This window comes from Streptomyces sp. NTD107, assembly GCF_059510435.1.
Window position 1 is genome coordinate 1 of the sequence record NZ_JCAJZV010000019.1, and the last position, 57,671, is coordinate 57,671.

The 57,671-nt window shown below is 72.1% G+C and carries 44 protein-coding genes and 1 pseudogene (1 of these 45 running past the window's edge); 24 read left to right on the forward strand and 21 right to left on the reverse strand.

Annotated elements, in window-relative coordinates; genetic code table 11:
- Positions 1-55: 55 nt before the first annotated feature.
- Complete coding sequence (locus AC5WRL_RS26110) at positions 56-259, reverse strand: cold-shock protein (protein WP_019434089.1); 204 nt, start codon at positions 257-259, stop codon at positions 56-58.
- A gap of 365 nt (positions 260-624) precedes the next feature.
- On the opposite strand from AC5WRL_RS26110, the gene AC5WRL_RS26115 reads away from it, so the two are divergent.
- Positions 625-1,959 (forward strand): ATP-grasp domain-containing protein, encoded by a 1,335-nt coding sequence (locus AC5WRL_RS26115; protein WP_496091124.1) that lies wholly within the window; start codon positions 625-627, stop codon positions 1,957-1,959.
- Positions 1,960-2,702: 743 nt separating this feature from the next.
- On the opposite strand, the gene AC5WRL_RS26120 is transcribed toward AC5WRL_RS26115, so the two are convergent.
- A complete protein-coding gene (locus AC5WRL_RS26120) occupies positions 2,703-3,917 on the reverse strand; it encodes an RNA-guided endonuclease InsQ/TnpB family protein (RefSeq protein WP_496091125.1) in 1,215 nt (404 codons plus the stop codon).
- Positions 3,918-3,971: 54 nt separating this feature from the next.
- Between AC5WRL_RS26120 and tnpA the strand changes: the two are divergent.
- Both tnpA and AC5WRL_RS26130 read left to right on the forward strand, forming a co-directional pair.
- Positions 3,972-4,372: pseudogene (gene tnpA / locus AC5WRL_RS26125) on the forward strand (IS200/IS605 family transposase).
- Between the two features lie 96 nt (positions 4,373-4,468).
- Entirely contained in the window at positions 4,469-5,140 is a 672-nt protein-coding gene (locus AC5WRL_RS26130) for a hypothetical protein (protein ID WP_496091126.1), read from the forward strand.
- 52 nt (positions 5,141-5,192) lie between these two features.
- Here the strand turns inward: AC5WRL_RS26130 and AC5WRL_RS26135 are convergent, their stop codons facing one another.
- The 5 genes from AC5WRL_RS26135 to AC5WRL_RS26155 all read right to left on the reverse strand — a co-directional run bounded on the left by AC5WRL_RS26135 (position 5,193) and on the right by AC5WRL_RS26155 (position 10,475).
- Complete coding sequence (locus AC5WRL_RS26135; RefSeq protein ID WP_496091127.1) at positions 5,193-6,110, reverse strand: hypothetical protein; 918 nt, start codon at positions 6,108-6,110, stop codon at positions 5,193-5,195.
- A gap of 165 nt (positions 6,111-6,275) precedes the next feature.
- On the reverse strand, positions 6,276-7,073 hold the full coding sequence (locus AC5WRL_RS26140; protein WP_496091128.1) for an HpcH/HpaI aldolase family protein: 798 nt from the start codon (positions 7,071-7,073) through the stop codon (positions 6,276-6,278).
- A 12-nt stretch (positions 7,074-7,085) separates the two neighbouring features.
- Positions 7,086-8,042: an aldo/keto reductase gene (locus tag AC5WRL_RS26145; protein WP_496091129.1), complete on the reverse strand. Its 957-nt coding sequence runs from the start codon at positions 8,040-8,042 to the stop codon at positions 7,086-7,088.
- Positions 8,043-8,075: 33 nt separating this feature from the next.
- On the reverse strand, positions 8,076-9,029 hold the full coding sequence (locus tag AC5WRL_RS26150) for a phosphoglycerate dehydrogenase (RefSeq protein WP_496091130.1): 954 nt from the start codon (positions 9,027-9,029) through the stop codon (positions 8,076-8,078).
- A gap of 6 nt (positions 9,030-9,035) precedes the next feature.
- Positions 9,036-10,475, reverse strand: a complete 1,440-nt coding sequence (locus AC5WRL_RS26155; RefSeq protein WP_496091131.1) for an Nramp family divalent metal transporter — start codon at positions 10,473-10,475, stop codon at positions 9,036-9,038.
- A 91-nt stretch (positions 10,476-10,566) separates the two neighbouring features.
- Between AC5WRL_RS26155 and AC5WRL_RS26160 the strand changes: the two genes are divergently transcribed.
- Genes AC5WRL_RS26160 through AC5WRL_RS26170 form a run of 3 tightly spaced genes read left to right on the forward strand, consistent with a single transcriptional unit; the run spans position 10,567 to position 13,619 of the window.
- Positions 10,567-11,769: a four-carbon acid sugar kinase family protein gene (locus AC5WRL_RS26160; protein WP_496091132.1), complete on the forward strand. Its 1,203-nt coding sequence runs from the start codon at positions 10,567-10,569 to the stop codon at positions 11,767-11,769.
- Positions 11,766-12,800, forward strand: a complete 1,035-nt coding sequence (gene pdxA / locus AC5WRL_RS26165) for a 4-hydroxythreonine-4-phosphate dehydrogenase PdxA (protein ID WP_496091133.1) — start codon at positions 11,766-11,768, stop codon at positions 12,798-12,800. Before AC5WRL_RS26160 ends, pdxA begins: the two co-directional genes overlap by 4 nt.
- 33 nt (positions 12,801-12,833) lie before the next feature.
- The gene (locus AC5WRL_RS26170; RefSeq protein WP_496091134.1) at positions 12,834-13,619 is read left to right on the forward strand and encodes a DeoR/GlpR family DNA-binding transcription regulator; all 786 of its coding nucleotides are present in this window, start codon (positions 12,834-12,836) and stop codon (positions 13,617-13,619) included.
- Between the two features lie 385 nt (positions 13,620-14,004).
- On the opposite strand, the gene AC5WRL_RS26175 is transcribed toward AC5WRL_RS26170, so the two are convergent.
- Positions 14,005-15,036 (reverse strand): LacI family DNA-binding transcriptional regulator, encoded by a 1,032-nt coding sequence (locus AC5WRL_RS26175; protein WP_496091135.1) that lies wholly within the window; start codon positions 15,034-15,036, stop codon positions 14,005-14,007.
- 150 nt (positions 15,037-15,186) lie between these two features.
- Here AC5WRL_RS26175 and AC5WRL_RS26180 point away from each other — a divergent pair, with 150 nt between their 5' ends.
- From AC5WRL_RS26180 to AC5WRL_RS26200, 5 genes are read left to right on the forward strand one after another with little or no spacing between them, the layout of a single operon-like run.
- Positions 15,187-16,188: a zinc-dependent alcohol dehydrogenase gene (locus AC5WRL_RS26180; RefSeq protein WP_496091136.1), complete on the forward strand. Its 1,002-nt coding sequence runs from the start codon at positions 15,187-15,189 to the stop codon at positions 16,186-16,188.
- Complete coding sequence (locus tag AC5WRL_RS26185; protein ID WP_496091137.1) at positions 16,181-16,753, forward strand: TRAP transporter small permease; 573 nt, start codon at positions 16,181-16,183, stop codon at positions 16,751-16,753. Before AC5WRL_RS26180 ends, AC5WRL_RS26185 begins: the two co-directional genes overlap by 8 nt.
- Positions 16,750-18,024, forward strand: a complete 1,275-nt coding sequence (locus tag AC5WRL_RS26190) for a TRAP transporter large permease (protein WP_496091138.1) — start codon at positions 16,750-16,752, stop codon at positions 18,022-18,024. The genes AC5WRL_RS26185 and AC5WRL_RS26190 overlap by 4 nt, the downstream gene beginning before the upstream one ends.
- 34 nt (positions 18,025-18,058) lie before the next feature.
- Positions 18,059-19,075 carry a DctP family TRAP transporter solute-binding subunit gene (locus AC5WRL_RS26195; protein ID WP_496091139.1) on the forward strand — a complete coding sequence of 339 codons (1,017 nt, stop codon included), beginning with the start codon at positions 18,059-18,061 and terminating at the stop codon, positions 19,073-19,075.
- A gap of 14 nt (positions 19,076-19,089) precedes the next feature.
- Positions 19,090-20,943: a bifunctional sugar phosphate isomerase/epimerase/4-hydroxyphenylpyruvate dioxygenase family protein gene (locus AC5WRL_RS26200; RefSeq protein WP_496091140.1), complete on the forward strand. Its 1,854-nt coding sequence runs from the start codon at positions 19,090-19,092 to the stop codon at positions 20,941-20,943.
- A 9-nt stretch (positions 20,944-20,952) separates the two neighbouring features.
- Here the strand turns inward: AC5WRL_RS26200 and pcaDC are convergent, their stop codons facing one another.
- From pcaDC to AC5WRL_RS26230, 6 genes are read right to left on the reverse strand one after another with little or no spacing between them, the layout of a single operon-like run.
- Positions 20,953-22,092 carry a bifunctional 3-oxoadipate enol-lactonase/4-carboxymuconolactone decarboxylase PcaDC gene (pcaDC, locus tag AC5WRL_RS26205; protein ID WP_496091141.1) on the reverse strand — a complete coding sequence of 380 codons (1,140 nt, stop codon included), beginning with the start codon at positions 22,090-22,092 and terminating at the stop codon, positions 20,953-20,955.
- 22 nt (positions 22,093-22,114) lie between these two features.
- Complete coding sequence (gene pcaB, locus AC5WRL_RS26210) at positions 22,115-23,476, reverse strand: 3-carboxy-cis,cis-muconate cycloisomerase (RefSeq protein ID WP_496091142.1); 1,362 nt, start codon at positions 23,474-23,476, stop codon at positions 22,115-22,117.
- Positions 23,473-24,012, reverse strand: coding sequence for a protocatechuate 3,4-dioxygenase subunit alpha (pcaG, locus tag AC5WRL_RS26215; protein WP_496091143.1), 540 nt, complete (start codon positions 24,010-24,012; stop codon positions 23,473-23,475). Before pcaG ends, pcaB begins: the two co-directional genes overlap by 4 nt.
- The gene (gene pcaH / locus AC5WRL_RS26220; RefSeq protein ID WP_496091144.1) at positions 24,012-24,782 is read right to left on the reverse strand and encodes a protocatechuate 3,4-dioxygenase subunit beta; all 771 of its coding nucleotides are present in this window, start codon (positions 24,780-24,782) and stop codon (positions 24,012-24,014) included. The genes pcaG and pcaH overlap by 1 nt, the downstream gene beginning before the upstream one ends.
- Before the next feature lie 19 nt (positions 24,783-24,801).
- Complete coding sequence (locus AC5WRL_RS26225; protein WP_496091145.1) at positions 24,802-25,449, reverse strand: CoA transferase subunit B; 648 nt, start codon at positions 25,447-25,449, stop codon at positions 24,802-24,804.
- Complete coding sequence (locus tag AC5WRL_RS26230; protein ID WP_496091146.1) at positions 25,446-26,231, reverse strand: CoA transferase subunit A; 786 nt, start codon at positions 26,229-26,231, stop codon at positions 25,446-25,448. Before AC5WRL_RS26230 ends, AC5WRL_RS26225 begins: the two co-directional genes overlap by 4 nt.
- A 173-nt stretch (positions 26,232-26,404) precedes the next feature.
- On the opposite strand from AC5WRL_RS26230, the gene AC5WRL_RS26235 reads away from it, so the two are divergent.
- Positions 26,405-26,872 (forward strand): MarR family winged helix-turn-helix transcriptional regulator, encoded by a 468-nt coding sequence (locus AC5WRL_RS26235; protein WP_496091147.1) that lies wholly within the window; start codon positions 26,405-26,407, stop codon positions 26,870-26,872.
- Between the two features lie 216 nt (positions 26,873-27,088).
- On the opposite strand, the gene AC5WRL_RS26240 is transcribed toward AC5WRL_RS26235, so the two are convergent.
- The 3 genes from AC5WRL_RS26240 to AC5WRL_RS26250 all read right to left on the reverse strand — a co-directional run bounded on the left by AC5WRL_RS26240 (position 27,089) and on the right by AC5WRL_RS26250 (position 30,152).
- A complete protein-coding gene (locus AC5WRL_RS26240; protein ID WP_496091148.1) occupies positions 27,089-28,000 on the reverse strand; it encodes an RNA polymerase sigma-70 factor in 912 nt (303 codons plus the stop codon).
- Positions 27,997-29,190, reverse strand: a complete 1,194-nt coding sequence (locus tag AC5WRL_RS26245; protein WP_496091149.1) for an NAD(P)/FAD-dependent oxidoreductase — start codon at positions 29,188-29,190, stop codon at positions 27,997-27,999. Before AC5WRL_RS26245 ends, AC5WRL_RS26240 begins: the two co-directional genes overlap by 4 nt.
- A 113-nt stretch (positions 29,191-29,303) precedes the next feature.
- Positions 29,304-30,152, reverse strand: coding sequence for an SDR family NAD(P)-dependent oxidoreductase (locus tag AC5WRL_RS26250; protein WP_496091150.1), 849 nt, complete (start codon positions 30,150-30,152; stop codon positions 29,304-29,306).
- Positions 30,153-30,227: 75 nt separating this feature from the next.
- On the opposite strand from AC5WRL_RS26250, the gene AC5WRL_RS26255 reads away from it, so the two are divergent.
- A complete protein-coding gene (locus tag AC5WRL_RS26255) occupies positions 30,228-30,833 on the forward strand; it encodes an acyl-CoA-like ligand-binding transcription factor (protein ID WP_496091151.1) in 606 nt (201 codons plus the stop codon).
- 160 nt (positions 30,834-30,993) lie between these two features.
- Positions 30,994-31,518, forward strand: a complete 525-nt coding sequence (locus AC5WRL_RS26260) for a DUF6879 family protein (RefSeq protein WP_496091152.1) — start codon at positions 30,994-30,996, stop codon at positions 31,516-31,518.
- Between the two features lie 325 nt (positions 31,519-31,843).
- Here the strand turns inward: AC5WRL_RS26260 and AC5WRL_RS26265 are convergent, their stop codons facing one another.
- The gene (locus AC5WRL_RS26265; RefSeq protein WP_496091153.1) at positions 31,844-32,668 is read right to left on the reverse strand and encodes a helix-turn-helix transcriptional regulator; all 825 of its coding nucleotides are present in this window, start codon (positions 32,666-32,668) and stop codon (positions 31,844-31,846) included.
- 124 nt (positions 32,669-32,792) lie between these two features.
- Between AC5WRL_RS26265 and AC5WRL_RS26270 the strand changes: the two genes are divergently transcribed.
- From AC5WRL_RS26270 to AC5WRL_RS26305, 8 genes are all read left to right on the forward strand, one after another.
- Positions 32,793-33,530: an SDR family oxidoreductase gene (locus tag AC5WRL_RS26270; protein WP_496091154.1), complete on the forward strand. Its 738-nt coding sequence runs from the start codon at positions 32,793-32,795 to the stop codon at positions 33,528-33,530.
- On the forward strand, positions 33,527-33,988 hold the full coding sequence (locus AC5WRL_RS26275) for a nuclear transport factor 2 family protein (protein ID WP_496091155.1): 462 nt from the start codon (positions 33,527-33,529) through the stop codon (positions 33,986-33,988). The genes AC5WRL_RS26270 and AC5WRL_RS26275 overlap by 4 nt, the downstream gene beginning before the upstream one ends.
- 103 nt (positions 33,989-34,091) lie before the next feature.
- Positions 34,092-36,656: a rhamnogalacturonan lyase gene (locus AC5WRL_RS26280; RefSeq protein WP_496091156.1), complete on the forward strand. Its 2,565-nt coding sequence runs from the start codon at positions 34,092-34,094 to the stop codon at positions 36,654-36,656.
- Positions 36,657-36,784: 128 nt separating this feature from the next.
- The gene (locus AC5WRL_RS26285; RefSeq protein ID WP_496091157.1) at positions 36,785-37,858 is read left to right on the forward strand and encodes a tetratricopeptide repeat protein; all 1,074 of its coding nucleotides are present in this window, start codon (positions 36,785-36,787) and stop codon (positions 37,856-37,858) included.
- Positions 37,855-38,880 (forward strand): polyprenyl synthetase family protein, encoded by a 1,026-nt coding sequence (locus tag AC5WRL_RS26290; protein ID WP_496091158.1) that lies wholly within the window; start codon positions 37,855-37,857, stop codon positions 38,878-38,880. The genes AC5WRL_RS26285 and AC5WRL_RS26290 overlap by 4 nt, the downstream gene beginning before the upstream one ends.
- Positions 38,881-39,196: 316 nt before the next feature.
- Entirely contained in the window at positions 39,197-39,820 is a 624-nt protein-coding gene (locus tag AC5WRL_RS26295) for a sigma-70 family RNA polymerase sigma factor (RefSeq protein ID WP_496091159.1), read from the forward strand.
- On the forward strand, positions 39,817-41,064 hold the full coding sequence (locus AC5WRL_RS26300) for a hypothetical protein (protein ID WP_496091160.1): 1,248 nt from the start codon (positions 39,817-39,819) through the stop codon (positions 41,062-41,064). The genes AC5WRL_RS26295 and AC5WRL_RS26300 overlap by 4 nt, the downstream gene beginning before the upstream one ends.
- A 35-nt stretch (positions 41,065-41,099) precedes the next feature.
- The gene (locus AC5WRL_RS26305; RefSeq protein WP_496091161.1) at positions 41,100-45,788 is read left to right on the forward strand and encodes an FtsK/SpoIIIE domain-containing protein; all 4,689 of its coding nucleotides are present in this window, start codon (positions 41,100-41,102) and stop codon (positions 45,786-45,788) included.
- A gap of 110 nt (positions 45,789-45,898) precedes the next feature.
- Here AC5WRL_RS26305 and AC5WRL_RS26310 read toward each other — a convergent pair whose 3' ends face one another.
- The 3 genes from AC5WRL_RS26310 to AC5WRL_RS26320 are packed head-to-tail and all read right to left on the reverse strand — an operon-like array spanning position 45,899 to position 47,523.
- The gene (locus tag AC5WRL_RS26310) at positions 45,899-46,228 is read right to left on the reverse strand and encodes a WXG100 family type VII secretion target (RefSeq protein WP_496091162.1); all 330 of its coding nucleotides are present in this window, start codon (positions 46,226-46,228) and stop codon (positions 45,899-45,901) included.
- A 39-nt stretch (positions 46,229-46,267) separates the two neighbouring features.
- Complete coding sequence (locus tag AC5WRL_RS26315; RefSeq protein ID WP_496091163.1) at positions 46,268-46,573, reverse strand: hypothetical protein; 306 nt, start codon at positions 46,571-46,573, stop codon at positions 46,268-46,270.
- 41 nt (positions 46,574-46,614) lie between these two features.
- Positions 46,615-47,523: a serine/arginine repetitive matrix protein 2 gene (locus tag AC5WRL_RS26320; protein ID WP_496091164.1), complete on the reverse strand. Its 909-nt coding sequence runs from the start codon at positions 47,521-47,523 to the stop codon at positions 46,615-46,617.
- 193 nt (positions 47,524-47,716) lie between these two features.
- On the opposite strand from AC5WRL_RS26320, the gene AC5WRL_RS26325 reads away from it, so the two are divergent.
- Together AC5WRL_RS26325 and AC5WRL_RS26330 are read left to right on the forward strand one after the other, a co-directional pair.
- Positions 47,717-56,518 carry an RHS repeat domain-containing protein gene (locus AC5WRL_RS26325; RefSeq protein ID WP_496091165.1) on the forward strand — a complete coding sequence of 2,934 codons (8,802 nt, stop codon included), beginning with the start codon at positions 47,717-47,719 and terminating at the stop codon, positions 56,516-56,518.
- 25 nt (positions 56,519-56,543) lie between these two features.
- A protein-coding gene (locus AC5WRL_RS26330) for a right-handed parallel beta-helix repeat-containing protein (RefSeq protein ID WP_496091166.1) crosses the window boundary here: on the forward strand, positions 56,544-57,671 show its 5' end (the start). 1,509 nt of this gene lie beyond the right edge of the window; 1,128 of the gene's 2,637 nt are visible here — the first part of the coding sequence; it begins with the start codon at positions 56,544-56,546; its stop codon lies off the right edge, out of view.

Consider the following 57,671-nt stretch of genomic DNA (forward strand, 5'->3'; position numbering starts at 1 on the left):
CGTCACACTTTACTCAGCGTGAGCTTCGTATCGTGCCGTGCCGTGACGGGGTGCGTCAGGCGGGGACGATGTTCTCCGCCTGCGGGCCCTTCTGGCCCTGCACGACGTCGAAGGTCACCTTCTGACCTTCCTGGAGCTCACGGAAGCCCTGGGTGGCGATGTTCGAGTAGTGGGCGAAGACGTCGGGGCCGCCACCCTCCTGCTCGATGAAGCCGAAACCCTTTTCCGAGTTGAACCACTTAACGGTGCCACTGGCCATGTCATATCTCCTTCGGGGCAGTACCGGCCCCCGCACCCTGCGGGAACCGTGTCGCCGCGATGATTGCCCCACCGGAGGAAAACCGGAAAAACAAAAAAGCTCCTAACCGACTCCGGAGAGTAAGCAGGAGCACTTCAAGTCTGGGAACCACAACTGCAACTAGCTCCCGAGGCTAGCACGAGGCGGGGGCGCGTCAAAGGAAAAACGAGGAGTGAGATCCAGTCACCCCGGGTAATCGCTGGGCATGTCACTCGAACGAGGTGTTTGAGGAGGAAAGTTTCGGGACCGGGGTGGACGGCAGCCGGAACGGGCCTACATTCGTCCGGCTACCGAGCGGGCCGACGAGGAAGAGGCGGGGTGAGACCGTGCTGGAAGGAGTACCGGCCGACGCGGGACTCGCCCTACTGGAACAGTTGATCGACGAGGCGGTCTGGCTGGACCGGTCACCCTTCCTCGCCCACACCTGCGGACCGGCCGCCCGTGGCTGGCTGCGACACACGGCCCTGCCCCGACAGGCCACCGCGGCGAGCACGACACCCGGCACCGCCCCCGACCCCGGCACCGCCAACCCCGCCGACCCGCGCCGCCGGGTGGCCGTCGCCTTCGCCCCCGAACACGACCCCCGCGCCGCCCACTGGGCCCGCGCCCACGGCTACCACCTGCTGGCCCCCGCCCCCGGCATCACGGCGACGGCCGACGACAAGATCGACGCCCTGCCCCTGCTCGCCGAGGCCGGCGTCCCCGTCCCCGAACACGTCCTCATCCCCGCCACCGGCCGCCGGGGCACCGCCGCCTACTGGCCCTCCCACTGGGAACACGCCGTCCTCCAGCGCCGCGAGAACACCCTGCGCGGGCGCGGCACCGTCCGCGTCACCAGCCACCCCGAACTGACCCGCGCGCTGTGCGTGTGGGAAGGCCACCGGCTCAAGCTCAGCCGCCTGGTGCCCGGCCTGCCACTCACCGTCACCGGCTGCGCCGGCGGCGACCGTACGGTGGTGTCCGCCGTCTCCCACCAGCTGGTGGGGCTGCCCGGGCTGACCCCGCACTGGGGCACCGGCTGCGGCAGCCAGCTGACCGGCCCCGCCGACCTGCCGCCCGGCGTGTACGCGGCGGCCCGCGAGGCCGCGTACCGGGTCGGGCAGGTGCTGCGCGGGCGCGGCTACCGGGGCGTGTTCGGGCTCGACCTGATCGCCGACGGCGGCTCGGTACTCGCCGTCGAGATCAACCCGCGCTTCCAGACGGCGGTCGCCCTCACCCACGCAGCCGAACAGGCCGCCGGCCTGCTGCCCGCGCTCGGGCTGCACATCCTGGCCCAGCTGCTGCCGGAACTGCCCGCCACCCGTACGGCGCACGGCCCGGTCCCGCCGCTCAGCCAGATCCTGGTGCACGCCCGGCGCGCGGCCGGACTCGGCACGGCGGACGTGCCGCCGCCCGGCCGCTACCGGCTCACGGCCGAGGGCCCGCGCGCGCTGCCCGGCGAGGATGTCGCGCTCACCGGCCTCGGGCCGGGCGAGGCGCTGTGCTGGCCCCGGGTGGCACGGGGCGGCGGCCCGGTCCGTACCGGCGACGAACTGATGCTGGTGCAGTTCAACAGCCACATCATGCCCCTCGTCCCCCGCCCCCGGCTGAGCACCGCCGCCCACAGCTGGGCGACGGGCATCAACCAGGCGCTGGGCGCTTGTTCCGACGCCGGGCCGTGACCGAAACTGGGGCGCATGCAGGGGGAACACGGGGGACACAACGAGTTCACGGGCGGCCGGGCGGAGAACGTCCTCCAGGCGAACACCATCAACGTGCACACGCCCGCACCGGCCGTTCCCCCGCCCCCGAGAATGGCCCCGGCCGCCCCCACCCGCTTTGTCGTACGGGACGGCCTCGGCCGGTCGATCACCCGGGCGCTGCGCCCGGGCGCGAGAGTGGTGCTGGCCGGCGGGGGCGGCTACGGCAAGACGGCCCTGGCCGGCTGGGCGGCACGCGGCTTCGAGGGCGGGGTGCTGTGGGCGGAACTGGGCCAGCGCCCCGGCACGGAACGCCTCGTCACCGCCCTGGCCGGCCTCACCGCGCTGCTCACCGGCGGCCGGGCGGAGACGTACGCGGATGTCCACGCGGCGGGCGCCGCCTTCCGCTCGGCGGCGGAACGGGCCGGACAGCCGCTGCTGCTGGTCGTGGACGACGCCTGGCACGCGGATGACGTACGGCCGTTCCTGGCCGAGGCCGACCGGCTGACGGTCCTGGTCACCGCCCGCCGCCCCGGACTGGTCGAGGGCACCGAGATCCGGGTGGACGCGATGAGCGACGCCGAGGCCGTCGCCCTCCTCGGGCGGGGTGACCGGGCCGAACTCCTCCCGCTGCTGGACCGGATCGGCCGCTGGCCGCTGGCGCTCGGCATGCTGCGCGGCCTGGTCAACGTGACTCCTCCGCCCCGTGAACGGGGGGCTTCTCGCTACGCCGGGTTGGCGTTGCGACGGACCAGCCCGGCCCGTAGAACGTTGGTCGCTCCGACGACGTCGGCGTGTGCCCGGTGGCCGCACGAGCGGCAGTGGAACTTTTCCTGTGCGGGCCGGTTCTCCTTGGCGGTGTGCCCGCATTCGGGGCACGTGCGGGAGGTGTTGCGGGGGTCCACGGCGATCACTTCCCGCCCGGCGCTTTCAGCCTTGGCGTTCAGGATCGTCAGGAACACCCCCCAACCGGCATCGGCGATCGAACGGTTCAGCCCGGCCTTCGCGGCGGCCCCGTTGGGCAGGAAACCGCCCGGCTTCCCGGGGTCGGGCTTCGGCGCGGGAGCCTCGCTCATGGTGCGGATCTTGAGGTCTTCGTGCGCGATGACGTCGTGTGCGCGGACCAGGTCGAGCGCGGTCTTGTGCGCGTGGTCAAGGCGTTGGCGGCGGACCTTGCCATGCAGGGCCGCGACCTTGTCCACGGCGCGCCAGTGGTTGCCGGTGCGGTCCCTCGCCTTGCGGCGCGGAAAGCGGGACAGCGCCCGCTGCGCGGCCTCCAGCCGGGCGGCGGCCTTGCGCGCGTGGCGCGGATTGGCGACATGTACACCGTGGGAGGTGGTGAGGAACGAGGCAAGGCCGAGGTCGATGCCGACTGTTGAGCCGGTCGCGGGCAGCGGCTCGGGCTGGGGCTGTTCGGCGGTGAGGACGAGGAACCACTTGCGGCCCTCGCGCCTGACCGAGACCGTCTTGACCTTGCCGGTCACCGGGCGGTGCTGGTTGACCTTCACATGCCCGACACCCTGGAAGCGGACGCGGGTGACCGGGTCGTGAGGGGTGGAGTCCCAGCGGCAGCCGTCACCGTCCCTGGGGAAGTCGACCGTGTCGAACCAGTTCACCCCACGGAAGCGCGGGTAGCCGGGCTTGTCTCCTGCTTTGATTCGGCGGAAGAACGCGGCGAACGCCTTGTCCAGCCGGCGCAACGTCGCCTGCTGGCTGGAGAAGGACCAGCGGCCCTGCCTCTCCGGGTCGAACGCCCGGATCTCCTTGAGCTGGCCGGACTGCTGCCCGTACTTCACGCTCGTCCTGGAGACGTGCCGCCAGGCGTCCCGGCGTTCCTGCAACGCACCGTTGTAGAGCGAGCAGTGATCACGCAGCATCTCGCCCAGCGCCTGCGTCTGGCGGACTGTGGGCCGCATCAGGAACTTGTACGCACGGATCACCCAGCCCACCCCCCCCCCTTTCGGCCGAACTCCCTCACCATACTCGCCCAGTGCATATCACCGCACTGGGAACAAAATTCCGATAGCTGTCGGGGCCGTCACGCCGTCCACCACTTGCACGCGCTTTGATATCCGTCACCAGGTACCGGCATGAAGTCTTCAACGACGCCATGCCGACGCGCTGCGAAGAGATGGTGCGGAACGTCTGCACCGACTTCGGCGCGGACCTGATCGAGTTCAACGGCGAAGAGGATCACGTACACCTGCTGGTGCGCTACCCGCCAAAAGTCACCCCTATTGGCCCTGGTCAACAGCTCAAGGGCGTCTCCTCCCGCTACCTGCGCCAGGAGCTCACCGACCGCGTCAACCGCTTCACCATCCACGGCGGGTTCGGGTCCGGCTCCTACTTCGCCGGGTTCTGCGGCGGTGCCCCGCTGAGGATCGTGAAGCAGTAGATCGAGCAGCAAAACGCCCGTCGTAACCTGCGAGTCAGAGCGGCCCTCTGCCCACTCAACTCCGTGATCTGGAGTCCCGACGGAGAGGATCTGGGCGTGAAGAGGGGTCCGGACGACTCGTGGGCCATTGATCCCATTGATCCAGGCACGGGAACGCTGGGCCCGACCGACCCGAACGACTACCTCCGCCGGAACCCGCCCCGGCGCAGTGACGCGGCGCTGCGGGACGCCGGAGAGTTGCGGGAGGGCGAATCGGCGTATGACGTGGTGCTGGAGTTCGCGCCGGATGACCGCACCTACGCCGTGGCCCGCGAGGGGGAACCCCTGCGGGTCGTCACCCCGGGTGGCGGTGAACGCAGGATGCGGCTGACCGGGGAACGTTGGCGGGCGTCGGATCTGTGCTTCACCCCCGCCGGGGACCGTCTCATCGCCGCCACCCGTCACAAGGGCCGGACGGCCCTCACCCTTTGGGACCTGACCGGTGCGGGGCCCGAGACGCCGGCACAGCACTGGAGCAGCCACCGCGACCCCGGCGGGGCGGAATCACCGATCGATCAGGTCTACCGCGTGGTCGCCGGTGAGAGGCATCTGGCCGTGATCGCCGATCCGGCGCTCATCGGCCTGTTCTCGCTCCCGGACCTGCGGCCGATCTGCTGGGTCCGGACGAACTCCACCCTCCTTAATGCCGCGTTCTCACCCTCCGGGCGTGAGCTGGCCGTCGTCGGGGATGCCGGGCTGTACATGTTCTCGGTCGCGCCGTCCCCCTGACGTCCGGCCCGCCCCCCGGTGGGCCGGACGTCAGGGGTGGTGCGCGGGCGGGTCAGTTCAGCGGGTCGTTCTTGATGATCGCGGAGGTGGTGACGCCCTCCGCGTAGCCGGTGTGGCCCACGCCGTAAACGGTGTCCGTGCGGGGGTCGGTGGCCAGGTCGCGGATGGTCAGTCCGTACTGGTCATCCACCGCCGGGAACCGCGCCGCCGTCCAGACGCCGGCGTCCAGCCGGATGAAGCTCCTGGAGAGGCCCACCCACACGGTGCCCTGTGAGACGCCCACACCGTGGACGTAGCCGGTGAAGCCGGTCTGCCGGTGGCTCCAGGACCGGCCGTCCCAGTGCAGATAGCCGTCCTGGGCGGCGGTGCTGAAGAGGTGGATGTCGTCGGACGCCGGCGTCACCGCTTCGTGGGCGTTGCCCTTGTACGAGGCCGGGACGGCGGCCTCCGTCCAGGTGCGGCCGTCGAAGTGGAACGCGGACGGTGTGTATTCACCGCGCTTCGGTCCGAAGATCCACAGATCATTCCCCGAGGTGCCGGTGGCGGTGGTGATCCTGATGTCCGGGGTGGTCACCCGGCTCCAGCTCGTGCCGTTGAAGCGCTGGGCCGCCCCGTTGTCGATCCGGCCGAAGGTCCATATGTCGTTCCTGGCGAAGGTGAGGACGGTCGAGGTCTCGTACTGCATGCCGGTGGGGGTGCCGTACCAAGAGGTGCCGTTCCACTGCCAGCGCAGCGGGGCGTCCCGCTGCCGGTCGAAGACGTAGAAGTCGGTGCAGGACACCCCGCCCATCGCGCTCACATCATTGCCGGCGCTCTTGGGTATGGGCGGGGCCGGGATCTCGGTCCAGTCGCTGCCGTTCCAGCAGGCGATCGGCTGGTGCTGGGTGGCGGCCAGGATGTCGCCCGAGACGGTGGTCACCGCGTCGTCGTAGCGGGTGCTCTCCCGGCTGGTCCAGGAGGTGTCGACCACCTCCCAGACACCGGGGCCGCCACGGCGGTCGGAGCCAGGAGAGCGAGCGCCGCCGTGCCGGTGAGCACGGCGAGGCCCAGAGTCTTTGCCTTCACGAACTGTCCTTCGGTCAAGCGGATGGTTCATCTGACAACTCAGAACCTACCGCCCGCCACTGACAGTCCATCAACCCCATTGACCCCGGGCGGAGGCCAAGTGGGCAGCGGCGGCCTGCTCCAGGTGGTTCAGGTCGCACGCAACCGTCGCGAAGGTGAATCCTTCCGACAGCCGCCGGGCCGCCGCCTCGCCCGTCGGGGTGTGGATGCCGGCGCCGATGTCCGCCGCCCGGGCCGCGTCCGCGACCACGCGCAGCGCGGCTTCGAATTCCTCGCTCACCGCCGGGTCGGTGGAGGTCGCCCCGCCCAGCGCGATCGTCAGATCGGAGGGGCCGATGTAGACCGCGTCGACGCCGTCCGTCGCGCAGATCTCCGCGACGTTGGCCAGCGCCTCCCGGGTCTCGATCATCACGACGCAGGCGACCTCGCGGTCGGCGACCGCCGGCGCCGGGCCGATCCGCAGCATCGACCGCATCGGCCCGTACGAGCGCACCCCGTGCGGCGGGTACCGGCAGGCGGCGACGGCCGCCGCCGCCTGCTCGGCGGTGTTGACCATCGGCACGATGACGCCGCGCGCCCCCGCGTCCAGCGACTGGCCGATCCAGAAGACGTCGTTGGCCGGCACCCGTACCATCCCGGCCGACACCCCGCGCGCGTCGATCGCGGTCAGCGCGCCGAGGATGCCCTTGTAGTCGAGCAGCCCGTGCTGCGCGTCCACGCACACGTAGTCCCAGCCCTGTCCGGCGATCCGCTCGGTGCCGACGGGGTTGTCCAGCACCACCCAGTAGCCGGTCATCGGCTCGCTCCGGGCTCGTATGCGCTGCGCGAAGTTCTCTGCGGAGCTCTTCGCGCCGTTCTCAGCGGTCATCAGGTGTTCCTTTCAGCGGTGGTACGCGGGGGATGGGCCGCGCAGGGTCTGTCCTACGGCGTCGATCCGGTCGGTCACCTCGGGCGGCAGCGGGCCGCGCCCGGCCGCCGTGATGTTGGTGCGCAGGTGGCCGAGCGTGGAGGAGCCGACGAGTACGCCGTTCACCAGCGGCCGGTCCATCAGCCAGCGCAGCGCCAGTTCGGGGAGCGGTACGCCGAGCCCGTCCGCGATGACGGTCAGTTCCGTGACGGCGGCGAACAGCTGCCGGTCCCAGTACCGTTCCCGGTACATCGCCGCCAGCCGCGAGTCGCCGAACCGCCCGTGCTCGGGCGGCTCCTCGAACCGGTGGCGGCCGGTCAGCAGCCCACCGCCCAGCGGGTTGTAGACGATGGTGGAGATCCCGGCCGACGCCGCGTACTCCGCGTACTCCTCCTCGATCCGCCGCGCGATCAGGTTGTACAGCGACTGCGAGACGCCCGGCACCGGGGCGCCGCGCCGGGCCGCCTCCGCCCGCAGTTCGGCGATGCGCCACGCGGGGTAGTTGGAGACGCCGACCTCGCGGATGAGGCCCTCGGCGGCGAGTTCGGCGAGGGCGTCGAGGGTCTCGCCGATCTCGGTGGCGCGGTCGGGCTGGTGCAGATAGAAGAGGTCGAGGTGGCCGGTGCGCAGCCGGCGCAGGCTGCCCTCGACGCTGCGGCGCAGCGCGCCCGCCGACAGCGGGGCGGCTCCGGCCGCGTCCTCGTGCGGCATGCCGGCCTTGGACGCGATCCGGAACCGGTCGCGCCGCCCGCCGGCCTCGCCCGCCAGCAACTCGCCGAGGATCTCCTCGCAGGCGCCGCCCGCGTAGACGTTGGCGGTGTCCAGCATGGTGATGCCGGCCTCTTCGGCGAGGTCGAGCATGGCGGCGGCGCCGGCCGCGTCGACGGTGTCGCCGAAGGTCATGGTGCCGAGCACCAGTTCCGCTGGCATGGACGGTTCTCCTTTACCTCTACGAAAACGTGCTTACGTGACCCGGTTCAGGGGTTCTTCGCCGCGCAGCACCCGCACGACATCGGTGGCCACCGTGGTGCCCATCGCCTCGTTGGCCTGGTGACTGTAGGCGCCGCAGTGCGGGGTGAGGACGGTGTTGGGCGCGCCGATGAGCGGGTTGCCGGCCGGGCCGGGCGGCTCGGTGGTGTACACGTCGAGGCCGGCGCCGGCCAGGTGGCCGCTGTGCAGCAGTTCGGCGAGCGCCGGTTCGTCGATGAGCCCGCCGCGCGCCGTGTTGATGACGTACGCGCCGGGGCGCAGCGCCGTGAGCGCCGCGCGGTCGAGGATGGGGCGGCCGTCGGCCGGCATCGGTACGTGCAACGTCACGATGTCGGCCGCCGCGAGCAGTCCCGGCAGGTCGGTGGTCATGGTCTCGTCGTCCATGGGCAGGTACGGGTCGTACGCCACCACCCGCATGTCGAAGCCGCGCGCCCGGCGGGCGACGGCACGCCCGATGCGTCCGTAGCCGATGATGCCGAGGGTGCGGCCGGCCAGTTCGGGGCCGAAGTACCGTCCCCAGCCGCCGCCGACCACCGAGGTGTGGCCGGGGACGAGCTGCCGCACGGTGGCGAGCAGCAGGGCGAAGGTGAGGTCGGCGACGGCCCCCGTATTCGTACCGGGCGCGTTGACGACGCGTACGCCCCTGGCGTGCGCCGCCGCGAGGTCGATGTTGTCCGTCCCCACCCCGTGCTTGGCGACCACCCGCAGCTCGGGGGCGGCGGCCAGCACCGCGTCCGTCACCGGGTCGAGGCCGGTGATCAGCCCGCGCGCGCCGGTGGCGCGCAGTTGCTCAGCCAGCTGTTCCTCGGTCAGCGGGTGGGCGTACGGCGGGGTGTGGGTGGTCACCCCGGCCTCGGTCAGCGTGGTCCAGGGCAGCCGTGCGTGCTGGCCGAAGCTGGGTGTGGTGATCAGTACCCCGATGGACATGCCGGGTCAGCCTCCGATGCTGAGGCCGAAGACCTCGCAGATGGTGTAGACGCCGAGCGCGCCGATCGACGCGCTGCTCAGTACGAGCGCGGTGGTGGTCACCTTGCCGCGCCGGAAGCGGTCCGGGACGTCCTGCCGCCGCAGGCTCCAGGCCGCGATGACGACGGCCACCAGGAACACCCCGCCGGCGATGCCGCCGATCTGCACCATCAGCACGGGCGACTGGATCCACAGGTACGAGGCGCCCCACAGCGGTGGCAGGGCGACCGTCAGGATACGGATGGTGCGCAGCCGTACTTTCGGGTCGCTCCAGTCGATGACGCCGAGCAGCCCGAGGGTGTTGGTCCACAGCCGGGGCACGCTCGCGGTGGAGCCGATGAGGGTGGAGAACAGCACCGCGATCGCACCGATGAGGAAGATGTAGTGCGACCACTCGCCGAGCGTATCCGTGTAAAGCCGGGAAAGGGTGGTGATCATCTCGTTGCCCTTGGGCACGAGGTTCTGGGGGTGCAGGATGGCGGCGCCGATGATGTAGAAGGACAGCGTGCACACGGTGCACACCGCCCACGCGATGAGCGCGTCGATGCGCATCACCCGGATCCAGCCCTCGGCGCGGCGCGCCCGCTCCTCCGTGCCGTCGTCGGGGCCGGTCCAGCGCGCGTACCCCTTCTCCAGGCACCAGTACGTGTACGTCGTCATCTCGTCCGCGCCGACGCCGGTGATGCCGAACATGGCGACGGCGAAGCCGAGCGAGCCGGCCGGGATGGCGAAGGACAGGCCGGAGAGCAGGTCGGCGCCGCCGTAGGCGAAGTCGCTGCCGGGGAGGGAGAGCGCGAGGCCGACCGTGATGAGGGTGAAGATCACCACGGCGATGAACGCGGCGCGCTCGACGTGTCCGTACCGCCCCGAGTACATGAGGCCCACGGCCGCCGCGACGACGAGGACGGTCCAGATGGTGAGGGAGGTGGTGCCGAGCGCGTCGCCGCCGATGGGGAGCAGGATGCTGAACGCCGCGGCGGTGCCGCCGATGATGCCGCCGCGTTGCAGCATCTTGGCGAAGTCCATGAGGATCCAGAGCCAGTTGATGGCTCCGACGCGGCCGATGCGCGGGCCGACCTGGGCGTAGCCGGCGAGGGCGGTGCGGCCGGTGAGGATGGTCCAGCGGGCGAGTTCGATCTGGACCCAGACCTTGACCAGCGCGCTGATGATGACGAGCCAGAGCAGCGCGAACCCGGCCTGGGCGCCGAGGGCGGTGGTGGTGATGAGCTCGCCGGAGCCGACGACGGCGGCGGAGAGGATCATGCCGGGGCCGAGGCGGCGCAGGGTGCCGCGCAGGTCGGTGGGCGGGGCCTGGACGTCGCCGGGGGAGAGCCGGTACGGGTCGTCCTCCGCTGCCGGTTCCGGGCGTTGGGGTCTGTCCCGTGGTTCTGTGTCGACCGTCTTCATCGTCGGTTCTCCCTCGCACGCACTTTGCGTATTGCGAGCGAAACGGTGACACGATTGCGCGCAACACGCAAGACTCGGTACGGTGACGACTATGCAATATCGCAGGGCGTTGCTGGTTGCTGACGATCTCAGTGGCGCGGCGGACAGTGGCATCGGGTTTGCGTTGCGCGGAATGCGCAGCAAGATGGTGCTGCGCGCGGATGGCGCGGACACCGACGGCCGGGACGCCGACGTGCTGGTGACCGACACCGACAGCCGCTACGCCGACCCCGGCACGGCCGGGCGGCGGGTGGCCCGGGCGCTGCGCCGGTACGGGGACGGGCGGCTGGTCTTCAAGAAGCTCGACTCCACGCTGCGCGGCCCGGTGGCCGCCGAACTGGAGGCGGTCCGCCGGTACGGGAGCGGCCCGGTGCTCATCTGCGCGCCCGCCTCACCCGCCACCGGCCGCACCGTCGTGGACGGCGTGGTGCGGGTGGACGGCGTCCCGCTGCACACCACCGACGCCTGGCGCGCGGAACGTACCGCCACCCCGCCCCGTACGATCGCCGCCGCGCTGGCGCCGGTGCCGACCGCGCCCGTGCCGCTGGCGGTGGTGCGCGGACCGCGCGCGCAGCTGATCGCGCGCCTGTCCGAGTGCGGTTCGAGCGGGCGGGTGGCGGTGTGCGACGCCGTAACGGACGCCGATCTGCGCGCCGTCGCCGATGCCGGGCTCGCGCTGCCCCGCCCCGCGCTGTGGGCGGGCGCCGCCGGACTGGCGCACGCGCTGGCGGCGGCATGGTCCGGCGGCACCGAACCGCCCGCCCCGCCCCGTACCCCCGAGGGCCCGGTGCTGGCCGTCGTCGGCAGCGCCAGCGCCGTCTCCGGGCGGCAGGCGGACGCCCTCGCCCGCCGCCTCCCGCACACCCTCGCCCTCCCCGTCGGCACCATCCTCAACACCCCGCCCGCCGCGCACGCCGAGCGGCTCCGCGACCTCCTCCGTACCGGCGACACCCTGCTCCGGATCACTCCGGACGGCCCCATCGACCCCACCCTCGCCCGCGAACTCGTCGACCGGCTCGGCCGGATCGCCGCCCCCGCCGCCGCCCACGCCGGGCGGCTCCTGCTCACCGGCGGCGAAACAGCGCGCGCCGTACTCACCCACTCCGGCGTGCACGCCCTCGAACTGCTCGCCGAACCCGCCCCCTCCGTCGTCCTCGCCACCACCGGCGGCCCGAACCCCCGCCACGTCATCACCAAGGCCGGCGCCTTCGGCACCCCGGACACCCTCGCCCGCCTCCTGGAGGAAACCCCATGAGCACCCAGACCCGCCTCCCCCTCGTCGCCGTCACCATGGGCGACGGCGCCGGCATCGGCCCCGAAGTCATCGTGCGCGGACTGACCGAGCCCGAGATCCACACCCTGTGCCGCCCCGTCGTCATCGGCGACGCCGCCCGGCTCGTCCACGCCGCCCGCATCTGCGGCCTGGAGCCGGACGCCGTCACCATCCGCACGGTCGGCTCCCCCGCCGACGCCGACCCCTCCCCCGGCGTCATCGACGTCATCGACCTCGGACTCCTCCCCGCCGACCTCCCCTTCGGCGCGCTGTCCCCGATCGCCGGCGAGGCCGCGTACCGGTACGTCGAACGCGCCGCCGCGCTCGCCGTCGCCGGCGAGGTCCAGGCGATCTGCACCGCGCCCCTCAACAAGGAGGCCCTGCACGCCGCCGGTCACCGTTTCCCCGGCCACACCGAACTGCTCGCGCACCTCACCGGGGTCGAGGAGGTGTCCATGATGCTCGCCACCGAGAAGGTGAAGGTCATCCATGTCACCACCCACATCGGGCTGATCGACGCCATCGAGCGCATCGACCCCGGCCTGGTGGAGCGCACCGTGCGGCGCGGCCACCGCACCATCGTCGACTCCGGCGTGCCCGAGCCCCGGATCGCGGTGTGCGGCATCAACCCGCACGCCGGCGAGAACGGCCTGTTCGGGCGCGGCGAGGAGGAGGAGAAGATCGTTCCGGCGATCGAGGCGCTGCGCGCGGACGGCATCGACGCCAGGGGGCCGCTGCCGGCCGACACGGTATTCTTTGTCGCCGGACGCGGCGACTACGACCTGGTGGTGGCGATGTATCACGATCAGGGGCACGGTCCGGTCAAGATCCTCGGCCTGGAGGCCGGGGTCAACATCACCGTCGGCCTTCCGGTGATCCGCACCTCCGTGGACCATGGCACCGCATTCGACATCGCCGGCACCGGCACCGCCGACGCGGGCAGCATCGTCGAGGCCCTGCGGCAGGCCGCCCGCCTCGCACCGGCGGCGCCCACCCCCACCCCCGCCGGCTGAGCCGCACTGAGCTGAAGGGACGGTCGAACACCCATGCCGCCGAACCCCCGCCCCCGGGCCGGTGAACGCCGCGAGCTGATCGTCCGTACGGTCTCCGCCGACGGCACCGTCACCGTGGAGGAACTGGCCCGCACCCTCGGCGTCACCCCCTCTACCATCCGCCGCGATCTGGCACTGCTCACCGAACGCGGCACCATCGCCCGCACCTACGGGGGCGCGATCACCGCCGAGCACGTACCGGAGCAGTCGCTCGGGCAGCGCACCGGGCTCGCCGTCGCCCAGAAGGAACGCATCGCCGCCTGGGCTGCGGGCCGCATCGCGCCCGGCGACACGGTGATCCTGGACGCCGGCACCACCACCGGGCGCCTCGCCCGCCTGCTGCGCGCCCACACCGAACTCACCGTCGTCACCAACTCCCTCACCGCCCTCGCCGAGCTGAACGACTCCCCCGGCTTGGACGTCATCTCGCTCGGTGGCCAGTTGCGGCAGGTCAGCCAGGCGTACGTGGGACCGCTGACCGAACTGGCGCTGTCCCGGCTGAGCGCCGACAAGGTGTTCCTCGGCGCGGACGGCATCGACGCCGAACGCGGCATCTGCGAGGCGAGCTTCCAGCAGACGGCGCTCAAGGAGCTGATGGCGGAACGCTCCACGGAGGTGTACATCCTCGCGGACAGCAGCAAGCTGGGCGAGTCCCCGTTCACCGCCTGGGCCCCGACACCGCTGCGCCGCCCCTGGACCCTGGTCACCGACACCGCCGCCACCCCGGCCCAACTGGCCCCGTTCCACGCCCTCCCCACGGCGACGGTCATCACGGTCTGACCGGTGTCCGTTCCCCCCATCAGGCTTCCGCGCCCCGGGCCGGGCGATGCTGCCGGCGAACAGGAACAGCGGGATGAAGGTGGTGACGGCGATCAGGGCCGCGGCCGAGCCGCCCACCGGGGGACGGGAGCCGTCCGGGCCCGCCACCGTCCGTACCTCCCTGACCAGGGCCTGTGCCGCGTCGGACACCGGGGCAGGCTGCTCACCAGGATGATCCGCTCCGCGTCGGGGTGACCCGGGCCCGGGTTGCCGGGCGCGGTCGCGGCGGAGTCGCCGCCGGAGAACGTACCCGCGCCGGTCTCAACCCGTACGACGCCGGGCGGGGCGGCCAGTTCGAGCCCGTACGGGGCCGGCCCGGCCGCGCTGCGGCGCCCCCTTCACACCGTCAGCCCTTCGCCCACGCCGTGGGATCGCGGCGGGCCGGTCCTGTGGAGGCGCGGACGATCAGGTGGGAGGGCAGCACCACCTGGGGGGTGGGACCGGACGACCAGGCCATGTCGCGCATGCCGAGCAGCAGATCGACGGCCAGCCGGCCGGCCTCGCTGAAGGGGCCACCCAGGGTGGTGAGGGTGGGCGAGCAGAAGTCCGCGCCGAAGATGTCGTCGTAGCCCACCACGCTGATGTCCGCCGGCACCCGTACGCCCCGCTCCGCGTACCGGCGCAGCATCCCGATCGCGAGCAGGTCGTTGTGGGCGATGGCCGCGGTGGCGCCGGCCGCCAGGGCGGCGTCCGCCGCGGCGGGGCCGCCGAGCACCGCGGGCGGGAACGGGCCGAGCCGGGCCGCCGACATCCCCAGCTCCCGGGCGGCGGAGTCCACCACCCGCCAGCGCTGGGCGGCCAGCCACGACCGGCGGGGTCCGGCGAGGTAGACGACGGAGGTGTGGCCGAGCGAGGCCAGGTGCTCGACGATCTGCCGGGTGCCGTCGTCGTGGTCGACGATGACACTGGTCACGCCCTCCACCTGCCGGTTGACCAGGGTCAGCCGGTGGTTGGCCGCCAGGTCCTGGATGCGGTCGTCCGGCATCCGGGACGCGGCGATGACGAATCCGTCCACGGAGGAGCCGAGCCGTTCGACGTTGCGGACCTCCAGATCGGGTGATTCCTCGGTGTCCCCGACGATCAGGGTGCAGCCCGCCGCGCGGGTCTGCGCCTCCGCGCCCCGGATGACGCCGAAGAAGTGCGGATTGGTGATGTCGGAGACGCACAGCGCCACGGTGTCCGTGCGTCCCGAGGGCAGCGCCCGCGCCAGCGGGTTGGTCCGGTAGCCCAGCCGTTGTGCGGTCGCGAGGATGTGCTCGCGCGTCCGGGCGTTCACCCGGCCGGGAGAGGACATCGCCCGGGACACGGTGGAGGTGGCGACGCCCGCTTCCCGTGCCACGTCGTAGATCGTCGGTTGTCTGCTGTTCCGCCGTGCCATCGCCGCTCCCGGCCTGGTCGGGTTTTCTGCTGGATCCTGCGCCCGATGGCAACTTTTGGCAACCGCTTGCCGCTTGATTGAGGCGCATTTATCGTCATCGACACGTTCCGGCCGTGTGGCGGGCTCCCCCGAGGTGAGAGGAACTGGCCGATGAAGGCTCTCGTCTTGACGCGGCCTCGACAAGTCGAGGCCGTCGGTGACTGGCCGGAACCCGAACCCGGCCCGGGCGAAGTCCTGGTGACGGTCCGGGCCGTGGGACTGTGCGGTTCCGATCTGAGCCTCCACGACGGACACCGGGCCACGCCGTACCTGCCCTGGGTCATGGGACACGAGGGCGGCGGTGTGATCACCGCCGTCGGTCCCGGCGTCACCGGCCGGCAGCCCGGTCAGCGGGTGGTGATCGAGCCGAACTTCGGCTGCGCCGACTGCCCGGCGTGCCGGGCGGGACACACCTCGGCGTGCGGTCGGCGGCGGAGCGTGGGCATCAACATCCCAGGACTGCTCAGGGAACGGGTGGTGGTGCCGGCCCGCTTCGCCTGGCCGGTTCCGGCGTCCGTCTCCGATCAGGCCCTGGTGTGCGTCGAGCCGCTGACGGTGGCCCGCTCCGCGCTGCGCCGCTCGGGCGTGGGCCACGGTGACACCTGCCTGGTCGTCGGCGCGGGCTCGCAGGGCCTCTTCCTGTGTCAGGCGCTGCTCGCGGCCGGGGTACGGGTGCGGGTCACCGAGCCGCACGAGGGCAGGGCCGCCCTCGCCGGGAGCATCGGCGCCGAGCCGATCGACGCCGCCGTGGCGCGGGACGTTCCGGTGGTGTTCGACACGGTGGGCAGCCCGGCGGCCTGGGAGACATCGGTACGGGCGGCCGGTACGGGCGGCACCATCGTGATGATCGGCATGGACACGCAGCCGGTGCCGCTGTCCACGATGGAGCTGACCCGGCGCCAACTGGTGGTCCGGGGCTCCCTCATCTACGACCATCCGCGCGATTTCGCCGAGACGGTCGCGGCCGTCGCGGACGGCAGCCTGGACCCCACCCGGGTCCTGAACGCCGCCGCCGCCCCGGCCGGCGCCGCCGATGCCTTCGCGCGGGCGCGGACGGCACCCGGGAAGTCCTGGATCGACCTGAGCGGTTGGCAGGTGGGCTCCGATGGCTGACCCCATCCCCCCGGCGGGCCGCCGGCGGCCCGCCGTGATCCGGGGGCTGTCGACGGCGGAGGCCGTCCTCGGCGGCCTGCTGCTCGCCGTGATCTTCGTCCTGGTGCTGACCCAGGCCGTTCAGCGGTATCTGCCCGGTGGCGGGTGGGTGTGGACCGGTGAACTGGCCCGGTACAGCCTGGTGTGGATGACCTTCGCCATGTCGGGTCATCTGATGGCCAGGGACGGCCATGTGACGCTCAAGGTGATCGACACCGTCGTCCGGGGCCGGCTCCTGCGGCTGGTGGTCGTCTTCGCCAACACCATGGTCGCCATCATCTGCCTCAATCTCGCCTACGAGGCGTACGCCCTGGTGACATCCGGCTCGACACAGGTGTCTTCGGCCATGGGCATGCCACTCCAGTGGCTCTATGTCATCCCCCTGGCCGGGCTGCTGCTGACCGCCGTGCGCTCGGTGGTGGCGGTCTTCTGGCCGGAGCCGGAAACCGACGGTGACAGCGGGCCGGACGCCGGGCCCCACGCCGGGACAGCGGGCGGAACGGACACGGAAAGGCCCTCCGCATGAACATGCTGCTGCTCGCCCTGGCGATCCTCGGGCTGCTCGCGCTGCGCGTTCCCGTCGCCTTCGCCCTGCTCGGCCCCTCGCTCACCTATCTGACGCTCAACGGCAACTCGCTCGGCCTGAGCGTGCGCCAGGTCACCGGGTCCATCGACAGTTTCCCGCTGCTGGCGGTGCCGCTGTTCATCCTGGTCGGGGTGGTCGCGAACCACGCCCGTATCGCCGACCGGCTCTTCGACTTCGCCCTGGCGCTGATCGGCCGGGTCAAAGGCAGCCTCGGATACATCAACATCGGTGTCAGCGTCGGCTTCTCGTGGATGAGCGGGTCCGCACTCGCCGACGCCGCCGGGCTCGGCAAGGTCGAGATCCCCGCGATGGTCCGCCGGGGCTACCCCAAGCGCTTCGCCGTGGGCATCTCCGCCGCGTCCAGCCTGATCGGCCCGGTCATGCCGCCGAGCATTCCGGCGGTGGTCTACGCGGGCATCGCCGCCGTGTCGACGGGGGCGCTGTTCGCCGCGTCCGTCGTGCCCGCCTTCCTGATGGCCGGCGGACTGGCGATCGCCGTCTTCGTCTGGACCCGCGGCCGGCCGGATCTCCAGGGCCAGCCGTTCGACTGGGGCCGGCTGCGGCAGGCATCGGTACGGGTCATCGGGCCGCTGGGCGCTCCGGTGATCATCCTCGGCGGCATCCTGGGCGGACTGTTCACCCCCACCGAGGCTGCCGCCGCTGCCGCCGCCTACGTGTTGCTCCTGGGCTTCTCCTACGGAACGCTGCGGCTGCGCGATCTGGGCCGAATAGCCCGCGAAACGGCGTCGACCACGGCCTCGATCATGCTGATCATCGGCGCCTCCGGGCTGCTGGGCTGGATCCTCGCCCGCGAGCGCGTCCCCAGCACGGTCGCCGAGCTGATGCGGGGCCTGACCGACAGCCCGATCGTCTTCCTGCTCCTGGTCAACCTGCTGCTGATCTTCCTCGGAGCCATCCTGGAGGGCATCTCCGTCCTGGTGATCACGGTCCCGATCCTGCTCCCGATCGCCACGGAGTTCGGCATCGACCCGCTGCACTTCGGCGTCATCACCATCGTCAATCTGATGATCGGCCTGCTGACGCCGCCGATCGGCGCGGTGCTCTTCGTCATGAGCCCCGTCTCCGGCATGCCGGTGCACGAGGTGTTCCGCGGCACGGCTCCGTTCCTGATCCCGCTGGGCGCCGTGCTGGCGCTGGTGACCTTCTTCCCGGCCACCGCCACCTTCCTGCCCGGACTGCTCGGTTTCTGACCACCCCATCCACTCAACGCCGAGAGGAACCCCCGTGCAGAGCACCGCACACCGCATCCGGATCACGGCCGTCCTGGCCGCCACCACCGTCCTGGCCGCCGGCTGCGTCGCGGCCGGTGGCGGCGGCACCGCCGGCGACACCGTCACGCTGTCCTTCACCAACAGCTACACCACCCACCACCCGCACACCCGGTGCGGCATCCAGGCGGTGGCCGACGATGTCAACGGCCAGGAACTCGGCCTCGACATCCAGACCTTCCCCAACAGCGAGCTGGGCGACGACTCCTCCCGGTTCACCTCCCTGATGGAGGGCGACATCGACATGGATGTGCAGGGCTCCTCGGCCCTCGCCCAGGCGTACGACCCGGTCGGCGTCTTCGACATGGCGTACGCCTTCGACGGTCCCGACCACCTCTTCGCGTTCTTCGACAGCCCCACCGGCGAGGCGCTGAAGGAGGACTTCGCCGAGGCGACCGGCGCCCGGGTGCTCGACGTGTGGTACTTCGGCATGCGGCACTTCTCCGCCAACCGGGCCATCAGGGAGCCGGGCGACCTCTCCGGCCTGCGGATCCGCTTCCCCGACTCCGCGGTCTATCTGGAGAACGCCAGGGCGCTGGGGGCGAACGCCACCGCCGTCGCCTTCGAGGAGGTCTATCTGAGCCTGCAACAGGGCATCGTCGACGGCCAGGAGAACCCCATCCCCACCATCTCGGAGCTGAGCCTCGACGAGGTGCAGAGCCATGTCAGCCTCTCCGGCCACCAGACCGGCTCCCAGCTGATCGTCATCAACGAGAACCGCTGGCAGGAACTCTCCGCCGGACAGCAGGAGGCGCTGCGCACGGCGCTCGCCGACGCCAGGACCGCCAACCGCGCGTGCGTCGAGAGCGACGAGGCCGACATCCTGGACGAGTGGGCGGAGCGGGGCACCCCGACCGTGGTCGAGGACGTGGACCGGGCGGCCTTCTCCCGGCGGGCCGAGGAGTACTTCACCCGCACGCTCTCCGGCGAACGGCGTGAACTCTACGACGCCGTACGCGCGTCGGCCGAGTGAGAAGGGCGGCGAAGATGCGCAGGTCCATCGCCACGGTGTGCCTGTCCGGCACGCTGGAGGACAAGCTGGACGCGGCGGCAGCCGCCGGATTCGACGGGGTCGAGATCTTCGAGAACGACCTCATCGCCTCGCCCTGGGCCCCCGAACGGGTCCGGAGCCACTGCGAGGAACGCGGCCTTTCCATCGATCTGTACCAGCCGTTCCGGGACTTCGAGGCGGTCGGCCCGGAGCACTTCCGGCGCAATCTGCGGCGCGCCGAGCGCAAGTTCGACGTGATGCGCCGGCTGGGTACGGACACCGTGCTGGTGTGCTCGTCGGTCTCGCCGGACGCGGTGGACGACGACGACCTCGCCGCCGGGCAACTGCGCGCCCTGGCGCGGCGAGCGCGGGAGCACGGCCTCCGGGTGGCCTACGAGGCGCTGGCCTGGGGCCGTTTCGTCCACACCTGGGAGCACGCCGCCGCCATCGTCCGGCGCGCCGACCACCCGGCGCTCGGCCTGTGCCTGGACAGCTTCCACGTACTGTCCCGGGGCGGGGACATCGCGGGTGTCGCGGACTTCCCGGCCGAGAAGCTGTTCTTCCTGCAACTGGCCGACGCGCCCCGGCTGGACATGGGCGTGCTCCAGTGGAGCAGGCACTACCGGCTCTTCCCCGGCCAGGGGAGCTTCGACCTGCCCGCGTTCACCGGTCATGTGCTCCGTGCCGGCTACACCGGGCCGCTGTCCCTGGAGGTCTTCAACGACGTGTTCCGCCAGTCGGCCCCGGACCGGGCGGCGATCGACGCGATGCGTTCGCTGATCGCCCTGGAGGAACAACTGGCGCCGCGCCCACCGGGACCGCGCCCGGTACCGGCGCCTGCCCCGCCACCGGCGCCGGAACTCGCCGGATACGCCTTCGCCGAACTCTCCGTCACCCGGGACTCCGCCCCGGAGATCTCCCGGGCCCTCGCCGCCATGGGCTTCGCCCACCTCGGACAGCACCGCTCCAAACCGGTGGAACTGTGGCAGCAGGACGCCGCCCGCGTCCTGCTCCACCACGGCCCGGGGGACCGTACGGCGGTCAGCGCGCTGGCGGTCGAAACCGCCGACCCCACCCGCTCCGCCCAGCGCGCCGGGGCACTGCTGGCGCCCCCGCTGCCCCGTACCCCGGGACCGGCCGAGGCGGAGCTGACCGCGGTCGCCGCCCCCGACGCCACCTCGGTGTTCTTCTGCCGCACCGGCGCCGGGGACCGTACCAGCTGGCTCGCCGACTTCATCCTCACCGGCACCGGGCACACCGCGCCGGCCGGCCTGACCCGGATCGACCACATCGCGCTGGCGCAGCCCTTCGACTCCTTCGACGAGGCCACCCTCTTCTACCGCTCGCTGCTGGGCCTGGACCCCCAGCACGACGCCGAGTACGCGGCCCCGTTCGGCCTGGTGCGCAGCCGCGCGGTCTGCGATCCGGCCCGGCGGGTCCGTATCGTCCTGGACGGGACGGTGCTGCGCCGGGGCGACTGGGTGCCCGGGGTCCCCGACCCGCAGCACATCGCCTTCGCCACCGACGACATCTTCGGCTGCGCCCGCGCGATGCTGGAGCGCGGCGCACCGCTGCTCGCCGTCTCGGACAACTACTACGAGGATCTCGACGCCCGGCTGGGCCCGGAGCTGGAGCCGGAGACGCTGGCCGCCATGCGCGCCTGCCGGGTGCTCTACGACCGCGACGAGCGGGGCGAGTTCTTCCATCTGTACACCGAAGTGCTCGGCTCGCGGGTCTTCTTCGAGGTGGTGCAGCGGGTGGGCGGCTATGCCGGCCACGGCGCGGTCAACGCCCCGGTCCTGATGGCGGCCCAGCGCGCCGCGCGGCACGGCCGCTCCCGCTCGCGGTGACCGCCGCGCTCACGCCACGGCCCCGTCTCCCGTCTCGTCCTCCTCCGCCAGGACCCGCCGCGCCACCGCGAACGCGGAGTTCGCCGCCGGGACACCGCAGTAGACGGCGGTCTGGAGCAGCACCGCCCGGATCTCCTCCGGGCTCAGCCCGTTGCGGAGGGCGGCCCGCACATGCAGCGCCAGTTCCTCGTGGTGCTGATGGGCCACCAGGGCGGTGAGCGTCACCATGCTCCGCTCGCGGCGCGAGAGGGTCGGATCGGTCCAGATCTCCCCCCACGCGTAACGGGAGATGAGGTCCTGGAAGGGCGCCGTGAACGCGGTCTGCGCCGCCTGGGCGCGGTCCACGTGCGCGTCACCGAGCACCTGTCGCCGTACCGCCATGCCCCGCCGCGCCCCGTCGTCCCCGGTGAGGTGGGCGCGCAGGGCCGCCAGTACGGCCCCGGGCCGCTGGGCCGGGGCCAGATGGGAGGCGCCGGGCAGCTCGGTGAGGGTGGCCTGCGGGACGGCGTCGGCGATCTCCCGCAGCTGGGCGGGGGGTGTCGCGGGGTCCTCGCGGCCCGCGATGAGCAGGGTGGGCGCGGTGATGGCGGAGAGCCGCCCGGTGAGGTCGAAGGCGGCCAGCGCGTCACAGCAGGCGGCGTACGCCCCCGGGTCGGCGGCACGGTGGTCGGCCACCAGCTCGGGTACGGTGAAGCCCGCCGTGAACCAGCGGGAGTCGGCGGTGTCGGCGAGCGCGCCGAGCCCTTCGCGGCGTACCAGGGCGGCCCGCTCCCGCCACATCGCGGCGTTCCCGAAGTGCGCGGAGGAGCAGATCACCGCGAGGGAAGTCACCCGCTCGGGGTGGTGGGCGGCGAGATGCAGCCCGACCGCCCCGCCGAGGGAGACCCCGGCGTAGGCGAAGCGGCCGATGCCCAGGGAGTCGGCGAGGTCGAGTACGAGTCCGGCCAGCCGGCCGACCGTGGCGCCGGGGCCGATCAGGCCGGCGGGTGAACCGCCGTGCCCGGGCAGGTCCCAGCGGATGACCCGGTGGGTGACGGAGAGTTCGGGTGCCACCCCGTCCCACAGCGCGGTGGAGGTGCCGAGCGAGGGGCCGAGCAGCAGCGGGGGCGCGGTGGTCGGGCCCTCGGCGCGGTGGTGCGGCACATGCATGGTGAGGTCTCCCGGCGAAGGGTCAGCGGCGCTCCAGGGCACGGTCGGTGAGGGTCCGGGCCGCGCCGAGGTAGTGGGTGGGGTCGGTGAGGGCGGCGAGGGCGGCGGCGTCGATTCCCGCGCCCCGGAGTCGGGGCTCCTCGGCGAGCAGGTCGGACAGGGCGCGCCGCTCGGTGCGGCTGCGCAGGGCGAGTTCGCGGATGAGGTCCGCCGCCCCGGCCCGTCCCAGCGCCGGGGCGAGGGCGGCGGCCAGCCGTTCGGAGACGATCAGCCCGCCGGTCAGCCGCAGGTGTTCCCGCATGGCGCCGGCGTCGATCCGCAGTCCCCCGGTGAGGTCGGCGGCGTCCCGGGCCGCGCCGCCGACGAGCCGGAGCAGGTCCCGCAGCGGCTCCCACTCGGCGTGCCAGGCGCCGGCCGGGCGTTCGTCCTCGGCCGCCATCGAGGCGTGGAGGCCGGCGGCGAGGTACGGGGCGCGCCGCGCCGCCGCGGCGATGAGCGTGGCACGGACCGGATTCGTCTTGTGCGGCATCGCGGAGGAGGCGCCGGCCGTGCCCGCTGCCCCTTCCGCGATTTCGGCGATCTCGGTGCGGGCGAGGCTGAGGACATCGGCGGCCGTCTTGCCCAGCGCCCCGGCGGTGAACGCCAGGACGCCCGCGAGGTCGGCGACCGGGGTGCGCAGCGTGTGCCAGGGCAGCACCGGCCGTACCAGCCCGGTCTCCTGGGCGTAGGCGGCGAGCAGTGGTATCCCGGTGCCGGTGCCGCCGTACGCCTCGTACCCGGCCAGCGTCCCCGCCGCGCCGCCGAGCTGGACGGGCAGGGACGCCCGTACCCGCAGAACGCGATCACGCGCGTCCAGGACCAGTGACCGCCAGCCGGCCGCCTTCAGGCCGAAGGTGGTGGGCACCGCGTGCTGGGTGAGGGTGCGGCCGGGCAGCACGGTGTCCCGGTGCCGGGTGGCCAGCGTGGCCAGCGCGCGTTCCGTGCGGGCGAGGTCGGCCAGCGCCGGATCCAGCGCGCGGATGGCGACCAGCATCAGGGCCGTGTCCAGGATGTCCTGGCTGGTCGCGCCCCGGTGGACGTAGGGCCGGTACGGTGCGGGGACCTTGGCGGTCAGTTCGGCGACCAGCGGGATGACGGGGTTGCCGCCCGAGCGGGCGGCCAGGGCCAGCGCGCGGATGTCGAAGCCGCCCGCGTCGTCGGCCACCGCGGTGACGGCGCGGGCCGCCTCGGCCGGGGCCTGTCCCAGGGCCGCCTGGGCGCGGATGAGCGCGGACTCCGCGTCGAGCAGGGCCCGCAGCACCGCCGGGTCCCCGGTCGCGGCCTCGGCCGGGGAGCCGGCCCGTCCGGGGGCGAGCAGGCCGCCGTCGGACCCCGGGGCGGTCACGGGAACTCCAGGAAGACCGTTTCGCCTTCCCCCTGGAGGCGGATGTCGAAACGGTGGACGCGCAGCCGCTCCGGCTGGGCGAGGAGGGTGGCCCGGCGCTCCGCGGCGAGCGAGTCGAGCAGTGGATCGCTGCCGTCGCGCAGATACGCCCGGGTGAAGAGGTGGTGGAGCAGACCGCGGGCGAAGACACAGACGCTGAGGTAGGGCGGCCCGCTGTTCCCGGGTTCCAGGGTGAACAGGGCGTAGTGGCCTTCGGCGTCGGTGGCGACCCGGCCGAATCCCGTGAAGCCGACGCCGTCGCGGCGCAGGGAGCCCGGAGCGCCGGTGCGCGAGCCGTCCGGTGCGGCCTGCCAGAACTCCAGGATCGCGTCCGGGACCGGGACGCCCGCGCCGTCGAACACCTGGCCGTGCAGGGTGATCTGGTCCGGGTGGCCGGGCGGGGCGATCCGTTCGCCGCCGGGGAACGGCAGGGCGTACCCGTAGAACGGCCCGACGGTGTGCGAAGGAGTGGGCAGCGGGGGCCGGGGCGCGGACATCAGCGGCCCTCCTCGGCCCAGGTGGCGGCTGGGCCGTCGAGGACGATGTCCCATCGGTAGCCGAGTGACCGTCCGGGCCGGGAGCGGCCGTGGTCGTAGACGGCGATCAGCCGGTCGCGGGCGGCCCGGTCGGTGACCGATCGCAGGATCGGGTCGTACCCGAGCAGCGGGTCGTTGGGGAAGTACATCTGTGTCACCAGGCGTTGGGTGAACGCCGTGCCGAACACGGAGAAGTGGAGGTGCGCCGGGCGCCAGGCGTTGCTGTGGTTGCGCCAGGGATAGGCGCCGGGCTTGATGGTGGTGAAGGTGTAGTGGCCGTCGTCGTCGGTGAGGGTGCGGCCGGCGCCGGTGAAGTTCGGGTCGAGCGGGGCCGGGTGCCGGTCGCCCTGATGGGCGTAACGGCCGGCGGCGTTGGCCTGCCACAGCTCGATGAGCTGGCCGCGCACCGGCCGTCCGGCGCGGTCCAGCAGGCGCCCGGAGACGGTGATCCGTTCCCCCAGGGGCTCGCCCGGGTGCCGGCGGGTGAGGTCGTTGTCGGTCTCGGTGACATCGGTCGGGCCGAAGACCGGCCCGGCCAGTTCCACCGCCTCCGGGTCACCGCCGTTGACGGTGACCAGCGGCTGGCGGGGGTGGCGCAGCAGGGTGCCGCGGTACGGGGGGTAATCGCGGGCGGGGTGGTGGCGTGGGGCGGTGCCGGCGGCCAGTTCGGCGTCGTAGGCGTGCTGGAGGCCGGCGATCTCGGCGTCGATGTCGGACTGGGTGAGTGCCATCGGAATCCTCCGGGTCGGGTCACCGCTCGTGGCCGGCGGGGACGTGGACAGCGGCGGCGGTTCTGGCCAGGATCTCCCCGACGTCCACCTCCGGGGCGGTCTCGACGAGCGTCAGCCCCGCCGCCGTGACGTCCAGAACGCCGAGTTCGGTGATGATCCGGTTGACGCAGCGCCGCCCGGTCAGCGGCAGGGTGCACTCCTCCACGATCTTCGGGCTGCCGTCCTTGGCGGTGTGCGTCATCGTCACGATGACGGTCCTGGCGCCGTGGATCAGGTCCATCGCGCCGCCGATGCCGGTGATCAGCTTCCCGGGGACGGCCCAGTTGGCGAGATCGCCGCGGGCCGAGACCTGGAGGGCGCCGAGGACGGCGACATCGATGTGGCCGCCGCGGATCATCCCGAAGGAGAGCGCGGAGTCACAACAGGACGCGCCGGGGAGGAGGGTCACGGTCTCCTTGCCGGCGTTGATCAGGTCGGGGTCGATCCGGTCCTCGTCCGGGTAGGGGCCGGTGCCCAGGACGCCGTTCTCCGAGTGGAGGACGACCTCGACGTCCTCGGGGAGATGGCCGGGGATCAGCGTGGGGAGTCCGATGCCGAGATTGACGTACTGGCCGTCCCGCAGCTCCCGTGCGGCTCGCGCGGCCATCTGCTCCCGGGTCCAGGTCATCGGGTGCCCGCCGCCTTCCGGGCCGCCGGGGTGGCGGTGGTACGCCGTTCGATTCCCTTGTCGCGGGCCTGTTCCGGGGTGAGGGCCAGTACCCGCTGGACGAAGATGCCGGGCAGTTGCACGGTGTCCGGGTCGATGTCGCCCGGCTCCACCAGTTCCTCGACCTCGGCGACGGCGGTCCGCCCGGCCATCGCCGCCAGCGGGTTGAAGTTCCGGCTCGACCGGTGGAAGACGAGGTTTCCGTGCCGGTCGCCCCGGGCGGCGCGGACCAGCGCGAAGTCGGCGCGGATGGCGTGCTCCAGGACGTACTCGGCCTCGTCGAACGTCCGTATCTCCTTGGGTGGGGAGGCGACGGCGACGCCGCCCTGTCCGTCGTAGCGCCACGGCAGGCCGCCCTCGGCGACCTGGGTGCCGACGCCCGCCGGGGTGTAGAAGCCGGGTATGCCGCAGCCGCCGGCCCGCAGCCGCTCGGCGAGCGTGCCCTGCGGGATCAGCTCCACCTCCAGTTCCCCGGCGAGGTACTGGCGGGCGAACTCCTTGTTGGCGCCGATGTATGAGCCGGTGACGCGGCTGATGCGGTGGGCCGCCAGTAGCACGGCCAGACCGGAGTCCAGCGCCCCGCAGTTGTTGGACACCACGCGCAGGTCCGTCACGCCCCGCTCGTACAGGGCCTGGATGAGGACGTTCGGCACCCCGCACAGGCCGAAGCCGCCGACCGCGAGCGAGGCGCCGTCCCGGACATCGGCCACCGCCTCGGCGGCGGTGGCGACCACTTTGTCCATGCGGGGATCTCCGTATCGCGCGGGGGCCGGGGAAATTAGTCAGTGCACTGAGCATTTCCTTCGACCGCTCATGCTGACAGCGGCACCCTCCTGCGTCAATACCGGGCGCCGAGGGGCCGGGGGTATCGTTCAAGGCCGTTCAAGTGCGCCAACGAATGAGCGGGAGGCACGCCATGGCCGCGGTGGATCTGACCACCCATCCCGGGCATCTGGCCCGGCGCCTCCAGCAGGCACACCATCTGCTGTGGACGACGATGGTCTCCGAGGAGATCACCTCCCCGCAGTTCGGCGTTCTCAACTGCCTCATGGCCGAACCCGGCCTGGACCAGCGGACCGTGGGGGAGCGGGTGGGGCTGGACCGTTCCACCATCGCCGAGGTTGTCAGTCGCCTCACCCGGCGCGGCCTGCTGGACAAGGTCCGCGACCCGGACGACCGCCGGCGCTCGCTGCTCCGCCTCACCGGGGAGGGCGAACGGACGCACAGCCGGCTGACCGTGCGCACCGCCCGGATGAACAAGGTCTTCCTCGCCCCGCTGAGCGCGGGGGAACAGGCCGTCCTCCTCTCCCACATCCGCCGGGTCCTGGACGCGGCGGAGGACCGTGCCGCCGCCCTCGGCCCGGTCACCGAGCGGGCAGGGTGATCCTGCGGCTCATGTCCGCCACCATGGTGCGCGTCGACGGCTCCACGGAGGTGTACATCCTGGCGGACAGCAGCAGGCTGGGCGAGCCCCCGGTCACCGCCCGGGCCCCGACACCGCCGCCACCCCGGCCCAACTGGCCCCGTTCCACGCCCTCCCCACGGCGACGGTCATCACGGTCCGACCGACGCCGGTACGGGGGGGCACCGTAGCGCCGGATCAGTGCCGCGGGCCGAGATCGCGCGGGGTGCCCTCGGCGACGGCGCGCAGCTTGTCGGGGTTGGCGACGTTGTGGATCGCGGTGATCCGCCCGTCCGGGTCGAAGTCGAAGGTGAGCGTGGCCATCACCCGGCCGGCGCCGCTGAACACCACCCCGGGGCCGCCGTTGATCCCCACCAGGGCGGCGCTCATCTCGCCGGGCGCGACACCTTCGTAGGAAACCTGGGTGATCGCCGCGAACCAGGTGGCCACCTTCCGCGCACCCACCACCGGCCGCAGCGCCTGCCGGACCTTGCCGCCGCCGTCCGTCCACAACGTGACGTCCGGGGACAGCAGTTCCATCAGCGCGTTGACGTCCCCGCCGGTGGCGGCTGCGAAGAACCGCTCGGTGACCTCCCGCTGCCGCGACCGGTCGGCGGCGAACCGGGGCCGCCGGGCCCGTACATGCTCCCGCGCCCGGTGCGCGGCCTGCCGCACCGCGGCCTCCGACCGCTCCACCGCCGTCGCGATCTCGGCGTGCGAGAAGTCGAAGACCTCGCGCAGGACGAACACGGCGCGCTCCAGCGGGCTCAGCGTCTCCAGCACCACGAGCACGGCCATCGAGACGGACTCCGCGTCGAGCACGACATCGGCCGTGTCGGAGGTGGTGAGGACCGGCTCGGGCAGCCAGGGCCCGACGTACGTCTCCCGCTGATGCCGGGTGGAACGCAGCCGCTCCAGGGCGAGGTTGGTGACGATCCGCGCCAGGTACGCCTTCGGATCGGCCACCTGGGAGCGGTCGGCGGCCGACCACTTGAGCCAGGCGTCCTGCACCACGTCCTCGGCATCGGCGGCGCTGCCCAGCACCCGGTAGGCCACCGAGAACAGCAGCTTGCGGTACCGCTCGAACACCTGGTGCTGATCGCCGCTCATCGGACCACCTTCGTGAAACGGCCACCACGCGGCCAGAACGCGCCGGAGGCGGGCATCTTCTTCATACGGCCGAACGTCGGCCAGGGTGCGGCAGTCACCGTCTCCTTGTAGCGTGCCGCGAACCAACCTGTCAGACAGAGGCGGCGCGGGCTGCCGTCGGGGCGGGTGAACTGCACCACGGCGTCGCCCCGTCCCAGGCTCACCGGCGTGTGGTAGTAGCCGAACCGGAACGGCTTGGGGCGCCGGCCCTTCAGCTCGCGCAGGATCGACAGCGCCGCGTGCACCCCGGTGGGCATGCCGCTCTGGCAGGTGCCGTGCAGCAGCCCGTACCCCTGCCGGATCGCGGCGGCGTCGCCCACCGCGTACACCTCGGGGTGCGACACCGAGCGCAGCGCGGCATCGGTGACGATCCGCCCCCGCTCGTCCACGGCCGGCCCGGCCGCCCCGGCAAGTGCCGGGACCCGCGTACCACTTGCCCACAGGACGGCGTCGACGGGGAGATGTTCCCCGCCCGCCAACTCGACGGCGCCCGGCACCACCTTGCTGATCTCCGTCCCGGGGCGCACCACCACCCCCAGCCGGTCCAGGGCGGCGAGCAGGTGCGCGCGGGCCCTGGGGTTCAGGTCGGCGCCCGGCTCGTCCCGCCCCAGCAGCACCACCTTCAGGCGCGGATGCCGCTCGGCGATCTCGGCGGCCGACTCGACCCCGGTCAGGCCGCTCCCGGCCACCACGACGGTGCCGCCGTCGCCGGGTCGCGCCGCCCGGTGCCGCTGCCGGTCGAGCCGGTCGAGCCGGGCGGCCAGCGCTTCGGCGTCCTGGACGGTGTTGAGGGTGTACGCGTGATCCTCGACGCCGGGCACCGTCACCGCGTCGGCCACGCTGCCCAGCGCGTACACGAGGATGTCGTACGACAGGACGCGGTCGTCATCGATCCGCACGGTCCGCGCGTCGGCGTCCACGGCGGTCACCCAGCCCTGTACGAACCCGGCGCCCGTGCCCGCCAGCAGCTCCGGGATGCGCAGCTCGGCGAGCGGCTGGCCGGTCCCGGTCTGATGGAGCCGAAGCCGCTCGGTGAACCGCTCCCGCGCGTTGACGACGGTGACCCGCAGCTCTTCCCCGCCCCGGGCGGCGAGCTGCACCGCGGCGGACATTCCCGCGTACCCGGCGCCCAGCACCACGACATGCTTCATGACTTCTGCCTTCCGTCCCACCGTCCGTTGACGCCCACGAGATGGAAGCAGCACCCGCGTCCGTGACATGCGTCAGCTGTGACGCCCGCCACACTTCGGTGGCCGTGCGGTGCTCACAGTCGTCCGGTGAGCAGTTCCTCCGAGCGTTCCCACAGGCCGCGGGCGAGGCCGGGATCGAGGGCCTGCGCGTTGCGCGGGGCACACGCCTTGCGCTTGTAGTAGTAGGCGCCCGACTCCCAGTCGGTTCCGGGGCTGCCTTCGGCGAGCCACACGATCTGGTCGGCGCCCTGGTCGGGCGTGGACAGCAGGACGTTCCGGATCACCGGCTTCGTACCGAAGAAGCGGACGAACCGCATGATCGGGCTGGTGGTGTCGGAGGCGAAGTTCGTGGAGACATTGCCCGGGTAGAAGGAGGCGGCCGAGAGGCCGGCGGTGTGGTAGCGCCGGTGAAGTTCGGTCGTGAACAGGATGTTCTCCAGCTTCGACGCCCCGTACGCGTGCACCGGGTCGTAGTTGGCGTCGTGGTCGAGGTCGTCCAGGTGGATCTCCTTGGCGAACCGCACCGTGCTGGAGGTCTGCAACACGGACGCGCGCGAGGCGATGAGCGTGTCCAGGAGCAGCCGGGTGAGCAGGAACGGCGCGAGGTGGTTCACCTGGAACGTCTTCTCGAAGCCGTCCACGGTCTTCGTGCGGGTGCCGAACACGCCGCCGGCGTTGTTGGCGAGCACATCGATCCGGGGGTACGCGGTGCGGAGTTGGCCGGCGAGGCGCTCGACCTCGTCGAGGCGGGTGAAGTCGGCCAGGTAGCTGTCGACTTTGAGTTCCGCCGCCACGGCGCGGGTCTTCTCGGGCGAGCGGCCCACGATGGCGACGGTGTGCCCGTCCGCGCGCAGCCGCCGCGCGGCGGCTGCCCCGATGCCGTCGCTCGCGCCCGTGACGACGACCACCTTGCTCTCGCTCATTGCCCTCACCCTTCATGGGACTCAATCTCACTTGTGAGACACAGTACCACCAATGGACTGGAGTACCCTTCCGCCATGAGTTCCCACCAGGCAGCGCGCGGCGCACGGGCACGAGCGCGGCAGGCCATGCGCGCCGAGGTGGCGACCGCCGTCCAGGACCTGGTCCTCGAACGCGGCTACGAGGAAACGACGGTCGAGGACATCTGCGCCACCGCCGAGATCTCCCGCAGCACGTTCTTCCGGTACTTCTCCTCCAAGGAAGAAGCCCTCTTCGGCGAAACACTCGACGCCGGCGAACGCCTGCGCGACGCCCTCGCCGCCCGCCCCACCGACGAGGCGCCCTGGGCCGCCATGCGGCGCGCGCTCGACGTCCTGATCGAGCGGTACGAGGCCCACGACGAACGCACCCGGCGCCTCACCCGCCTGATCGTGAACACCCCGTCGCTGGCCGCCCGGCACCGGGAGAAGAACACCCGCTGGCAGGAACTCCTCCGCCCCGAAATCGCCCGCCGCCTCGGAGCCGACCCGGCCGACACCTCCGACCCCCGCCCCCACGCGATCATCGCCGCCGCCCTGGCCTGCACCGAAGCGGCCCTGACCGCATGGACCTCAACCGACCACCCGCACGCCCTCTCCACCATCCTGGACCGCGCCATGGCGGCCCCTTCCTCTCCGGAATGAGACCGGGCACGCCGGACACTCCGGCTCTGCCCCACAACGCGAATATCGCCGAAGTACCGTCGACGCGACGTGCGCGGCTGCCCGAGCGTTTGTCGAACCAGGGCGGCTGATGGCGAGGGGCTGGTATAAATCCCCGAGGATGTTCAGAGGGAGGCCGTCCGTGCTCTTGGACAGTGACGACTGGCGCAGTTACTTCGATGCCTTCGAGCACGAGGCGTGGCGGTTCGAGGCGCAGCCCACGTACACCATGCCCCGGGAGCAGGAGAACGTCGCCCGTTTCCTCCGGGATGAGGGCAAGCCGGCCGGGCACAATGCGCGATGGCACGAGCGGGTACGTGAGTTCATCGCATCGGGCAGACGTATCGGCCGAGTCCGTGTTGTACGTCAGCCGCTCACCGACTACCAGCGGTATCAGTTCGCCTGGGGCATCCCCGGCAACATCGCAGCCGGCGAGGATATCCGGGTGCTGGATGTGACGGCCGAGGACTACGGATTGCCGCTTTCCGGCCAGGACTGGTGGTTGTTCGACGACAGGCGCATCGCTCACCTCACCTTCCGCCCGGATGGCACACAGCTCAACCGCGAAACGTACGAGGGCGATGTGGCGCCCTATCGCGCATGGAAGCGGATCGCCCTGGAACACGCGGTGCCCTTCGAGGAGTACGTGAAGAGCCTTGCCGTTTGAACCAGGGCAGCCAGGTCGGTCGAAAGCCGTCCCGGCGGTGCCGTTCAGACGCACCTGGGGCCTGCGGCGACACTGGAGGATGTGACTGTCCCCGATCGATACCGACCGGACACTGACAGACATACCTGCCCGCTGATCGAATCGGTCCTTCGTCTGTGATCACTGGGTCCTGGCGACGGAATCACATCCGGTGTGCGGCCACCGCTGCCGCGCGCCGCACCCCGCCCCCGCCGGCGGGTCGGTCACCCGCAAACGTGGCGGGGTTGTGCCCGGTCGGGACTGGCCGCGTGGGAGCGAACAACCGCCTCGGCACACACGGCCCCGCTCAGCTGAGCGAGGTCGCGTGGAGGGTGCCGAGGAGGGTGAGGGCCTCGGCCGTGGGGGTGGTGGGTTCGGGGTGGTAGGTGATGAGTTGCTGGCCGGGGGCGGCGCGGATGTCGAAGGCTTGGTAGGTCAGGGTCAGGGGGCCGACGTCCGGGTGGTGGAGGTGTTTGCCGGCCTGGGTCTTGCCCGCTACCTCGTGGGTGTGCCACAGGCGGCTGAAGTCCGGGCTGTGTTCGGTGAGGGTGCCGACCAGTTCGGGCAGCCGGGGGTCGTCCGGGTCCAGTCCTGCCGCCTGGCGCAGGTGGGCCACCGTGGTGCGGGCCGTGGTGGCCCAGTCGGTGTAGAACGTCCGGCCGGCCGGGTCGAGGAAGGTCATGCGGGCCAGGTTGTCGAGTTGCCCGAACGGTGAGTGCAGGGCCCGGGCCAGGGCGTTGGCCGCCAGTACGTCCAGGGTGCGGTTGATGACGAATGCCGGGGTGCCCGGGGAGCCGTCCATCAGTTGGCGCAGGGCCGGGCTGACCCGGTCCGTGGTGCGGGGGAACCGGTGGGCCGGGGTGGTGCCGGCCAGTCGGTGCAGGTGGGTGTGGGCGTCGGGGTCCAGGCGCAGGGCGCGGGCGAGGGCGTCGAGTACCTGGGTGGAGGGGTGGCGTTCGCGGCCCTGTTCCAGCCGGGTGTAGTAGTCCGCGTTCATCCCGGCCAGCACGGCGACCTCCTCGCGGCGCAGTCCGGGGACTCTGCGTGGGCCGTAACTCATCATGCCGACGTCCTGCGGTCGCAGGCCGGCGCGGCGTGCGCGCAGGAACTCTCCCAGGTGGTTGTCGGTCATGCGGTCCAGGCTAGGGCCGGTCCGATGGATCCCGCCTGGGTGTGCGGTACCCGGTCGGCGCCCGTCCTGGCCGGCCTGCGGCGGTGGGGTCAGGCTCGGTTGAGTGACTGCGAAGGGAGTTTCCATGTCGGAGGGGACCAAGGTGGTACTCGTCACCGGGGCCAGCAGCGGGATCGGGGAGGCGACCGCCCGGCGGCTCGCCGGTGATGGGCATCGGGTGTTTCTCGGTGCGCGGCGTCGCGACCGGCTTGCCGCGCTGGCCGGCGAGATCTCGGCGGCCGGCGGATCCGCCGCGTTCGTGCCGCTCGATGTGACGGATGCCGGCAGTGTGCGGGCGTTCGTGGCCGCCGGCCGGGAGCGGTTCGGACGGGTGGATGTGCTGGTCAACAACGCCGGGGTGATGCCGCTTTCGCCGCTCGACGCGCTGCGCACCGATGAGTGGGATCGCATGATCGATGTGAATGTGCGCGGCGTGCTGCACGGTATCGCCGCCGTGTTGCCGGTGATGCGGGAGCAGGGCGGTGGCGGGCATGTGGTGAACGTAGCCTCGGTCGGCGCGTACGAGGTGTCACCGACGGCCGCCGTGTACTGCGCGACCAAGTTCGCGGTCCGGGCGATCTCCGAGGGGCTGCGTCAGGAGTCCGCCGGGAGCGTCCGGGTCACGCTGGTCTCGCCGGGGGTGACCGAGTCGGAGCTGGCGGACGGCATTTCCGATCCGGTGGCCCGGGCGGCCATGAGGGCGTACCGGGCGGTGGCGTTGCCGGCTTCGGCCGTCGCGGACGCGATCGGGTACGCCGTCGCCCAGCCGCCGGAGGTTGATGTCAATGAGATCGTCGTGCGGCCGGTGGGGAGTGTTCAGTGACCGATCTTGATCACCGGCTGCGGGTTCTTGAGGACAAGGAGGATGTGCGGGCGCTGATGATGCGGGGGTGGTGGGCGCTGGATCGTAAGGACTGGGCGGCGTGGACGGCCTGTTGGGCGCCGGAGGCGGTGCTGGAGTTCGGGCCGTGGGGGGAGATTCACGGGCGCGACGCGATCCGGGCGCGGGTGGAGGCGGCGGAGGCGCCGTACGTGGCGATGCAGCATCACATCCTCAACATGCGGGTCGAGGTGGCGGGGGACCGGGCCACGGGGACGGGGTACATGTGGTTCGTCGCCGTGGGTGGCGCCGGTGCCGGTGCCGGCCAGGACCCGTACGCCATGGGGGGTCCGTACGAGTGGGAGTTCCGCCGGGACCCGGACGGCGGGTGGCTGGTGGTGCGCCAGCGGCTGGGGGTGTGGTGGACGCAGGGGGTGGATCCGCTGCGCGCCTTTGGTTGAGGTTCTGGCCTTCTGTGTGCGAAGGGTTGACGGTGTGAAGGGGGCGCCGTAGCGTCGCGGCCGTTTATTGAGTCGATTCAATCGGTCGTGGAAGGACGTTCCCATGAGACCGTACGGAAGAACGCGCGCCGCCGCCCTGGCGGCGGCCCTCGTCGGCGGGCTGCTGGTCGGCGCGGTCGGCGCCGCCCCGGCGCAGGCCACACCGACCGCGCCGGCCGCGCCGCCCTCGCCCTCCGGCCCGCAACTGGAGGAGCTGGACCGGGGCCTGGTGGCCGTCGCCACCGACGAGGGGGTGTTCCTCAGCTGGCGGCTGCTCGGCCACGAGGTCACCGGGGCCGGCGAAGGCGGCATGACCGGGGCGGACTTCCGGGTGTACCGGGACGGGAAGGCCATCGCCACGGTCACCGACAGCACGAACTTCCTCGATCCCGACGGGCGGGACGGCGCCGCCTACCGGGTGGCCGCCCTCGTCGGCGGCACCCAGGTCGATCTCAGCGACGCCGTCTCCCCCTGGTCCGACGGCTACTACGACCTCCCGCTCCGCAAACCCGCCGACGGCGTGACCCCGGCCGGCGAGGCGTACACGTACCGCGCCAACGACATGAGCGTCGGCGACGTGGACGGCGACGGCCAGTACGAGTTCATCGTGAAGTGGGACCCGTCCAACTCCAAGGATGTCTCCCAGGTCGGCTACACCGGCAATGTCTACATCGACACCTACCGCTTCGACGGCACCCTGCTGCACCGCATCGATCTCGGCGTCAACATCCGGGCCGGGGCGCACTACACCCAGTTCCTGGTCTACGACTTCGACGGCGACGGCCGCGCCGAGATGATGTTCAAGACCGCGCCCGGCACCAGGATCACCCGGTACGGGAAGGACGGCCGGCCCGCCTCGACCCAGTACATCACCATGCCGCGCGCCGACGTACGCGCCGGGTACGGGCACGGTGACGACTACCGGCTCAGCGCCGACGACTACGCCGCGCACCTCGCCGGCATCTTCGCGGGCTGGCACGAGCACCCGGAGGTCGTCGCCGGCAACTGGCCGGCCACCGTCGAGGAGGCGCTCGGCATCGACAACCGGTACGCGTACCCGCTGTCCGCCGCCGATGCCACCGCGCTGTCCGACTACTTCATCGATGTGTACGCGCCCTCCCGCAGCGGCAACAACCGGCTGCGTACCTTCGAGGGGTTCATCGTGGACGGGCCGGAGTATCTGACCGTCTTCGACGGGCTGACCGGCGCCGAGTTGCAGACCATCCCGTACAAGCCGGGGCGCCACGACGACGGGCTCATGTGGGGCGACTACGCCATGAACCGCATCGAGCCGGGGAACCGCGTCGACCGCTTCCTCAGCGGGGTGGCCTATCTCGACGGGCAGCATCCGTCCGCCGTGTTCGCCCGCGGGTACTACACCCGCACCACCCTCGTCGCCTATCGCTGGGACGGCCGCAGGCTCACCGAGGACTGGTACGTGGACAGCGGCTGGGCCCCGATGTCCAACCCCTTCAACGACAGCCCGCACGGCGTGGAGGGCACCGACCCCGAGTACGGCACCCTCACCACCCAGGGCTTCCATTCCCTCTCCGTCGCGGATGTGGACGGCGACGGCAAGCAGGAGATCGTCTACGGTTCGGCCACCCTCGACCACGACGGCAGCCTGCTCTACAGCTCGTACGACTTCGGTCCGCCGCAGTCCAACGTCCCCGGCGAGTACGTGAAGCTCGGCCACGGCGACGCGATGCACGTCGCGGACATCGACCCGTCCCGCCCCGGCCTGGAGATCTACACCGTGCACGAGGGCGGCCCGTGGGCCCCGTACGGTTACGCCCTGCGCGACGCCGCCACCGGCGAGGTGCTGTACGGCGGTTACAGCGGGGTGGACACCGGGCGCGGCATGATCGGCGACATCGACCCGAGCCTCCCCGGTCTGGAGACGTGGGGTTCCGGTGTCGGACTGTGGAGCGCCACCGGGCAGTCGCTCGGCTCGCGCACCCCGGGCACCAATATGAGCATCCGCTGGTCCGCCGACATGACGACACAGATCGTGGACGGCGCGATCGATGTCACGCCCACCATCGAGGACTGGCAGCGCGGCCGGCTGCTCACCGCCACCGGGACGCTGACCAACAACCACACCAAGGGCACCCCGTCCCTGGTCGCCGACATCTTCGGCGACTGGCGCGAGGAGTTGCTGGTACGGACGGCCGACAGTTCGGCGATCCGGATCTACACGAGTACGGAGGTCACCGACCGCAAGCTGTACACACTCATGCACGACCCGCAGTACCGGGTGGAGGTGGCGCGGCAGCAGACCACCTACAACCAGCCCTCCCACCCCGGCTTCTACTTCGCCTCCGACACCGACTGGGCGGATGTCCCGGTGCCGGACTACTACACGCCGGGCGGGGTGGCGGCGCTCGCGGCGTCGCTCGACGGGTTCGTACGCGCCGGGGACGTCGACCGGCTGACCGGCGCGCTGCTGACGGTGCCGCTCACCGTGGCCAGGGTCCAGTGGGAGCGGCACGGCGACGCACGCGCCACGGTGGCTGCCCTGGAGTCGTTCGTACGGCAGCTGGACCGGGCGTCGAAGCGCTCCGTTTCGGACGGCGCGCGGGCGGCGCTGCGTCATCAGGCCCAGGTGGTGATCGGGCAGCTTCGGTGAAGTTGCGGTGCTGAACCCGTGATCCGGCCGACGCGCCGGAGCCGATCCCGGCTCCGGCGCGTCTGACGTATCAGAGCACCACAACGGCTATACATACTGAGTATACACCTGGTGTATAGTCGGCCTGCATGTACGCCAAAGCGTTCGCGCCCGAATATCAGGGCGCGCTCAACACCCTGTCGGTCAACTCCTCCCTCACCGATGTGCTGCGCGAGGCCACCGAGCAGCAGCGCGCCGCCGAAGCAAGCGGAGATCTGCGCGAAGTGGCCCGTGCCGGGCTCGCCGTCGCCGAGGCGCGGCGCCGGCTCGGGCAGGTCGCGGAGGCGGACGCCGCCTGGAAGGCCAGCTACCGCGCCGCCCGCGAGGCCGGTGACCTCGGCGCCATGGCCTGGGCGGTGTGGAGCGGCGGCACCCTCGCCCGCCAGCGCGGCGCGCTCCCGCTCGCCCGCCGGCTGCTCACCCTCGCCGCCGACCTCGGCAAGCGCGGCGACGATGTCGTCGCCCGCGGCTACTCACTCGCCGGCCTGGCCGAAACCGGTCGCATACAAGGCGACTATCAGGCCGTTGGCCGGCTGCACGAACAACTCCTCGCCGAGGCCCGCAAGCGCGGCGAAGCCCGGCACACGGTCTGGGCGCTGGAGGGGATCGCCCAGATCCACCGCAACACCGGCGACTTCGACCGCGCGCTCGCCCTCTTCGAGGAGGCCGCCGACATCGCCCGCGGCGCCGACGACCGGCGCGGCTGGGCCTGGGCCCAGCGCGGCATCGCCGACATCATCTCGGTCCGCGACGGCGACGCCGACCGCGCGCTGGCCATCCTGGAGCGGGCCGAACGCACCTGCCGCCGGATGAACCTCACCTCCGCGCTCGCCTACAACCACAAGATGCGCGCCAACATCCTCTTCCGCGCCCGCCGTTACCGGCAGGCCAAGCGGGGGTACGAGGAGACGCTCGCCGAGTTCCGCGCCATCGACGAGGCGCGCGGCCAGGCGCTGTGCCGGCTCGGGCTGGCCAAGACCCTGCACCGGCTCGGGCAGCGCGACCCGGCCGAGACCGCCGCCGAACTGCACGAGCTGCGCGCCCTCTTCCGGCGGATCGGACTGCATCACGCCGCCGACATGACCGACAAGGCGCTCGCCGAACTTCCCACCCCGCCTTCCACCCCCACCCCCACCCCCACCCGAGCCGGGGCCGCCACATGATCCGGGAACTCACCCCCACCACCGGGCCGGCCACCACCGGCCCCGCCGACGCCCTCGCCCGCGCCCGCGCCCGTACCGCCCCCGCCCTGGACCGGGCGGTGCACCAACTCCACCCCTGGCTGCGGGAGATGGCCACCCACACCAGCGGCGGCAAGGGCTTGCGCCCCGCCCTCACCCTGCTCGCCGCCGAAGCCGTCGGCGCCGACCCGGCCACCGCCGTACCCGGCGCCGTGGCCGTGGAGCTGGTGCACACCTTCTCCCTCGTCCACGACGACATCATGGACGGCGACGAACGCCGCCGGCAGCGCCCCACCGTGTGGAAGGCGTTCGGTACCGGCCCGGCCGTCCTCACCGGCGACGCGCTCTACACCCTCGCCCTGGAAACCCTCGCCGACTCCGGCAACCCGCACGCCGGCACCGCCGTCCGGCACCTCATCACCGCACTCAAGGACCTGGTGCGCGGCCAGGCCGAGGACCTCCAGTTCGAGCAGCGCCCCTGGTACGGGCCGAACGCCGTCACCCCGCACGAGTACCGGCAGATGGCGGACCGCAAGACCGGCGCGCTGTTCGGCTGCGCCACCGCGCTCGGCGCCGTGCTCGGCGGCGCACCGCCCCGTACCGTCGAGGCGCTGCGCCGGGCCGGCCGGCACGCCGGGGTGGCCTTCCAGGCCATCGACGACGTGCTCGGCATCTGGGGCGACCCGGCCCGTACCGGAAAGCCGGTGTACGGCGATCTGCGCCGGGGCAAGAAGACCCTGCCCGTGCTCACCGCGCTGGCCGGCTCCACCGCGCCGCACGGCCACGCCCGCTCCCGCGCGCTGGCCACGCTGCTCGCCGCCGGCACCGGGCCGGCCGAGGCCGCCGCCCTCATCGAGGCGGCCGGCGGGCGCGCCGCCACCCTCGCGGAGGCGGACCGGCAACTGGCGATCGCCACCCGCTATCTGCGGTCCGTACCGCTCTCCCCCGGCCACGCGAGGGAATTTCGTAACCTTCTTGCATTTCTGCTCGACCGTCACGCGTGAGGTTTCCCGGGGCGTGGTGAAAGCCGCGCCCCCCGGCGGCCCGACAACCGCCGGAACGGGCCCGGCAAGCCGACCGAGCGGGCACCGCCGTTGCCCCCGTGACCTGCCCTTTCCCCCCATCCGTCGACGCGGCGGCCCCGATGGGCGCCCGAATGCGCCCGACGGGCGCCCGTGCGCAAACCGTGGAGGTATCGGTCAACAAAAATCTGAGCTACATCTGAGCTGTACGGCTGATATTTTCCCCGTAGTTTGGAGAAATATGGGTCCCATCATGAATACGCTCTCCACGCCCAGACGCTGAGGATGGAGCAGACCCATGCGTACCGCCCCACGCGATCCCGGTGAATTGCTGCACCGGCTCAGTACCAGGTACCGCACCCGGCTGCTGCGCTATGTGAACAGGCTGACCCTGGGTGACCCCCACCGCGCTGAGGACATCGTGCAGGAAACCATGCTCCGCGTATGGCGGCTGGCCGTCCAGCAGTCGGCGCTGCCCGGCGCGGCCGACCCGGCGGAAACAGCCGAGGCAACGGAAGCGGCCGAGGCGGCGGACAGGCCCGACGAGCCGGACGACACCGACGCCCGCCACGACGAGGACCGCCTCGTCGCCTGGCTGTACACCGTCGCCCGCAACCTCGCCGTCGACGCGCACCGCCGCGAACGCGCCGTCCCCATGGGGGTGATCCCCACCCCCATCCTGCATCGCAGCACCGACACCGATGTCGCCGACACCGTCGTCAACCGGCACCTGGTGCACGGCGCGCTCGCCCGCCTCACCCCAGAACACCGCGAAGTCCTCGTACAGGTGCATCTGTGCGACCGGTCCCGCGCCGAAGCCGCCCGAGCCATCGGCGTCCCGCAGGGCACCATCAAGTCGCGCACGCACTACGCTCTTCGGGCAATGCGGCAGGAGATGCGACAGGAGATGCGCGCGGCATGAGAAACACTGACCCCTTCGTCTTCTTCAGTCAGCACCGCGACACGATCTTCAAGATCTTCGGCATCCTCGGCGCGCTGCTCATCGTCTTCCTCATCATCCGCGCCATCGCCTTCCGGTTCGGCGGCTGGTCCGCCGCCTGGGCCCGGCTCAAGCGCGAACTCGCCGTCACCCGCAACGCCTTCACCGCCCCCATCCGGGCCTGGTTCCAGCACCGGCGCCGGCTGCGCCGGCTGATCCACCACCTCGGCTCCCCGCTCACCTGGCGCGACGCCGAACGCGCCCTGATCCGCGCCCACCTGGAGGCCGCCCCGGCCCGCCCGTACGCCGCGCTCGTCGACGACCACGAGGTGACCGTCCTCCTCTCGGACGCCCACGAGCCCGGCACCTGGACCATCGACCGCGCCGAACTCCCCGCCGTCTCCCCCGAGGCCGACGCGGTACGCCCCGTCATCGTCTCGCTCGGCGTCTCCGAGGACGGCAGCGGCCGGGCGGTCTTCCTCGACATGGCCACCGGGCCGCAGCAGTTCGCCATCGAGGGCGACCAGCGCGCCGCCGCCGCCCTGCTGCCGGCGATCGCCGCCCAGCTGGACACCCGGCTGCCCGCCGGCCTGGTCACCGTCGCCGAGGGCGTCCACCGCGGCTACCAGGGCCCACCGGTGCGCAACGCCTACCGCACCGCCAAGGAGACCGAACCCCGCTTCGGACTCGGTCCGGTGCTGATCGCCGCCGAACTTCCCGACCCGCTGCCCGCCGAACTCTCCGCACCGCCCGCCCCCGACGCCGCGCCCGGGACCGCCCCGCCGCGCGTCATCGTCTCCGGCCCCGGCCGCGGCCACGTACGGCGGCTGCTCGCCGACCGGCACGGCCGGGTGTACGTGACCGGCACCCCGCTGCTGCCGTTCTTCGACGCGCTGGGCCGCGCCCTGGCCCGGGTGCTGCCCGACATCCCCCCGGTGCTGCCGCCCGCCCCGCCCACCGGCAACCACACCACCGGCGACCTGTTCGAAGAGACCGGGGACGACGCCCAGGCGTACACCGCCACCGGCGCCGCCGCCCACCCCACCGTCACCATGCGGAAGACCGCACCCGCCGAGGCCCCGCTGGGCCGCAGCTCCGCCGCCCCGCTCGAATCCGTGGCCGGCGCCGAGGCCGGCGAGCCCTCCGACGCCGCCGCCGACGCCGGCGCGGCCGACCTCACCTCCCTCCCCACCACCTCCACCACCAGCCGCTCCCCGCAGCACTGAGCTGACGCGCGAGCGCCCGACGCCGCTGGACTGCCGTGAAACTGACGCTCACCACCGCCGCCCCCGACGGCCCGCCCACCGACCACCTGCTGGACGTCCCCGAGGACGCCACCGTCGCCGACCTCGGCGCCGTCCTCGGCGCCGAACAGCTCTACCTGGGCGACCAGCCGCTGCACCCCGACACCGGCGTCAGCGCCAGCGGCATCCGCGAGGGCGCCATCCTCGGCGTGGACGCCCCCGCCGCCCGCCCCTCCCTCACCCACTCCTGGACCCCGGCCGCACACGACGTCGCCCTCGTCGAAGTCCGCCACGTCGGCGGCGCCGACGCCGGCCACGTCTGGCTGCTGGGCCCCGGCAGTTACGAGATCGGCTCCGACCGCGGCTGCGCCCTGCGGCTGTCCGGCGGCGGCGGTGGCGCCCCCGCCCAGGGCACCTGGATCACCGTCGCCGCCGACGGCGGCGTCAGCTTCCGGCTCCCGGCCGGCGCCGACCCCGACCGCTGCGGCCTGCGCTCGCTCACCCCGCCGCCGCCCGTCGACCCCGAGACCGGCATGCCGCTCACCGCCGAGGAGCCGGCCGGCACCCAGGACGGCGGCCCCGGCGGCCACTCGGTGGACCCGATCCCGCCAGGACCCGACGGCCTGCCCGCCGTGCCCCCGCTGCCGCCCGTCCACCTGCTGCCGGAGCCCGACGACGGCGAGGCCGAGTGGCCCCCGTACGCCGACCTCTCGCTCGGCGACCATCTGCTGCGGCTCAGCCCCCGCTTCGAGCCGGACGCCGCCGTCAACCCCTCCCCCGACGGCCTGGCCATCGAGTACAACCGGCCGCCGCGCATCGCCCCGCACCTGGACGCCGAATCGATGCGGATGCAGGGCCCGCCCGCCAAACGCGGCGCCCGGCCCTTCCCGTTCCTGATGCTGATCACCCCGCTCATCATGGGTCTGATCATGGTCAGCCTGTTCCGCTCCTTCTTCTTCGTCGTCTTCATCCTCATGAGCCCGATCATGGCCGTCGGCAACTGGGCCATGGGCCGCCGCACCGGCCGCAAGCAGTACGAGGAGCAGCTGCGGCTCTTCCGGCTGCGCCGCGCCGCCCTCGAACTCGAAGTACGGCACGCCACCGTCGCCGAACGCGGCCTGCGCAACGACACCTTCCCCGACCCCGCGGCCGTCCTCCTCACCGCCACCGGCCCCGGCCACCAGCTGTGGGAGCGCCGCCGCCGCGACCCCGACCACCTCTCCCTGCGGGTGGGCACCATCGCCCGCGCCTCGCTCAAGGAGATCAACGACTCCGCCCGCGAGGCCAACCACACCAAGGTGCACTGGCGGCTCGCCGATGTGCCCTACAGCGTGGAGCTGACCCACCTCGGCGTCATCGGCATCACCGGACCGGGCGCCGGGCCGCGCCGCCTCGCCTGCTGGGCGGTGGCCCAGTCCGCCGTCCTGCACAGCCCCCGCGACCTGCGGATCGTCGTCCTCGCCAGCCACGAGCACGCGGACGCCTGGAGCTGGGTACGGTGGCTGCCGCATCTGCGCCCCGACCGGCCGGCCTCCGCGTCCGGCACGGTCATCTCGGTGGGCAACGACCCCGAGTCCACCGCCCACCGGGTGAATGAGCTGATCGCCGACATCAAGGCCCGTACCGACGCCGCGTCCTCGGCGCTGGGCCGCACCCTGATGAACTTCCCCGACATCCTGGTGGTGCTGGACGGCTCACGCCGGCTGCGCGATGTCCCCGGCATCGTGCAGGTCCTCACCACCGGGCCGAGCGTGCGCATCTTCAGCGTCTGCCTCGACGAGCGCGAGCGGCTCCTTCCCGAGGAGTGCACCGCCGTCATCACCACCGCCGAGTCCGACGCGGACGGCAACGCCAGCGACACCCTCAAGGTACGGATCTCCGGGCTGCCCACCGTCGAGGGCGTCCGCGCCGATCTGGTCACCACCCAGTGGTGCGAGGAGGTAGCGCGTGCCATCGCCCCGGTGCGCGATGTGACGGTGGACGCCGACTCCGGACTGCCCGCCGATGTCCGGCTGCTGCCGCTGATCGGCCAGGAGCCGCCCAGCGCGCAGGCCCTGGCGTACAACTGGTCGCGCCGGCCCGCCTCCACCTCCTTCGTGCTGGGCGAGGGGTACGAGGGGCCGCTCCGCATCGACCTGGTGCGCGACGGGCCGCACGGGCTGATCGGCGGCACCACCGGCTCCGGCAAGTCCGAACTCCTCCAGACCATGATCGTCTCGCTGGCGGCCGTCAACCGGCCCGACGAACTGGCCTTCGTACTGGTCGACTACAAGGGCGGCAGCGCCTTCCGCGAATGCGCCGAACTGCCGCACACCCTCGGCATGATCACCGACCTCGACGGGCACCTGGTGCAGCGCGCGCTGGCCTCCCTGGACGCCGAACTGCGCCGCCGCGAACAGCTGCTCGCCGAGGTGGAGGCCAAGGACCACCCCGAGTACCGGCTCAAGCGGGCCCGCAATCCGCGGCTGCCCGCGCTGCCCAGGCTGCTGCTGGTGATCGACGAGTTCGCCACCCTGGTACGGGAGCTGCCGGACTTCGTCCCCGGGCTGATCTCCCTCGCGCAGCGCGGCCGTTCACTCGGTCTGCATCTGATCCTGGCGACCCAGCGGCCCGGCGGCTCGGTCAACACCGAGATCAAGGCCAACACCAATCTGCGCATCGCGCTGCGCGTCACCGACCGCTCCGAGAGCCAGGACATCATCAACAACCCGGACGCCGCCGCGATCTCCGCCGGCAACCCCGGGCGGGCCCTGGTGCGGCGCGGCGCCAACAACCCCACCCCGTTCCAGACCGCCTGGGTCGGCGCCGAACGCACCGACACCGACCCCGGCGGCGGCACCGGCGGTGAGCCCGACCCGGCCGAAACCGACCCGAACGCGCCCGCCCCGGCCCGTACCGTACGCGGCGTCGAACTCACCTGGAGCGGCCTGGGCCGGCTCACCGAACTGCGCGACGAGGACGACGACCTGCCCGCCGCGGACAAGGCCGTCCCCGAGGAGCGGCCCACCGATCTGCTCGCCCTGGTGCAGGCCATCTCCGCCGCCGCCGAGCAACTGCCGGACTACACCGAGCAGCCCAGCCCCTGGCTGCCGGCGCTCGACGGCCGGCTGCGGCTGGACCAGCTGCCGCCCGCCGAGCTGCCGGCGCCGGCGCCCGGCGCGCTGCCGCTGGTGCCGTACGGCATGCTCGACCTGCCCGACTTCCAGGAACAGCGGCTGGGCACCATCGACTTCTCCACCTTCGGCCATCTGTACGTCATCGGCGCGCCGCGCTCGGGCCGCACCCAGGTGCTCCGTACCATCGCCGGCTCGGCCGCCCAGACCGTCAGCAGCGCCGAGCTGCACATCTACGGCATCGACGCGGCGGGCGGCGGTCTGTCCGTACTGGAGACGCTGCCGCACTGCGGGGCGGTCGTCGACCGGTACGACAGCGAGCGGCTGGAGCGGCTGATCCACCGGCTGACCGCCGAACTCGGCGCCCGGCAGCGGGCGGTGTCCCAGCACAACTGCGCGGGGATCAACGAGCTGCGCGCCAAGCTGCCCAAGGACAGCCGGCCCGCGCATCTGCTGCTGCTCATCGACGGCTGGGACGCGCTGAGCGCCATGCTCGACGACTACGACGGGGGCCGGCTGTTCACCGACGTCACCCGGCTGCTGCGGGAGGGCACGGCGGCGGGCATCCACGTCGTCGCCACCTCGGAACGGCTGCTGCTGGGCGGCCGGATGGCCGCGCACAACGACCGGCGGCTGCTGCTGCGGCAGAGCGACCCCAGCGACTATCACCTGGCGGGCATGGCGCGCGGGAAGGCGCCGGCGCAGGTGCTGCCGGGGCGGGGCTGGATGGCGCCGTCCGGGGTGGAGACCCAGATCGGGCTGCTGCCGGTGGACGGCGGGGCCGACGGGGACGACGGCGATGTGGCCGGTGACCAGGCGGACGCGGTGCGGGCGATCGGCAAGCGTGCGGCGCTGCGGGACGCTCAGGTGCCGGCCGGGCGGCGGCCGTTCACCATCGGGCAGTTGCCGGGGCTGATCGGCTTCACCGAGGCGATGGAGCAGGTGCGGCCCGAGGAGCGGCGTCCGCTGTGGGCGCTGCTGGGCATCGGTGGTGACGCGGTGGGCCCGCTGGGCTACGACTTCACCTCCGGCGGCGGCAGCTTCATCGTGGCGGGTCCGCCGCGCTCGGGGCGGTCCACGGCGCTGTCGGCGATGAGTGTGTCGCTACTGCTGAACGGTACGGCGCTGGTGGTGATCACCCCGCGTGACTCGCAGCTGCGGCGGCTGGCGGCGCACGAACTGGCCACGGTGCTGGCGGATCACGACCCGGAGGCGGAGCAGGTGACGGCCGCGCTGGAGGCGGTCGCGGGGCGGCCGGTGGTCGTGGTGGTGGACGACGCGGACATCCTGGGGAACTCGCGGGCCGACCGGGTGCTGCGGACGGTGGCGACGGCCGGCCGGGACCGGGCGCAGGGGCTGCTGCTGGCCGGGCCGCCGGATTCCATCAGCACGCTGGGGTGGATGGGCGCGGCGCGGCGGTCCAGGGCCGGGCTGCTGCTGGGGCCGAAGTCGCTGGTGGAGGGCGATCTGATCGGTGCCAGGCTGTCGGGCGACCAGGTGCGGACCGCGCTGCCGGAGGGCCGGGGCTGGACGACGAACAGCGCCGGGCAGGTGATCGCGGTGCAGGTTCCGCTGACGGTGCTGGACGGCTGAGCGCACGGCATCGCTGAACGCGCGGCACGGCTGAGCGTCGGCCCGAACGGAAGAACGGCCGCCCCCGGGGAGAAGGGGGCGGCCGTTCGCCTGGGTGGCGTGGGCCGGTCTCACCCGTCGGAGTTGTTCCTGGCTTCCTCGGCCGCCTTGTTGACGTCGTTGGCGATGTCCTGGTCGGAGTCCGCCATGCTGATGCCGAAATCTTCGAACATCTTCGCGTACTCCTCGATGTTCTTCGCCGAGGCTTCCAGCTGGTTGGTGAACTGTTCGTACGCGGCCTGCATGGCGGGGCTGGCCTTCTCGAAGACCAGACCGCCCTGGAGCAGGGTGTCGACCTGTGTCTTCAAGTTGGTCAGCTCGCTGGCGATATCGCTGAGCTTGGCCACCATCTTGGTCTTGGTGGCGGCGATTTCGTCGTAATCAAAAACGACATTGGGCACGTGGGGCTCCTTGTGCGGTGGGGCGGGGACGGTGTGGGATCAACCTGCGTTGATCTTGTCCGCCATTTCCTGGTCCATCTTCTGGACGGAGTCCTTGATCGCCTTGAACTGCTTGGCGTAGTCCTCGATGGCCCGGGCGCCGGCCACCAGGCTGGCGGTGAAGGTCTCGTACTTCCCCTGGAGGGCGGGGCTGGTGGCGTCGAGCACCAGACCGGTCTTCAGGAGGTCGTCCACCTCTTTCTTGGCCTCGTTCATCCGGGGCACCAGGGTGGCGTCGACGGCGTTGTCGAGGATGGTGCACACCCGGTCGATCTCGTCGTAGTCAAGGCTGATATTGGCTGCCATGCGTCACTTCTCCTTGTTACCGAATGGGGCGGATGGGGAGGCTACTTGACCTCTTCCCATTCGTCCTTCTCACCGCCGGCATGGGTGTATTTCTTGACCTCGTCGTCCGTGGTGACTTCCATGGTCCCCGTGCCGTCGTCGTTGAACCGCACCACGGCGACACTCTTGGTGCCGTCGCCGTAGGTGGTGGTCATCGTGTAGTCCCGGATCGACCCGCCGTCCGGGTGGGTGCTTTCGCGGACCGGCCCGTCGTACACCTGCTCCGTCTTGTACGACTGGCCGTTGTTGTTGGTGATCTCCGACGTCTGGCCGGTGATGTTGTAATCGTCGTCGTACTGGAGAGTGACCGTGATGGTGCCGTCCTCGTCCTTGTACGTGAAGGTGTCCGGCGGTGTGGCGGCCGGCTTGTCCGGCGCCTTGCCCGGCGGATCGGCGGGGTTGTCGTAATCCCGCCACGCCTCGCAGAAGCCGGGAGCGTCCTCGCCTCCGCACACCTTGTTGATGTTCGCGTCGGGGTTCTCCTCGAAGTAGTCGGTGGCCCCGATGTCTTCGAGCATCTTGTCCCAGGCCGCCTTGTCACTCTCCCACCGCTCGTAGGCGGCCTTGTCGCCCAGCCACTCGTTGAACTTGCCGCGCTGGGCGTCCGCGCCACCGCCGGTGGCCATCTTGGAGTCGGACTCGAACCAGGAGTCCGAGACCCCCTTGAAGGTGTCCGCCAGCTCGGTCAGCCCGTCCTTGGCCTGCTTGGTGCGGCTCCTGGAACGCTGGTAGAAGGTGTTGAAGGCGGCGGCCAGGGTGGTGTTCCCCAGCACCCGCCTGGCCTCGGCGGAGTCCGACCCCACGTTCTTGAAGTCGCCCTCGCCGCCGCCGTCCCCGGCCTGGTCCGCGAGGGTACGCATCCGGGTCTGCACGACCTGCAACTGGCCGTAGTCGATGGAGAAGTCAGGCACGGGGCCTCCCGGGTACGCGTGGGTCCGCTGCCCCTTCTACGCGCCGGGCACCGGGAAGGTTCAACACGACCATTGAACCGAACGCGGTGCTGTCGCGTAGTAGTGGATAGGTGTAGGGGGTGGATCGCGCCGTGCGACGATGCCGGAGCGTCCCCCGTCTCATGTGTGCCGGGCCCCAGAAGGAGTACCGCCCATGGCTCGTCCCGACGACTGGAGCGCTCTCGGGTTCTCGAAGGACCCCACCCCGGGAGATCCGGGTGCTCTGGACGACCTGATCACCTCGCAGGCGAAGCTGGTGTCGCTCGCGTCGGACATCGACGACGGGCTGACCGAGATCAAGAACACCGCCGACGGGGCGTTCGTCGGCAAGACCGCGGACGCGCTGCGGAAGATCATCGACAAGGACCTGCGGAAGTACGTCTCCTCCTTCAAGTCCGCGCACGAGAGCGTGCAGTCGGCGCTCAAGACGTATGTCGAGGTCATGCGGACCGAGCAGGGCCGCGCCGACCGGGCGCTGGAGTCGGCGGCCGGTCTGGAGGAGGACGATCCCGAGCGCGACAACCTGAAGTCCACGGCCCAGGACGCCAAATCGACGCTGGAGGACGCGGCCAACGTCGCCGCGAGGGCGATCCGGGCGGCCGGGGACAGCATCAAGTCGCCGGTCGACCCGTGTGATGAGTTCTGGAAGGCGCTGGGCATCCTGGCGATCATCCTGATCATCCCGGCGATCATCGTGGGTGGTCCGCTGGCCCTGTTCGCCATCGCGCTGAATGTCGCGCTGCTCATCAAGACCGCCGTCGACTTCGCCAACGGCAAGGGCAGTGTCACCGATCTGGTCCTGGGAATCCTGGGCGTGATCGCCCCCACCACCAGGGGCCTTTCCCTCACCAAACTGTGGGGCGGTATCTCGGCCGGGGCGAAGGGCGCCTGGGGCGGCGCCAAGATCCTGTTCGGCGCCGGCGGCAAGGGCGCGTTCACCTTCGGCGGCACCTGGCTCAGGGGCGCCAACGGCCTCTTCACCAGCATCCGGTTCTCGCCCGCCATGGGGAACCTCACCCTCAACGGCGTCAAGATCGGCAACGGGCTGAACTTCCTGAAGTTCGGCCCCGCCATGGCCAACTTCGCGGTGATCACCAACTTCGGCGCCAAGAGCTTCGTCATCATCAAGCCGGTGCTGAGCGCCATCAACGGTCTCAAGGCCATGCCCGGCATGATGTGGAACGGGCTGAAGGGCGCCCAGGGCATCCGGCTGTTCCTGCCCATCGCCGGCCACGAGATCCGGCTGGTCGGGCTGGCCAAGGCCGCCCAGATCGGCTTCATCGAGCGCGGCATCTTCGGCATGCACCGCCTGGGCCTGGACGCGGCGGGCGTGGCCGGTCTGGGCAGCAAGATCTCCGGCGCCGCCGGCGCCGGGCTGCACGCCTTCGCCCCGCCGGGCGGGGCGGGCGCGCTGGTCCGCTTCAACAACCTGGGCTTCAGCGGCGTACCGCCCGTCAATCTGCGCACCACCCCGCTCAACCCCGGTGGCCTGACCTCCGTCCCGCCGGTCTCGGTGCCCAACCCCGGCTCGCTGGTGCCCGGTGGGCTCGGCAACGGCGTGCAGTTCTCCTCGCCGCCGAGCATCAACCTGAGCCTGGCCCACCAGGGCCTCGGCGGGGTCAGCTTCGCCGTGCCCATCCGGCCCAACATGAGCGCCGTGATCGTCGATGTGCCGATCGGCGGGGCGATCGCCCCGCCGCAGCTGGGCCCGATGGTCCCCATCGTGGCCGCCCCCGGCGGCGGCGTCGTGCCGGTGCCCACCATCGGCGTCAACGCGCCGACGATCACCGTGCCCAGCAGCACCGTGAACGTACCGGCCATCTCCACCGCCACCCCGACGGTGAACGCGGTCGCCGTGCCGAACGTCTCCACCGTCACCCCGAACGTCGGGGCGGTGGGGGCGGGCACCGTGGGCGTCCCCAACTTCTCCGTGACCACCCCGAGCGTCGGCGCGGTCGGCGCGGGCTCGGTCGGTGTGCCGAACTTCTCCGTGACCACCCCCAGCGTCGGCGCGGTCGGCGCGGGCTCGGTCGGCGTACCGAACTTCTCCGTGACCACCCCGAGCGTCGGCGCCGTGGGCGCCGGCGCGGTCGGCGTCCCCAACTTCTCGGCGACCACCCCCAGCGTCGGCGCGGTCGGCGCCGGCGCGGTCGGCGTCCCCAACTTCTCGGCGACCACCCCCAGCGTCGGCGCGGTCAACGTGGGCGCCGTCAACGTACCCGGGATCTCCAACACCACCCCGGGCATCGGCGGCGTCAACGTGGGCGCCGTCAACGTACCCGGCGTCGCCAACGCGACCCCCGGCGTCGGCGGCGTCCACGCGGGCGGCATCGGGGCGGTCACCCCCTCCGTCACCACCCCCGGCGGCATCGGCCTGAACGGCGTCCACGTGCCCGTCACCGGTGCCGTCGACACCCCGGGCGGCGTCGCCGGCCTCGGCAACATCAGCACCGGAAACACCGGCGTGGGCGTCTCCCCGCCCACCCTGAAGAACGTCGGCGCGTCCTTCCAGAGCCTCCCGACGAACGTGCCGGGCCTCGACGCCCGCATCGCCGACCTTCCCGCCATCCACGCCAACACCAGCCTGTCGTCCCTGACCGGCGGCACCCCGGCCGCCGCCCACGTCAGCATCCCCGAGTTGGGCATCAATCTCTCCGACGCCGCCGCCCTCGGCCGCATCGACACCCCCGGCGTCGGCGCGGTGGGCCAGGTCACCCCACCCACCGCCACCACCCCCGCCCCCGCCCCCGGGGCCATCACCCCGGGAGCCGGCACCCCGGGCGGCATCACCCCCGGCGGCGCCCAGCTCAATCTCACCCCGCTCGGCCAGACCCCGGCCCCCGCCCCCGGCCAGCTCGCCGCCCCCGGCATCAACGCCCGCGCCGACGCGCCCACCGTGAATACCGCCGGCCTGGACCTCACCCCGCCGCCCGCCCACACCGGCGCCCTCGACGCGCCCACGGCCAACACCCACACCAACCCCGGGCCGCTCACCCCCAAGGACATCGAACTGCTGCGGAGCATCGGGCTGCTCCCGCCGCTGAACATGCCGAAGATCCCGATGCCGCACCAGAACACCCCCGTTCAGGTGTGGACGGCCACCACCACCCCCGCCGCGGTCCACACCTACCGGGGCATCGAGGGCCTGCCGGGCGTCACCATCTCCGTCCGCGAGCCGCTCAGCACCGTCAACTTCCGCGTCGATGTGACCGCCAACCCCAACAACATCCCGGGGCTGCGCGCCTTCGAGGCCCACAACGGCTCCACCCCCGTCGTCCGGGTCGAGTACGACGCGGGCGACGGCCGGATCATGCGGCAGGATTTCAACCTGACCACGCACGACCCGATCGGCGGGCCCACCGCGGTCGGCACCCCCGCCCCGGCCCGGCTCACCCCCGAGACCCCGGTCGGCGGCCTCGGCCGGACCGGCGACTTCGAGATGCATCCCGTCACCGCCACCCCCACCCCCACCCCGGCGACACCGACCCCGGCACCGACCGTGCCGCAGCCGCGCACCGTCGGGCTTCCCGGACTCTCCGGGCACCAGGTCCAGTTGCGGTTCAACGCCGAGGGACAGGTGGTGGCTGTCGCCCCGGCCGGCCCGCCGAACGGCCTGCACATCACCCGGGCGGACGCCGACGGCTTCCAGTTCGACCTGACCGTCAGCGGGCGGCAGACCGACCGCTTCACCTACGGCTTCGGCAACGACGGCGCCCCCGTACTGCGCGTCCACGACCGGGAGATCACCCTCACCGGCGGCACCTTCGGGGACACCCGGATCACCGTCCACACGGCGGACGGCACCACCAGCGTCGTCCGCCCCGGCACGGTCGGCGACGCCCGGTGGGCCAACGACTCCCTCCAGCTCTCCCCGCCCGGCGGCGGCCGTACCGTCTTCTACGACCGGACGCACACCTTCAGCCACCAGGACATCCACCTCGCGGACGGCACGCTCACCGACATCCGGTCGCTGCGCACCACCCACACCGGTGAGCTGAGCCTGATCGGGACGGACGGCCGGCCGGTCACCGGCCCCGGCCTCGGCCTCACCCCGCAGCCGGGCGGCGCACTGCGCGTCCACCACGGCGAGCAGCACCTGGTGCTCAGCCCGAACGGCGACCACACCCACAACGTGGTCACCCTCACCGGCCCGGGCGGCGCCGGCACCACCGGCTTCGTCCACCTCCCCACCCGGCCCCCGTACGCCCCGCCCGGCGGGCATCCGCTCAACGCGCAGGGCCAGGACCTCAACACCATCACCCTGGTGCGGTACGGCGCCGACGGCTTCCTCACCCGTACCGACACCCAACTCACCTTCCACGGGGCTGACGGCGCGCACACCCTCAGCGCCCCGGCGCTGCGCGGCGACGCGCTCAACGGCACCTTCCTGCGCGGCGGCACCCACCCCGCCCTGCTGGACGCCAACGGCGGCGTCATCACCACCTCCGCCGTCACCCCGCAGCCGGGCGGCTCGTTCCGCGTCCAGCACGGCGACCACCACCTCGTCCTCGGCCCGGGCCGCGACCACACCCACAACGTCATCACCCTGCGCGGCCCGGACGGCGACCCGGCCGGCTTCCTGCACCGCCCGGTCATCGACCCCGCCGCGCCGAACGCGTACCCCTCCGTCTCGCTCGGCGGCCACCCGCTGAACGCGGGCGGCACCCCCATCGACGGCCTCCACCTGGGCCGGCACAGCGGCGGCTTCCTCACCCGTACCGACACCCAGCTCACCTTCCACGGCAACGACGGCCGGTTCCTCAGCACCGCCCAGCCGCTGCCCGGCACCCCGCTGGCCGGCTTCTTCCTGCGCGGCGGCGACAGCCCGGGGCTGATGAACCCCGGTGGCAACATCGTCGGCAAGGCCACGGTCACCCCGCAGCCGGGCGGCTCGTTCCGCGTCCAGCACGGCGACCACCACCTCGTGCTGGGCCCCGGCCGCGACCACACCCACAACGTCATCACCCTGCGCGGCGCCGACAGCAACCCGGTCGGCTTCGTCCACCGCCCGGCCGGCGACCCCACCGCCCCGCTCGGCAACCAGCTGCTGAACGCGGGCGGCACCCCCGTCGACGGCCTCACCCTCAGCCGGCACGGCCAGGACGGCTTCCTCAGCCGCACCGACACCCACCTCACCGTGTACAACGCGAAGGGCGAGTTCGACTTCACGTCGCTGCGGCTGACCGGCTCCGACAACAGCCTGCGGGTGTACGACGTCACCACCCCCGCCGGTACGAACCATGTCGCCTTCGACGCGCTGGACTCGGACCTCGCCACGATCGACGACGTCCGCATCACCCCGCGCACCGACGGCGCCGGCAACCGGGTGGGCTTCCGCTACGAGAGCGCCGACGCCAAGACCATCACCTTCTACAACCTCAACGGGCGGGTGGATCTCACCGCGCAGTCCACCGTCACCCCGAACGGCACCGTCTTCCGGGTCACCGGCAACGGCGGCGCCACCTTCGACGCCATCCGGCTCTCGGACGGCGTCGACCACCGCTTCATCCGCACCGACACCCACGCACTGCTCAACGGCGACCTCAACCCGCAGCCCGCCGGCGGTTTCGGGATCACCCGGGTGGACGGCGGCGGCTACCGGTTCGAGCGCGGCCCGGACCAGGGGCTGCGCGCCGGCGAGTACAAGATCTACAACGAGAACGGCCAGCTCACCGAGGTACGGATCAACATCGTCCGGGACGGGCAGCTGGTCCCTGGCCAGCACTTCAAGGTCAGCTTCAACGCGGACATGACGGAGAACTCCTGGGTCCGGGTGCACAGCGACAACAACGTCCATGTGCAGGTCCCGGCCGGCCGGAGCGTCCCCTGGTACGACTCGGGAAACGTCAACGTCACCGGCCACGGCCACGGCGTGATCCGGCTCGACAGCTACTCCGGCGTCGAGGTGTTCTCCCGCCGCCCGATCGCCAACGGCAACGTCCTCGACGTGCACGTCTCCTCCAGCGGCGGCACCTTCGGCCTGCTCCACCAGCGGCCCCGCTGGACGGAGTTCAACGCGTCCGGCACCTCGGTGAACTTCGGCAGCCGGCACTGGGGCGAGTCCACCCGCAGCTGGTTCGACGTCTCCGACCTCACCAGCCACCGGGTGCGGCACTTCCGGGCGAACCCGGACGGCGGCAGCGTCCTCACCGACATGAATGTCTCGCCGGCCGGCCAGGGCTTCGTCAAGGGCGACCTGTGGCACCGCTACGACAAGGACTTCCGGCCGGTCGCGAGCGGCACCCGCGACTGGGGCCACGGCCGGGGCTGGACGGATACGGCCATCAACCCGCGCACCGGCGAAACCGTCGTCGTCCACGAGAAGTTCGGCCGCTTCCAGCTCACCCCGCACGATGTACGGCGGTACTTCCAGCTCGACGTCACCCCCGGCGGCGGCTTCAAGGACAACAGCTGGATGTCGCACTCGCCGGGCGGCAAGGAGATCGACCTCGGCAAGGCGCTGCCCAACGGCGGCGGCGACCTGTCCATCCAGCGGCTCGCCGAGCAGCGCCCGCCGGCGTTCTACCGCAACGTGCTCTCCCCCAGCACGTACTTCCGCACCGACCTGACCGACTTCCCCTACATCGCCAAGGACAGCCACTTCCAGGTCTCGGTGTGGAAGACCACCGATGTCGCCGGCGGCGCGCCCACCCTCAAGGGCATCTCGGCGACCAGCATGAACGGCACCATCCAGTCCATCAGCCAGGCCGGCGACCTGGTGCGCGAGTTCCGCAAGCTCGGCAACGGCAACGAGCTGACCGTCGGCGATGTGAAGATGCCCACCGGCACCACCCTGAACGGCAAGAACCTGCCGTGGTCGGAGGGCACCGGCAAGCTCCAGGGGTTCCGCACCTTCGACTCGGGCGACTTCGTCGTTCCCACGAACCTGCGGCGGCAGGACATCGCCTTCCAGGACCACTTCCGGGCCGATCAGGCGACCGACGGCGTCAATCCGTACCGGCCGGGCGGCGCCGGTGATGTCCGGGTCGCCCGGATCGGGTTCAAGGACGGCTCGATGATCGAGTACCGGCCCTCCCCCGAGGTGCGGACCGCTGACGGCGTCGTCAAGGGCAGCGGCGACCGGGACTTCACCCTCACCGTGCACTCCACGTCCGTCAACTGGACGAAGTACGACATCCACGGCAACGTCATCGCCCGCTCCGACACCTGGGGCTCCGGCGACAACGCCATCACCGTCACCTCCACGGGCGGCCCAGACGTCAAGAACCTCACCTGGCAGAGCACGGCCGCGGACGGCACGGTCACCACCGGCCCGCGGATCACCGCCAACAAGAACCAGATGGGCAAGCTGTACTGGGACCGCGAGTCGTACCAGGACTTCGCCCCGAACGGCGGCGGCCTGATCCGCGAGCACCGGATGCTCTCGGACGGCACCACCCTGGACGCCTGGCGGGTCACGGACACCGACGGCTCGGTGTCCTGGCACTGGACCAAGAGCGACCGGCACGGCAACATCCAGCCGTTCGGCGACGACGCCATCGACCGGCAGCGCTGGTGGATCGACCGCAACGGCGGCCGGCACACCGACTGGCAGCAGGACATCAGCGTCCGCTGGGAGGACATGCTGCACCGGACCGGCGACTCGCCGCTCATCGTCCAGGAGTTGCCGAAGCAGCCGCACCACGGCTCGGTCAGCGCCTGGCACAACGACGGCCCGCCGCGGGTCCGCGAGTACCTCGCCGAGCCGCCGGCCGGCGCCACCCTGGGCGGCGCGGCCCAGGATCTGCGGGTGTGGAAGGAGTTCGACAACGGCATCGAGATCCGCCGCAAGATCCAGCTGGGCGACGGCACCTGGCTGGAGAGCGACGAGTGGACCAAGGCATGGCGCCGGTACTCGGACATCGACGGGGTGCAGACCGTCATCAACGAGCGCACCATCAGCGGCTACGTCTACAGCTACGACTCCTTCGGCCGGCTGTCGATGACCGCCGGCGACACCGAACTCGGCGGGCGGATCCGCGGCCTGCTCGACAGCCTCACCCCGGACGGCGGCGCCGGTGCCGGTGCCGGTTCCGCGGTCAGCACCAGCCGGATCGGCCGGGACGTCAACTTCCTCGGCTTCGCGGCCGAGTACCGGGGCTTCAGCCGGTCCTGGCGCGAGGTCAACAACTGGGAGTGGACGCGGCCCAACGTCGGTGCCGGCGAGTCGCAGTACGCGTCGTTCATGAGCAAGGCCGCCCGCTCCCTCATCGTGGACATGGCCCAGGAGTGGATCATCGACTTCGTGGCCAGCCTGACCATCAACGGCATCATCGCCGCCGCCACCGGCAACGAGTTCAGCTGGCTGGACGTGGCCAAGGCGGCGTTCGGCGCGACCATCGCCGCCGGTGTCAAGGGCACCTTCGCGATGGGGCACTTCGCGGACAACCGGGGCGGCTCCTGGAAGGTCCCGCTCAGCCAGCGGGACGCCGGCCAGCCGGGCTTCCGGCGCCCCAACGACGACAACACCGCCGGCGAGTACATGGGCAACGAGAAGGTCACCCGCTGGCGCTCCGGCACGTACGACTGGGGCGTCGGCATGGTCTCCGGCTTCATCGGCGGCTGGATCGTCGGCGCCGCCAACGCCGCGATCTTCGGCGTCAAGGACGCGGACGGCAACCTCCACAAGCTCAGCGGCCTGGACGCCCTCCTGGAGGGCGCGGGCACCGCGATCGGCGGCGCCCTGGGCGGCCTGTCCATCGGCGCGGGCCGTACCGCGTTCATCGGCAACACCAGCGGACGCTGGAACCACCGCCAGGGCGCCTTGGACATCTTCGGCATCCCCTATCTCGGCAAGCTGGGCGACAAGGCGTTCGGCGGCCTGGTGCTGGGCCCGTGGATGCGGGAGAACTTCGGCCGCGACTGGTTCACCGGGGCCGGCGACGTCAGCGGGATCACCGTGACCGGCGACAGCGCCGACACCGGCGGGACCGACGAGAATGCGGAGACTCCGTGACCACCGAGGGAACCGACTGATACCGATGAAGCTCCTTGTCGCCCCCAAGGGCCGCGGCGCCCACCGCACCATCGGCCGCGCGCTGGCCGCCGCCGAGGCCGGCGCGGTGATCACCGTCGCGCCCGGCGAGTACCCGGAGGCGCTGCGCCTGGAGCGCCGCGTCACCCTCGAACCGCTGGCCGGCACCGGCTCGGTGATCATCCGCCCGCCGCAGGGCCCGGCGGTCTCGGTGGCCGCCGCCGACTGCGTGCTGCGCGGCCTGGTGCTGCGCGGCTCCGATCCGGCACAGCCGCTGGTGCGGGTGGAGGACGCCTCCGGGCTGACCCTGGAGGATTGCGCGCTCAGCCACGGCCGGGTGGAGGTGCTGGGTTCCCCCGGGATGCCCGCCGATCCGGACAGCGGCCCGCTGCCGCTGACCGTGGACGACGATCTGCGCGCCCAGCTGGACGATCCGGTGGCCGGCGGGGTGCTGGTGCTGCGGCACACCCGGCTGCACGGCGCGCACCACACGGCGCTGCATCTGGACGGCGACGCGCGGGCCCGGGCCGAGGACTCGGTGATCGACTCGGTGGAGGGCATCGGGGTGGTGCTGTCGGGGGCGGCGGTACTGCTCGCGGAGCGGCTGCGGGTGAGTGAGGTGTCCGGCTCGGCGCTGCGGGCCCGGGGCAACTCCCGGCTGCTGGTGCGCGATGCCCGGCTTTCGGGGGCGGGCCGGCACGGAATCCTGGTGCAGGACACGGCACATGCCCGGGTGGAGGACTGCCGGATCGACGCGGTGGCGATGTCCGGGGTGCAGCTGGATCACGAGGGGCGGGCCGAGCTGACGGACTGCCGGATCACCGATCCGGGCGGCAGCGCGCTGGCGGCGGGCGGTGCGGCGCGGCTGGCGGCGGCGGGCTGCCGGATCACCGGGCCGGCCGCCAACGGGCTGCTGGTGCTGGGGGACGCCACCGCCGAGCTGCGCAACTCGGAGCTGAAGCGTACGGGTTACTCGGCGCTGCACTTCGCCGACCGGTCCAGCGGCACGGTGCAGAGCACCACGGTCACCGGCGGCGCGGAACACGCCCTGGCGGTCACCGACTCGGCCGCCGCCGAGCTGACCGGCTGTGTGCTGGACGGCGCGGCGATGTGCGGGGTGCAGGTCACCGGCGAG

Bases quoted from the DNA above. Each gene is read 5' to 3' on its own strand.
- AC5WRL_RS26110 (WP_019434089.1), bottom strand. From the start codon at position 259: ATGGCCAGTGGCACCGTTAAGTGGTTCAACTCGGAAAAGGGTTTCGGC.
- AC5WRL_RS26140 (WP_496091128.1), bottom strand. From the start codon at position 7,073: ATGACCGCTGAGAACGGCGCGAAGAGCTCCGCAGAGAACTTCGCGCAG.
- AC5WRL_RS26145 (WP_496091129.1), bottom strand. From the start codon at position 8,042: ATGCCAGCGGAACTGGTGCTCGGCACCATGACCTTCGGCGACACCGTC.
- AC5WRL_RS26150 (WP_496091130.1), bottom strand. From the start codon at position 9,029: ATGTCCATCGGGGTACTGATCACCACACCCAGCTTCGGCCAGCACGCA.
- AC5WRL_RS26155 (WP_496091131.1), bottom strand. From the start codon at position 10,475: ATGAAGACGGTCGACACAGAACCACGGGACAGACCCCAACGCCCGGAA.
- AC5WRL_RS26160 (WP_496091132.1), top strand. From the start codon at position 10,567: ATGCAATATCGCAGGGCGTTGCTGGTTGCTGACGATCTCAGTGGCGCG.
- pdxA (WP_496091133.1), top strand. From the start codon at position 11,766: ATGAGCACCCAGACCCGCCTCCCCCTCGTCGCCGTCACCATGGGCGAC.
- AC5WRL_RS26170 (WP_496091134.1), top strand. From the start codon at position 12,834: ATGCCGCCGAACCCCCGCCCCCGGGCCGGTGAACGCCGCGAGCTGATC.
- AC5WRL_RS26175 (WP_496091135.1), bottom strand. From the start codon at position 15,036: ATGGCACGGCGGAACAGCAGACAACCGACGATCTACGACGTGGCACGG.
- AC5WRL_RS26180 (WP_496091136.1), top strand. From the start codon at position 15,187: ATGAAGGCTCTCGTCTTGACGCGGCCTCGACAAGTCGAGGCCGTCGGT.
- AC5WRL_RS26185 (WP_496091137.1), top strand. From the start codon at position 16,181: ATGGCTGACCCCATCCCCCCGGCGGGCCGCCGGCGGCCCGCCGTGATC.
- AC5WRL_RS26190 (WP_496091138.1), top strand. From the start codon at position 16,750: ATGAACATGCTGCTGCTCGCCCTGGCGATCCTCGGGCTGCTCGCGCTG.
- AC5WRL_RS26200 (WP_496091140.1), top strand. From the start codon at position 19,090: ATGCGCAGGTCCATCGCCACGGTGTGCCTGTCCGGCACGCTGGAGGAC.
- pcaDC (WP_496091141.1), bottom strand. From the start codon at position 22,092: ATGCATGTGCCGCACCACCGCGCCGAGGGCCCGACCACCGCGCCCCCG.
- pcaG (WP_496091143.1), bottom strand. From the start codon at position 24,012: ATGTCCGCGCCCCGGCCCCCGCTGCCCACTCCTTCGCACACCGTCGGG.
- pcaH (WP_496091144.1), bottom strand. From the start codon at position 24,782: ATGGCACTCACCCAGTCCGACATCGACGCCGAGATCGCCGGCCTCCAG.
- AC5WRL_RS26225 (WP_496091145.1), bottom strand. From the start codon at position 25,449: ATGACCTGGACCCGGGAGCAGATGGCCGCGCGAGCCGCACGGGAGCTG.
- AC5WRL_RS26230 (WP_496091146.1), bottom strand. From the start codon at position 26,231: ATGGACAAAGTGGTCGCCACCGCCGCCGAGGCGGTGGCCGATGTCCGG.
- AC5WRL_RS26235 (WP_496091147.1), top strand. From the start codon at position 26,405: ATGGCCGCGGTGGATCTGACCACCCATCCCGGGCATCTGGCCCGGCGC.
- AC5WRL_RS26240 (WP_496091148.1), bottom strand. From the start codon at position 28,000: ATGAGCGGCGATCAGCACCAGGTGTTCGAGCGGTACCGCAAGCTGCTG.
- AC5WRL_RS26245 (WP_496091149.1), bottom strand. From the start codon at position 29,190: ATGAAGCATGTCGTGGTGCTGGGCGCCGGGTACGCGGGAATGTCCGCC.
- AC5WRL_RS26250 (WP_496091150.1), bottom strand. From the start codon at position 30,152: ATGAGCGAGAGCAAGGTGGTCGTCGTCACGGGCGCGAGCGACGGCATC.
- AC5WRL_RS26255 (WP_496091151.1), top strand. From the start codon at position 30,228: ATGAGTTCCCACCAGGCAGCGCGCGGCGCACGGGCACGAGCGCGGCAG.
- AC5WRL_RS26265 (WP_496091153.1), bottom strand. From the start codon at position 32,668: ATGACCGACAACCACCTGGGAGAGTTCCTGCGCGCACGCCGCGCCGGC.
- AC5WRL_RS26270 (WP_496091154.1), top strand. From the start codon at position 32,793: ATGTCGGAGGGGACCAAGGTGGTACTCGTCACCGGGGCCAGCAGCGGG.
- AC5WRL_RS26280 (WP_496091156.1), top strand. From the start codon at position 34,092: ATGAGACCGTACGGAAGAACGCGCGCCGCCGCCCTGGCGGCGGCCCTC.
- AC5WRL_RS26285 (WP_496091157.1), top strand. From the start codon at position 36,785: ATGTACGCCAAAGCGTTCGCGCCCGAATATCAGGGCGCGCTCAACACC.
- AC5WRL_RS26290 (WP_496091158.1), top strand. From the start codon at position 37,855: ATGATCCGGGAACTCACCCCCACCACCGGGCCGGCCACCACCGGCCCC.
- AC5WRL_RS26295 (WP_496091159.1), top strand. From the start codon at position 39,197: ATGCGTACCGCCCCACGCGATCCCGGTGAATTGCTGCACCGGCTCAGT.
- AC5WRL_RS26300 (WP_496091160.1), top strand. From the start codon at position 39,817: ATGAGAAACACTGACCCCTTCGTCTTCTTCAGTCAGCACCGCGACACG.
- AC5WRL_RS26315 (WP_496091163.1), bottom strand. From the start codon at position 46,573: ATGGCAGCCAATATCAGCCTTGACTACGACGAGATCGACCGGGTGTGC.
- AC5WRL_RS26325 (WP_496091165.1), top strand. From the start codon at position 47,717: ATGGCTCGTCCCGACGACTGGAGCGCTCTCGGGTTCTCGAAGGACCCC.